This is a genomic window from Microcoleus asticus IPMA8 (assembly GCF_013179805.1).
GTDB lineage: Bacteria > Cyanobacteriota > Cyanobacteriia > Cyanobacteriales > Microcoleaceae > Microcoleus > Microcoleus asticus.
Map to the genome: position 1 here is coordinate 1446 of NZ_SRRZ01000050.1, position 45854 is coordinate 47299.

Annotated in this window: 34 protein-coding genes, 1 pseudogene and 1 CRISPR repeat array; of the genes and pseudogenes, 11 read left to right on the forward strand and 24 right to left on the reverse strand. The window is 44.4% G+C overall.

The genetic code is table 11. The features are described 5' to 3' along the window. The first annotated feature begins 78 nt into the window (after positions 1-78). A CRISPR array of direct repeats spans positions 79-778; the repeat unit is 37 nt; unit sequence GTTTCAATCCCTGATAGGGTTTTAGGTTTTTTCCGGC. A gap of 251 nt (positions 779-1029) precedes the next feature. The 9 genes from cas2 to cas3 all read right to left on the reverse strand — a co-directional run bounded on the left by cas2 (position 1030) and on the right by cas3 (position 12133). Then, on the reverse strand, positions 1030-1305 hold the full coding sequence (gene cas2, locus E5S67_RS14850; protein WP_172188456.1) for a CRISPR-associated endonuclease Cas2: 276 nt from the start codon (positions 1303-1305) through the stop codon (positions 1030-1032). A gap of 2 nt (positions 1306-1307) precedes the next feature. Next, positions 1308-2309, reverse strand: coding sequence for a type I-D CRISPR-associated endonuclease Cas1d (cas1d, locus tag E5S67_RS14855; protein ID WP_172188458.1), 1002 nt, complete (start codon positions 2307-2309; stop codon positions 1308-1310). A gap of 27 nt (positions 2310-2336) precedes the next feature. Further along, entirely contained in the window at positions 2337-2930 is a 594-nt protein-coding gene (cas4, locus tag E5S67_RS14860) for a CRISPR-associated protein Cas4 (protein WP_172188460.1), read from the reverse strand. Between the two features lie 140 nt (positions 2931-3070). Beyond that, positions 3071-3904, reverse strand: coding sequence for a CRISPR-associated endoribonuclease Cas6 (gene cas6 / locus E5S67_RS14865; protein WP_172188462.1), 834 nt, complete (start codon positions 3902-3904; stop codon positions 3071-3073). 91 nt (positions 3905-3995) lie between these two features. Beyond that, a complete protein-coding gene (gene cas5d / locus E5S67_RS14870; RefSeq protein WP_172188464.1) occupies positions 3996-4703 on the reverse strand; it encodes a type I-D CRISPR-associated protein Cas5/Csc1 in 708 nt (235 codons plus the stop codon). A 5-nt stretch (positions 4704-4708) separates the two neighbouring features. After that, the gene (gene cas7d, locus E5S67_RS14875; protein WP_172188466.1) at positions 4709-5722 is read right to left on the reverse strand and encodes a type I-D CRISPR-associated protein Cas7/Csc2; all 1014 of its coding nucleotides are present in this window, start codon (positions 5720-5722) and stop codon (positions 4709-4711) included. 81 nt (positions 5723-5803) lie between these two features. Beyond that, positions 5804-9163, reverse strand: a complete 3360-nt coding sequence (gene cas10d / locus E5S67_RS14880) for a type I-D CRISPR-associated protein Cas10d/Csc3 (RefSeq protein WP_172188468.1) — start codon at positions 9161-9163, stop codon at positions 5804-5806. Positions 9164-9297: 134 nt separating this feature from the next. Then, positions 9298-9549, reverse strand: coding sequence for a hypothetical protein (locus E5S67_RS14885; RefSeq protein WP_172188470.1), 252 nt, complete (start codon positions 9547-9549; stop codon positions 9298-9300). Between the two features lie 403 nt (positions 9550-9952). Next, on the reverse strand, positions 9953-12133 hold the full coding sequence (gene cas3 / locus E5S67_RS14890) for a type I-D CRISPR-associated helicase Cas3' (RefSeq protein ID WP_172188472.1): 2181 nt from the start codon (positions 12131-12133) through the stop codon (positions 9953-9955). Between the two features lie 97 nt (positions 12134-12230). Here cas3 and E5S67_RS14895 point away from each other — a divergent pair, with 97 nt between their 5' ends. Further along, positions 12231-13097 (forward strand): WYL domain-containing protein, encoded by an 867-nt coding sequence (locus tag E5S67_RS14895; RefSeq protein ID WP_172188474.1) that lies wholly within the window; start codon positions 12231-12233, stop codon positions 13095-13097. A 173-nt stretch (positions 13098-13270) separates the two neighbouring features. On the opposite strand, the gene E5S67_RS14900 is transcribed toward E5S67_RS14895, so the two are convergent. Beyond that, a complete protein-coding gene (locus tag E5S67_RS14900) occupies positions 13271-13486 on the reverse strand; it encodes a hypothetical protein (RefSeq protein WP_172188518.1) in 216 nt (71 codons plus the stop codon). 264 nt (positions 13487-13750) lie between these two features. Between E5S67_RS14900 and grxC the strand changes: the two genes are divergently transcribed. Then, positions 13751-14065 (forward strand): glutaredoxin 3, encoded by a 315-nt coding sequence (grxC, locus tag E5S67_RS14905; protein WP_172188476.1) that lies wholly within the window; start codon positions 13751-13753, stop codon positions 14063-14065. A gap of 120 nt (positions 14066-14185) precedes the next feature. Here grxC and menD read toward each other — a convergent pair whose 3' ends face one another. Then, positions 14186-16090, reverse strand: coding sequence for a 2-succinyl-5-enolpyruvyl-6-hydroxy-3-cyclohexene-1-carboxylic-acid synthase (gene menD, locus E5S67_RS14910; protein WP_172188478.1), 1905 nt, complete (start codon positions 16088-16090; stop codon positions 14186-14188). A 73-nt stretch (positions 16091-16163) separates the two neighbouring features. Between menD and E5S67_RS14915 the strand changes: the two genes are divergently transcribed. Then, positions 16164-16463: an antibiotic biosynthesis monooxygenase family protein gene (locus E5S67_RS14915; RefSeq protein ID WP_172188480.1), complete on the forward strand. Its 300-nt coding sequence runs from the start codon at positions 16164-16166 to the stop codon at positions 16461-16463. A gap of 52 nt (positions 16464-16515) precedes the next feature. Here the strand turns inward: E5S67_RS14915 and E5S67_RS14920 are convergent, their stop codons facing one another. Beyond that, positions 16516-17949 carry an isochorismate synthase gene (locus E5S67_RS14920; RefSeq protein WP_172188482.1) on the reverse strand — a complete coding sequence of 478 codons (1434 nt, stop codon included), beginning with the start codon at positions 17947-17949 and terminating at the stop codon, positions 16516-16518. A gap of 383 nt (positions 17950-18332) precedes the next feature. On the opposite strand from E5S67_RS14920, the gene menA reads away from it, so the two are divergent. From menA to E5S67_RS14945, 5 genes are all read left to right on the forward strand, one after another. After that, positions 18333-19229: a 2-carboxy-1,4-naphthoquinone phytyltransferase gene (gene menA / locus E5S67_RS14925; RefSeq protein ID WP_172188484.1), complete on the forward strand. Its 897-nt coding sequence runs from the start codon at positions 18333-18335 to the stop codon at positions 19227-19229. Between the two features lie 142 nt (positions 19230-19371). Continuing rightward, complete coding sequence (locus tag E5S67_RS14930) at positions 19372-19617, forward strand: hypothetical protein (RefSeq protein WP_172188486.1); 246 nt, start codon at positions 19372-19374, stop codon at positions 19615-19617. A 4-nt stretch (positions 19618-19621) separates the two neighbouring features. Beyond that, entirely contained in the window at positions 19622-20422 is an 801-nt protein-coding gene (menH, locus tag E5S67_RS14935) for a 2-succinyl-6-hydroxy-2,4-cyclohexadiene-1-carboxylate synthase (RefSeq protein ID WP_172188488.1), read from the forward strand. Between the two features lie 11 nt (positions 20423-20433). Next, positions 20434-21567, forward strand: coding sequence for an o-succinylbenzoate synthase (locus tag E5S67_RS14940; protein WP_172188490.1), 1134 nt, complete (start codon positions 20434-20436; stop codon positions 21565-21567). A gap of 75 nt (positions 21568-21642) precedes the next feature. Continuing rightward, positions 21643-23061 carry a 2-succinylbenzoate--CoA ligase gene (locus E5S67_RS14945; RefSeq protein ID WP_172188492.1) on the forward strand — a complete coding sequence of 473 codons (1419 nt, stop codon included), beginning with the start codon at positions 21643-21645 and terminating at the stop codon, positions 23059-23061. Positions 23062-23148: 87 nt separating this feature from the next. Here E5S67_RS14945 and E5S67_RS14950 read toward each other — a convergent pair whose 3' ends face one another. The 4 genes from E5S67_RS14950 to E5S67_RS14965 all read right to left on the reverse strand — a co-directional run bounded on the left by E5S67_RS14950 (position 23149) and on the right by E5S67_RS14965 (position 26905). Continuing rightward, complete coding sequence (locus E5S67_RS14950) at positions 23149-24120, reverse strand: putative 2-dehydropantoate 2-reductase (RefSeq protein WP_172188494.1); 972 nt, start codon at positions 24118-24120, stop codon at positions 23149-23151. 225 nt (positions 24121-24345) lie between these two features. After that, a complete protein-coding gene (locus E5S67_RS14955) occupies positions 24346-24759 on the reverse strand; it encodes an acyl-CoA thioesterase (protein WP_172188496.1) in 414 nt (137 codons plus the stop codon). A 153-nt stretch (positions 24760-24912) separates the two neighbouring features. Next, entirely contained in the window at positions 24913-25359 is a 447-nt protein-coding gene (locus E5S67_RS14960) for a tellurite resistance TerB family protein (RefSeq protein WP_172188498.1), read from the reverse strand. A gap of 241 nt (positions 25360-25600) precedes the next feature. Next, on the reverse strand, positions 25601-26905 hold the full coding sequence (locus tag E5S67_RS14965; RefSeq protein ID WP_172188500.1) for an ATP-binding protein: 1305 nt from the start codon (positions 26903-26905) through the stop codon (positions 25601-25603). 126 nt (positions 26906-27031) lie between these two features. Here E5S67_RS14965 and E5S67_RS14970 point away from each other — a divergent pair, with 126 nt between their 5' ends. Next, the gene (locus E5S67_RS14970; protein ID WP_172188502.1) at positions 27032-27355 is read left to right on the forward strand and encodes a TMEM14 family protein; all 324 of its coding nucleotides are present in this window, start codon (positions 27032-27034) and stop codon (positions 27353-27355) included. Between the two features lie 303 nt (positions 27356-27658). Here E5S67_RS14970 and E5S67_RS14975 read toward each other — a convergent pair whose 3' ends face one another. Beyond that, complete coding sequence (locus E5S67_RS14975) at positions 27659-28687, reverse strand: hypothetical protein (protein WP_172188504.1); 1029 nt, start codon at positions 28685-28687, stop codon at positions 27659-27661. Positions 28688-28764: 77 nt separating this feature from the next. On the opposite strand from E5S67_RS14975, the gene E5S67_RS14980 reads away from it, so the two are divergent. Then, positions 28765-30177 carry a hypothetical protein gene (locus E5S67_RS14980; protein ID WP_172188506.1) on the forward strand — a complete coding sequence of 471 codons (1413 nt, stop codon included), beginning with the start codon at positions 28765-28767 and terminating at the stop codon, positions 30175-30177. Positions 30178-30389: 212 nt separating this feature from the next. Here E5S67_RS14980 and E5S67_RS14985 read toward each other — a convergent pair whose 3' ends face one another. Continuing rightward, a complete protein-coding gene (locus E5S67_RS14985; protein WP_172188508.1) occupies positions 30390-32912 on the reverse strand; it encodes a serine/threonine-protein kinase in 2523 nt (840 codons plus the stop codon). Between the two features lie 639 nt (positions 32913-33551). Here E5S67_RS14985 and E5S67_RS14990 point away from each other — a divergent pair. Beyond that, on the forward strand, positions 33552-34793 hold the full coding sequence (locus tag E5S67_RS14990) for a glycosyltransferase family 2 protein (protein ID WP_172188510.1): 1242 nt from the start codon (positions 33552-33554) through the stop codon (positions 34791-34793). Between the two features lie 175 nt (positions 34794-34968). Here the strand turns inward: E5S67_RS14990 and E5S67_RS14995 are convergent, their stop codons facing one another. From E5S67_RS14995 to E5S67_RS32445, 6 genes and pseudogenes are all read right to left on the reverse strand, one after another. Continuing rightward, positions 34969-37236 (reverse strand): FdhF/YdeP family oxidoreductase, encoded by a 2268-nt coding sequence (locus E5S67_RS14995; RefSeq protein WP_172188512.1) that lies wholly within the window; start codon positions 37234-37236, stop codon positions 34969-34971. Positions 37237-37451: 215 nt separating this feature from the next. Next, the gene (locus E5S67_RS15005) at positions 37452-42659 is read right to left on the reverse strand and encodes an nSTAND1 domain-containing NTPase (protein ID WP_172188514.1); all 5208 of its coding nucleotides are present in this window, start codon (positions 42657-42659) and stop codon (positions 37452-37454) included. 568 nt (positions 42660-43227) lie between these two features. Further along, complete coding sequence (locus tag E5S67_RS15010) at positions 43228-43587, reverse strand: hypothetical protein (protein ID WP_172188516.1); 360 nt, start codon at positions 43585-43587, stop codon at positions 43228-43230. 218 nt (positions 43588-43805) lie between these two features. Then, entirely contained in the window at positions 43806-43967 is a 162-nt protein-coding gene (locus tag E5S67_RS32440; RefSeq protein WP_216670469.1) for a hypothetical protein, read from the reverse strand. 336 nt (positions 43968-44303) lie between these two features. Then, positions 44304-45521, reverse strand: a pseudogene (locus tag E5S67_RS15015) (ISL3 family transposase). Between the two features lie 18 nt (positions 45522-45539). Further along, a complete protein-coding gene (locus E5S67_RS32445) occupies positions 45540-45764 on the reverse strand; it encodes a hypothetical protein (RefSeq protein WP_216670470.1) in 225 nt (74 codons plus the stop codon). Positions 45765-45854 lie beyond the last annotated feature (90 nt).

Consider the following 45854-nt stretch of genomic DNA (forward strand, 5'->3'; position numbering starts at 1 on the left):
CTGAAGACTGCCAATCCCTGATCGTTGGTTATGGTGGGCGCGGCGTTCCGTATATGTGACAGCACTTCTAGCGGAAGTGTTTCAATCCCTGATAGGGTTTTAGGTTTTTTCCGGCGCGTAATTGCGATAATCCGCGATTGTAGCTTCGAGTGTTTCAATCCCTGATAGGGTTTTAGGTTTTTTCCGGCACCCGATCTTGCGCGCAACCTGAGAGAGTACATGAGTTTCAATCCCTGATAGGGTTTTAGGTTTTTTCCGGCTTGCCTGGTTTTCTGAGGAAGTAGCTAAGCGTTATAAGTTTCAATCCCTGATAGGGTTTTAGGTTTTTTCCGGCTTGCGGCACTTCGGTGCCGTCAACTCCCGGAATTCTATACAAGAAGTTTCAATCCCTGATAGGGTTTTAGGTTTTTTCCGGCTCGACACATATCAAATCCAACTTGTAAATATCACAGTTTCAATCCCTGATAGGGTTTTAGGTTTTTTCCGGCGTCGCCTTACACCTTTAACAGTGAATGGATACCTAGTTTCAATCCCTGATAGGGTTTTAGGTTTTTTCCGGCTATTATTCAGGCAGTGTCGGTTGGTTTATTTGACGTTTCAATCCCTGATAGGGTTTTAGGTTTTTTCCGGCCCAACAGCTTCACCAGTACGAACTCCAGAAAAAAGTAAAGTTTCAATCCCTGATAGGGTTTTAGGTTTTTTCCGGCTTAATCTCCTTTGTCAGTTCGATTTCGGCGGCGTGTTTCAATCCCTGATAGGGTTTTAGGTTTTTTCCGGCCGCCCGTTCCAGAAGCCTTGCTGTATTTGGTTTTCAAGGTGCAGTTCCGTAAATCTAAAACAAAAGTACCATTCCAGCCTGCGGCTTGTCAATACCAAAAATTTCATACTCACTCCAAAACTTTATCCTGTAAAGCTTTCACAATTTCCGTGAATTGTTTTTTCAGAGGAGGGGCATCAAACTCTTGCTGCACGTGAGTTTGAGCCGAAAAATTTGATACCCCGATTTTAACACCTACCCATTCACGGAAACTAAGCAAAAAATATTGTGCGATCGGCTGGCACTACCCCACCAATGCGTTCGATCTTACCCTGACAGCAAGCGCACAGCGGGAAAAACAAAATACTGTCTTCGTTGGGTTTGATGACTTTGTTCAGGCGCGATCGCAACTTTGCATACTGAGTCTCGCTCAAATCAGCACACTCAAACACACTGTACTGCATCCACTGCCCATAGGATTTCAGCATTTTGTGAATCTTTGTCCGGCGCTTGTCTTCCGAAATATCGTAAGAAATCAGAATGTGCATATCTAATACAAAACTAAAGGTGGATATTTGTCAATTTCGCCCATCAAATATTTCGCCAACAGCCGCCCTTGAATTTCAAAAGCTTCTTGATAGGTACACTTGCGTTTCAAAACAGGATGCTTAAACTCAGACTGCTTTTTCTTTTCATACAACTTCAGAAACTCTTTCCGTCCCGTTTCCGACAGTCGCACCACATTACTCAGAGGTTCCACCGTAAAATCATTTAGTGTCAGAATCCGGCGGTTAATCGCATTCAAAATGATACTGTCTGCTACCAAAGGGCGGAACTCTTCCATCAAATCAAATGCTAAACCCACGCGGCCGTAGCGCTGCATATGAAGGTATCCTAAATAAGGGTCAAATCCCACAATATTAATCGCGCTTTGCACATCGTGACGCAGCAGCGTGTAAGCAAAATTCATCAAAGAATTCACCGGATCGGTAGCAGGGCGGTGTCGCGGTCGAAACACAAAGCCTTCCGCGCGAATTAATTGGTTGAAAACCCTGAAATATGCCGCACTTCCAGCACCTTCTTGTGCGCGCAAGGAGTCAATATTGTCAGTTTTGTCAAGTTTGGCGATCGCATTGGAAATCTGCATAATTGCCGAAGCTAAATTGATTTCCGAATGTTCCCGCTGAGTTTGAGATAAACTGGTGCGATAATTCTTCAACTTCCCGCGAATAAAACCCCGGACAACATGAATAGCTTGCGGAGTTTCCCCCGCCGCTTTCCACTGAGCATTGCGAACGAAAATGTTTTTACTTAATTCCGGTTCCAGCTTACCCAAATAGTGACCCGTATCCGTGATAAAAGTCAGAGGAATTTTGCGTTGTAGCAATTCTGCGATCGCCGCCGGGGAAATAGTCGCCCGTCCCAAAATCACCACTCCATCTAAATGAATCAAAGGCACATCCTGTAATATTTGATTCTTTGCCTTGACATTTAGGCGTTCATCTGTTTTTCCAATAAACACATCATCTTGATTGATATACAGTGTCCCCACGATCGACTCCTAAATTTGTAGTTTGGATTAATTAGCTTCTTGATAGCGCAGGACTTTCTCAGCAGCTTGCGGCAAACATTGCTGATAAAGGCTGCAACCTTGACAGCGTTTGCTATAATTAGGTTGAGGCATTCTGCCTGTTTGCAGCAAAAATTGGATAGCGGTGATAGTGGCGATCGCCTCCTGTCTCAACCCCTGAGAAATCTCGACTAATTGCCGCTGATGCGACTGCGCGTAATACACATATCCAGTTGCAATAGTTTTCCCCGTCATCTCCTCTAAACAAAGCGCTTGGGCGCAAACTTGCAACTCGTCATTATCCCATTCTCCCTTCCGTCCCCGCTTGTATTCCACGGGATAAATCTCACCCTCAGCCGACTCAATCAAATCCGATTTACCAATCAGTTTGTAGCGCTCAGACTTCAGCCAAATTGCCCGAACCTGCCAAGTTTCATCGCGGTTAATCTCGCCCATCGTGTGAACGCGATCGTGCAAACTCGTGCCTTCTATGGTATACTGATTGTCCGCAAATTCCCCCGCACAAAACATCCGCCAGCAGCGGTGAGCGCAATAGGAATATTGGTTGAGAGATGCGATCGAAATGTAATCAAAATCGTTCATAATTTAAGGGTTTGTAAGAGATTGGTAATTGGGAATTAGCAACAGGCAAGATGCCTGTTCCACAAGAGTTTAGTGTTATTGTGGGGTGGGCATCTTGCCCGCCCTGGAAATCCGGCATCTTGCCCGCCCTCAAAATCCGTTTAACTCTTATTAACAACAATCCGCCGAGTCATTCCCATCCCCATCGGAGTTTTCCTCCCTACACCGCAGTAAACAGCAAAATCAGCCAAAGCATTAATTTGCTTAATCAGTAAAGGCTCCACATCTCCCAAAATCCGATAACTAACCTCCCCAACCATGCCGACAAAATCGCTTTGATAGTTAGTCAATCTTTCACTTCGGATATTGACAAATGTCGAAAAAAGTGCATCGAAGGAAAGATCGGGAATTGCGATCGGGCTGTACTTATTCCACCGACTGAGGAGACTGTTAAAAACGCAATCTCTAGTAGGAATCACCGAATCAAATTTCCCCTGCCTAAAAGTAGTAGGAGTCGCAAAACTGAAGGCAATTAAGCGATTAGTTTCGGAAGCGCGATCGTACAATTGAGAGTAATCGCAAGCATTAGCCCAAGGCTGATCTACTTGGGGCGTTCCGAGAATCTTAGTAATCATCAAATCGGCGGGCCCTAGATGCCACGGCTTCGACGGATTGAGGTTCAGCCAAAGCTGAGTTAACTTGCCAAATAAAGTGTCATCAAGCAGAGTAATCCGCCACCAACAGAGGGTGTGTTCTGGAATCGGTTCTGTGTGTTCCCATTGCAGGAAATGGTGTTTTTTGAAAGGGCATTTTTTAGTTTGCAAAGGGCTGAGGGTGAAAGATTTTTGGGCGGCGGCATCGTGGAGGCGATCGCCGAGTTTTTTGTCAACGGAGCTCACGAGGGTGAGGAAGAGGGCGTGCAGGTGTCTTCCGGTGAGGTATCCGGGGGGAATTGGGGCCAGGGGAAGGATGTTGAGGACTAGGCTGTGTGGCATATTTGGTTAATGGTTAATGCTTAAAATTGGTTTAATTTTTATCGTTCCCAGGTTCTACCTGGGAACGCATTTCTAGAGGCTCTGCCTCCTATTAATCGGCTCGAAAGCGGTATTCCATACACGCCGGAATTTTGAGTTTGTCAAACTCGTAATATCGCCCTAGCATTTTGACATTTTGGATGAGGCTAACCGGAGGCATATTAACCACATCGTAGCTAATCACTTGATGGGAAAACATCACGTCTAAAGGGTTGAGAAGATAGGGAAAGATGAAGTCTGTTGCTGAAGGCGATCGCTTCACTTCCTTCTGTTCTACAATTTCAACTGCTGCTTTGCTCATCCACTTTCCCAACCGTATCCACTTTGCCAGTTTGAGAGACTTCTCTAAGATTATGAAAAACTCAAATTTGCTTTCCGGCGCGATTTCTTTTGTTCTTCCAAAACTAGGGATATTTTTCTGAGTTTTCTCCATCTCAACGTGATAGTTGTTGTTTGCGTATTTCCAAGTATTGAGAGTGGAAGAGTGAGAAATAGAACGCCCCGGAGTAACATAAATCCCCTGTTGGTTGAGCGCAGTTAAATGCGGCTCGTATTTAGGAACTTGTTCGGGACAGAAATAGCGATAGGAATGTTCTTCAGAAACGGTGGTGGAATAGATTTCGCTATCCACCAAACCGAGGGCATAACAAAGCGCGTAATTGTGAATTACCGGCTCAGTTTCGTAAAGTCTCCCTATCTCGCGAGTTGCAAAATAAAGGCTATCGTGCAACTCGATTTGACAGCGGTAAATAAAAGTCATGGTTGTTACTCCGCTGCTGCTGTAGCTCCTGCCTTACCCTTGATATGCTTCTTCGCGTAAGCTTTAGCCTCGTCATCGGCTTTCTTCAACATTTTTTTGAGTTCATCTTCATTGCCAATAACAGCTTTAACCTCTGTCACTAATGGTGTAAACTTATCCCCAATAAAGTCTTCATGCACGATAAATTCCTCAGACAGTAACGTTTGGATAGCAGCCCTAGCAGCCATAATCACATCATCTTCATTGAGAGGGTTGTTGGAGTTGAGTTTATCCTCAACCTGCAATTTGTCGTAAATTGCTTGCGTCCAGCGGAGGTTACTGGTAATTTCGCCGTCGGCAAATACCACGCCAATTAACTCATTTCTGACTCGACCTGTGCGGGTGGTTTGAGCGCCATAGTGCCGCGTTCTGAGGATGTTGTTGAAAACATACAAAAAACTAGCTTCTGTAGGGTCTTTCAGGGTGACAATGCTAGGAAAGAAAATCTGGGGTTTGATGTGGTCTTGCTGATTGATGCGACTGGTAACTTCGCCTGGTTTGGAACCTGCTTCACCCTTAGATGCCATTGTGCCATTCTCAAAGGGAGCATTGAGGGTAAAAGTCTCGTGAGATTCATCAAAAGCGGTAATTGAAAATGCTGTGTCAACTACTACTTTAGATTTCTCGGAACCCGAGTCACCGATCGCAAATCCGTAGATAATGCAATCAGGATTATTCATTGCAAACTTGACATTGTATTCGCAATCTTCAGCGTTCATAAAACCATAGTTACGCAGTAACTCGCGGCCGACTAAACGTTCTGGTGTAGATTGCTTGCGCTTAAACATGGTAAGGCGGCTGATAGGTTTTTGGTCTTCAATTCCGGCCCTGACTCGCGCTTTATTCAGTTCTCCATCTGTCTGAAATAGAGGATAAGATTCTGTCACTCGTACAGTCAGGAAGTGGGCATATTTGCCCATTGGTTTGTAAGGGATGCTGGCATGAAATAATTTAGCATCAAGGGTTTTTAAGAAAGGCATGATTTGTCTCCTAAGTGAAATTTGTAGTTAAAATGTTACTGGTGCAAAATGCGTGTAGCTTATCAAACACTAGCTTCAGCTTTAATTGTCAGCTTCGTCCTCAGATTCGTCACCTAATTTTTCCTCTTTAGCGCGATTTTCTTTGTCATTCTCTAAACGATAAAGGAATTCGCAGGTATCTCGGATTAGGTTGATTTGGCGGCCGGCTAAACGAGCCCGATCGCCCGCGAAAGACTGCTCAAATACCTCCTCAACAAAGTATCGACTAAACTCTAAAATTGCCTCTCGTTCTTCCTCCCGCTTGCTGAAAATCCAGCGCCCTTCAGCAGTAGAAGCGTGAACGCGATCCATGAGCTTTGAAACTTCAGCAGCAACAACAAACACTAAAGAAAAACTATGATCGGCTTCTAGGATAGTTTTAGAAGCAATATCAATCGGTTTCAGCACAGCATTTGCCTTGGGATTGTATCGCTTACTTGCACGGTAAAATCTGCGATACAATTCCGTCAATTTTTGGGGGTGGTTTAAACTTGATGCGGTTGTCACAGTCAATCGTTCCTCTTCATGATTATAGTGGGCATAGGAGTCAAAGCAAGGGTAAAAATGATAAGCATAAAGCTTGATTTTTTGAATTGATGCCGTTTCATTTTTCTGTTTGCGAACCCATTGATTTAGGTAGCTAAACACATAAAGCGGGCTGGTTTCAAAATCCTTGGCGAGTTCAGTTAATTTACCCCAGTTGGAGTCATAGCCGGACTTCCCCTGTTTCGCATTAACATCAAGGTGAATGGCATAAGCCGCAGTTAAGACATTTAAAGGTGCAGGATAAGATTTGCCGTTTTCCTCCCAACCTTCTAGGATATAGTCGAGGCGGAAGCGCTCGCGCTTGGTCAATACCCTAAAAGCTTGGGGTACACTGTCAAGAAATACGGTTTCTTCAAATTCTGCACCGTCGTTAAAAGGCGGAATTGGCGACTCGGAAACTACGGTTTTGACATCTAGAATCATGGGAAAAGCAAAAGCTAGCCAAGCTGGCATTACCCAAGATTCGGTATCAGTTGCATCTCGACCGGGGGGAAGCGCCATGAAGTAAAATGTTAGGGGCTGGTCTTCGGGATAGGAAAGTTTGAAGGTGCGGTCTTTTCCTGGTTCGAGGTTTTCATCTATTAGGAAAGCATCGACGCTTTGGTAGCGATCGCGTCCAAAATTTGCTTGCAAATCCTTGCTGATAAAATGATTGCGAATGCTGGTATCAAAGCGGCTTTGGGCAATGCTAGTGTAGGCTTTTTGCAGAAACTTATTTGTCTCTGGGGTGAAGTAATATGTGGGATAAAAATAGAGATATCGATATTTCCCATCTTCAAATTTTTTGCCCACAGCTTGAGTTTGATTCATTAAAATTTGTCTCAGCATCATTTCCAAACCTGCAATACTAGAAATATTGCGTTTGGCGTTAGAACCTCCCAACATTTGTTTGTTAGTGTAAACTTGAGGCGTGAACAAAACGGCTGATTCCATTTGTTCTGTCACCGTGTAAGCTGAATGAGAAATTGAACAGATTAACTGTCTTCCTCTACCCTGTTTCTTAGCGAGTTGGTAGCGTTCCAACTCATCTAAAAATACGTCACTGGATGCTGTGTCCAATGGTGTATTTCCGGGTAACATGACAACCCGCGTTACCCACAGTCGCAAATCGTCCCAACCGTCGGGCAATTTGTACTGTGAAAGAATGGGTTTAATCATTTGGGAAATGTGGACGATCGCCTGTTGGCAAACCTCCCGCACATCCTCAATGCCTGGGTGATGTTCTAGGTACTTTGCTGCTAAATAGTACCATTCGTAAGGAACGCCACCTGTATTACCTTTTAGCTTAAGTTCTTTTAGGCGTTCATTAATCCGTTGGATTTCTCTCAGGGCTGGTAGATACTCGGACAGGTTCCAAAACTTAGCAATTTCCTCGACAATATCTAGATGAGGCAGTGTGGGTAGTTTTTTGTCTTTCTTGCGTGCAGCTTCGATCGTATAAACCTGTTCTCCCCAAATCTTGCGACTCACTAAGTCGCCAAGTTCAGCAATCTGGTCAATCCGAATATCGTCGTCAAAATTGAAGCTGTAATCAGCAGACAAAACATCCTGTCTTTGAAGTTTGATCAGATTATCGCTGCGACTTTTTGCAACAGAGTTTTTCCCTATTTTGAGAATTCGTAAAGTAGCACTAATGGCAACTAGCATCAAAGCTGACGCATCAAAAAACAGGTTATAATACTCGGCATATTTCATTCCTTTACCATCTCTGCCAAAGCCAGTTTGTCGCCGTTGCAGTTGTCCGGCGCAGAGTAGTTTAATCTTGCTAACTACTCGTTCGGGTAAGTCTAAAATTGAAATAGCAGGAGCATCCCGCCGTGCTAGGTAAATTACACCTGTTGGTAGGTAAAGCAAAGGTTCATAGTAGGTGCAAGCGTCGGTATTCAGCGCCGTATGCACTTCCATTAAAGCGTTATTGACGACGTTAGTAAGTACGCCTCTGTTTTCAGCGATGCTGTGATAAGTAAATTTTAATTTCCCGTCGCTGAGGCTGTGGATTAACTCGTTTAGTCTGGTATTTTCTGCATCTTGCGGATGTTTGATAATAGATGCTAGGGAATCTGCTAAACAGGTCAAGTCTGAGAGACTGCGGAGAGTGCGATCGCGCAAAACTGGATTTAACCCCAATTCCGAAAAATTCCAGTTAGTATCCCAACGCCGCTGAGCGTTGTAAGCAAGGCAGAGCAAGTCGTCAATGTATTCTCGATAAGCATCTGGATCGTCGGGATTGATGAAGCTATCTATTCCTAACTGTCGCACTTTTTCATCAATAATTTGACGGTGCTGTTCTAGCGGTAACTTGCGGCAATCGTTGGGGATATCGGGGAATTTTTCAAAGTCGTGGAGAATAAATCCAGCAATTACTAACCGCCGTTCTTTTTCTCCCACCGCTCGCCGCACGGTGGTATCGAGTTTTTCTAACCGCTGTTCAATTAAATTAGCGGGAAATAATCCATTTAGCAGGTGAGTATTTAGGGACTGATCGCCTGCATTATGCCGTCTCACATTCTCTTTTCCTTGTTTGCGATCGAGTTCGTCAAAAAATTTGCCGCCTTTGGCTGTAACGCCAATGGCAACTCGCAGCAGATTTGGCAAGACATATTCTGCGAAGTCTGCCATGACGCGATCGCCTGGATTTTGACTCTGAATGGCTTCTCGCAAGAGTTTGAGGGTTAGTAAGTCGCGAGTTTGAGGTTCGATTGTGCGATCGGACGTTTGAAAGTTTGACCCCAATTCTTCATCTTGCAACCAGTCATCATCTGCATCATCCGATCGCTGTGAGTTCAAATTAACTGGGATATCAAATAATGAGAGTTGTTGGTACTCTTCATCGGGTTTTTGACGTTTTTTAGCCATTTTATGCCTCTAGGGAGTCTATGAAAGAACTCACTTATCTTTGGAAAATTTTGACAAAAAAGCTCTACAGGCTCTGATGTAGTTACACTAATCCTGTAGAGCCTAACTATTGAAAATTCGCAAAGTGCTACTATCTAGCGCCTTTGAGATACCTTTTTAGGGCCTTCAACAAAAACTAAAAAGTTAAGGGAGTCTTCTATGACTTCCTTGGAGTCAATATCATTCCTGTCAAGTGCAGTCCGCAATTCGCTGACAACTTGTTCTAGTCGCTCAAAGATTTGGCGATTTTTCCCCCGAACTTTCTTTTTGTTTTCCAAAAAAGGTTTCTGGCAATAGGGAATAAATAGCAAAGGGTCTCCCTCACCAGAGCGTTTTGACTTTGGCATTGTGAATGTCTCCTGTTTAGTTTTTACAGACTGGAAAGACTCACGGCTGCTGACTGCTAACAGCAGCAGAAGGGGGGCGTTATACCCCCACCCAAATAAAGTGACGCTAAAAACCGTTCTGTCTAGAGAACAAGAAGGGCTGCGATTACATATCTGTGTTCCTACTCGCGATCGTTGCTCACAGAGCCGCGAAGCTTTCCATGGTCTAAGTGTAAGCGATCTAAACATAGTTGTCATCCTTGCTATATTTATGTACTATGGTGTGGACAGGTAGAAAAAGCTTATTAATTTTTATTGAGAGCTTAACACCCTATTAGGGATTGAAAAAATTGGCTGCGCTCCTAATGGCGTTCGTTCCTCTATCTTTCTACCTGACTTAACCCCCCTATTAGGGCTTGAACTTCTACGCAATCCATACTTCATCCCCCTTGCTCTTGAGCCAGTGGGCCAGCGTGTCCACAAGCAGGGCCGACTGGCCAAAAGCTATAGAATAAGGTGCAGTCGTATCGTGGAAACTGTACCGATCGCAAATCGGATAAATCTGAAAGTGCACCGGCAGTCGCAGGCGCGATCGTACTTCAGTTACCGGATACCGCAGCACATAACAAACCAATGCTTGCTTCTTCAAACGCTTGTTGATTTCCCCGATCCAATAATTCTCAGGTTGCACAACCTCAATCCCCGTTAAAACCTGAACTTTCCAAGCAGAAGCATTTTCCTCTAAAGTTCCCGAATAAGTAAATTTCCAATTCAGTCTTTCCTCCCGATAACTACGCAACTTCAAAAAAGCAAGACAATGTTTAAATCGACCTTTGGCAATTGGTTGCCCAAGGCGTTCCGATGTCTCGTTCAACATTCGCATAAAGGCAAATTCCGTCATCGGTTCGATTTCCAAGTTGCTCAAAATTCCTGGTAAATCGTAAGTTTTAAATTTGTCTGCCTCGTGGGAATCGGTTAAATCGCAAATGCCACATTGCAGGGGACTAGAACCTCGAAAACTGCTAGCATCCTCAACTATCGGATTTCCTGTCTTATTACCCGATCGCTCTTGCCACTCTTTGCCCCACTGTTTAATATCACCGGCCACTTTCCCCAAGTTAGTTTTAAATACTTTCTGACAAGATTCCTTAAAAGCCTTCTGACTTTCTGCGTACTGCTGTTTAATTGTCTTGTGTCCTAATTCCCAGCAAATTTGAACTGACTGCACCGCGCCCCAACGGGAGTAATATCCCTCAAAATTGTTGATTTGGCGGTACTTTTCGCGAATTTGTTGATAGAAAAAAGGACGATCGTAAATTCCGTTAGACTCTAAAGTGGCACTATCACCCGCAAACAAGCGTTCGACTAAGAAATTAGGGGTGAGTGCTATGGCTGTGAAATTTTTAAACTGAATAAACTCTCCATTGCGATCGCAGCCATCGTGCCGCCCCAACCTTCCCAACCTTTGGATGAAGTTGCCCGCATCGGCGGATTCAAAAATCAGCAAATTGATTTTGAAGTCTACCCCGACATCAATGGTGCTAGTACCGAGAACTAAGTCTGACGAGAGCGATCGCTCTTTTTCCGTCTTTCCCGACAACCCGGTATTTTCGCCAACAACTAAACCGTGAGGCGCGAACAATTCCCGAAAAAATGGTGTCAGCCGCTTGACGGCCGCAATTGAATTCAGAATAATCGCTCCTTTACTTCCCGGATTGTGTTTAAAGTGAGTCAGGATGAGATTTGCGCTGTCCTTCAGCCAAGTTTCAGAAGCTTTTGAAGTTGGTTCTAGGGAAATAAAAGTCAGCGTACTTTCCCTCAATATCTGCCGCCAGGAGTCTGCTTTCAACTGTTCGATTTCAGCAGGGCGATCGGGAAACTGATATTTGCCTGCTTTTAAAGGGTCGATAGTTTGACAGCGAAAACCTGCTATTTCTAGTCTGCTAATTAATTGGTCGTCAGGAGTTGCTGACAGGAATACAAACTTTTTTCGGCGGTTTGTATTGTGAATTAACAACATAGTATTGATGACGCTGGCAATCTGGGGAGATGCTAAAACATGAAATTCATCAAAAATGGATAGGTCAAAATCTTTGTCGATGCGACCCCACAGTTTATCGGGGCTATCTTCAGAGCTTAAATACGCTCCTCGGTGGAGATAGTGCAAGATATCAGGGTTAGTTAATAAAATCTCTGATTGACCTGTGCGAGATGCGATCGCGGCTGCTTTTCTAAGTTTTTCATTTTCTGCATAGATTTCTAATTCCGAGCCGCTAAGTCGGACAACGCGGGGTTGATGATCGGGTTGGAATTGTTCGATATAGCGCTGAATTTGAGTCTCCTGATCTCGCGCCAGTTCATTCGTCGGATATAGCGCCACTGCACAACAATTTGTCTGCAATGTTTCTAAAAAAGCGGCTAAACTTTTGCCATCGCTAGTTATAGCAAAGTTGAAAATGACATCAATATTTGGATCGCGAATTGCCTTTAAAGTTTCGGCTTGATGCCAAGAAAGAGTCCAACCTTCCGGTAATTTGACTTTCTTGGGAATTTCCGCAGCGGGACAGGAGTAAACGGATTTGAGGGTAATCTGGTAATCGGACATATGCTGAATCTGTGTCCGTAGAAAGTGGATATCCCCCATATTGACACCGACAATAGAGATAATCAAGCCTGTACAATGAAAAAGTGTCCGTATATTTATGAGTCGCAAAGGTCAATCGATCACCCTATCGGTTTCTGAACGAGATAAAACTGAGTTGGAAGCCTTGGCCCAAGAATTCGGGAAGACGTGGGGCGATCGCCCGAACATATCCAAACTGATAGAAGCGATCGCCCGTCGCCAACTGACGATCGCCCCCAACCACGACTGGCCCCAAACCCGCATCCAAGCCCTAGACCTCGCCCGACAGCAATTGCTTGACTTGGGTAAAATTGATGAAGCGCTGGCAATTGCCCAATTGTTGAGCGATCGCAGCGAACTAACTCTCCCCTTCCGGGCTGAAATCGATCAGTTTTTGAGCAACCCATTACCTGCTTGGCGGCAAAAAATCGATAATTTTATCCACAGAGACCAACCATTTCGCCTTTCCTATCGAGATGCAGCCGATCGCCTTTGGAGTTACACAGTCTTACACGCTCGGATTGTCCCTATTGAAAAGCGACAGTATTTAATGTGTCGCTGCGAAGAATCTGACGGAAATCAAGACGTACCGGGGCTCGAACACAACTGGACGCTGCTGCTCGATCGCATTGAAGATGCTGCGGTGATGTCGGTCGATCGAACTTGGTTGCCCGATTTAGAGCGAATTTCCGTAGAATTTCACTTATTTGGCAGGCTTGCCTTTAACTACAGACGAAAGCAAGGCGATGTGGAAGTCAGCGACTTAGAAGGCGATCCGCCAATGAGACGAGTCACCCGTCCGATTTTCAATACCTTCTGGTTTTTCCGCGAAATTGCCCCCTATTGGGAAGATTGCGCGATCGCCTCTCCAGACAGCGTGCGCGATCGATTCCAACAAAAACTGATCGCCCTCTGTCGCCAGTACAACCTGGAAATCCGCGATTAAATCAAAAAAAAGCAGCCTGTAAAGGCTGCTTTGACAAATAAACCGTTGTTGAGTTAGAGGAGAAAACTTTAAATCGAATTCAAATTACCGCTGTTTCAACTCCTGCCTGAGTTTCCACTATTTTCATCTACCGCTGACTCACCTTGCCTTCAGAACAAAACTTCAAATCCCGATTAGAATGCTGCTGAAAGTTCGTTGACTACTTGGACTCGGCCTCTGAGCACCGCCCGCAGCAAGCGGTTGACACAGCCTCTGTCTTCGTCATTCAGAGAGTCGTCGAAGGTGGCGGCCATCAAACCGTAGCGATCCGCCAGAGTCAAAACGCCTGTATCGGTTACAGAAGCGAGGATTTCAGAGATAGCGCCGGGGAGGAGTTGTACGGGGTGCATGGCAGTGCGGTTGAATTCGATATATTTATCATCTTCTGGTTTCCTCAAAAGATCGGTGATATTAATGAGGCCGCGAAGGTGATTGTCAGGGGTGAAAGCAAGTGATCCGAGTAGAGTAAAGTTGTGACTTGGGTCACAGCGCCACAGGTAGCCGCAGGCAATTCCATCCCGCGCCAATTTTTGGGTAGGACGTGGGGCTGACGGCATTTCGCTAAAATGATCGTTAATCCCCCAACCAGTTAAATTTTTACCCCAGTACCAAAAATGCTTGATTTTCTCAATCCCATCTTGGGCCGCAAGCCCGATCGCATCAAAGCCAATGTGGAAATCTATACTTGGCAAACCTGTCCCTACTGCATCCGCGCCAAAACTTTGCTGTGGTGGAAAGGCGTAAATTTCACGGAATACAAAATTGATGGCGATGAAGCGGCTAGAAAGGCAATGGCCGATCGCGCTAACGGACGCCGCAGCGTACCCCAAATTTTCATTAATAACGAACACGTAGGCGGCTGCGATGACATTCACAAACTCGATGCAGAAGGACAGTTAGATCCGCTGCTAGCTCAACCCGTCGTTTAAACATAGATATTAGACCGTTCCCAAGAACAAGCAAGATGCCTGTTCCACAAAAAGTGAATTTTCTGCTTGTGGGGTGGGCATCTTGCCCGCCCGCGAAAGGCTTATTGACAAAAGTCCTTACTACGAATCTTTGGCAAATTTACTTAGATTGTCTTGCCGCCATTTAGCATCGGCGCGCCTGTCTGTTTGCACTTCTAAGACGCGAATCCCGCTATTGGGCAGTGAAATTAATTTTTGTTTGAAGTGTTCCCAATCCTCAATTACCTCGTGTTCCACGCCGTAAGTTGCACACAACTGAGCAAAATTGATATCCTGCGGCGTGGCAAAAAAATCTTCAAAGGGCGGGTCAAATTTGGCAACGGGCAACATTTCAAAAATTCCGCCGCCGTTGTTATTAATTAATATGATTGTCAGATGACCTACAAATTTATTTTTAATTAAAAAACCGTTCGTATCGTGCAAAAGTGTTAAATCGCCTGTTAGCATGATGCTGCTTTGATTGCGGTGAGCAACTCCCAAAGCAGTTGACAATGTGCCGTCTATACCGTTAGCGCCGCGATTGAAAAACGGCTTTATTTCTAAGTTGTTCGGCTTCCAGAAAAACTCTACATCTCTGACGGGCATACTGTTGGCAATAAATATCGGTGTTTCAGGTGGCAAAATTTGGGAAAGCAGCCAGGAAACTTTGGGTTCGATTATGTTGTTAATTGCTGATATTTTTTGGTCTATTGTTTGTCTGACTTGGATTTCGGTGTTGCGCCAAAGTTGGAGGTATTCGTTTGAGGGAGAGGTTAGAACCCCCCCTAATCCCCCCTTGCTAAGGGGGGGGACTGGAGTTGATTCGCCCTTGTTAAGGGGGGGGATCTGAGGGGATATATTAGTGGTAGCAGTGGTTAGAACCCCCCCTAACCCCCCCTTGTTAAGGGGGGGGACAAGAGTTAATATAGTTGCGAGATTTTCTACGGAGGTTCGGAGATGAATTGTTTGGCCGTGTAGCGGATCGAAGTTGTGGTGGCTGGGGTCGATTATGTAGCGTTTTGGTTGGGTTTTATCTAACCAGTTTCGCAGTTCTTTGCTTGTGGGTAAGTCTCCGATTTGAATGGCGATTTCTGGGGTTAATTTATCTGCTAGTTCGCGGTTTCGCAGGATTAAATCGTAGGTGGAAATTAGATGGGGGTTTAGTTGGGCGTAGTTTCTGACTGGGGATAGTCCTTCTGCTAAAACTGGCCAGTTTAAGGATTTGGAAATTTGGGCGATCGCACTACAGTATTTTTCGACCAATTGAGGCTGTGCAACGCCTGCAATAATTATCCCTCGATCGCACTTTTGCCATTGTTGCATTGTACTTTCTTCTCCCCCCCTTAACAAGGGGGGGCTGGGGGGGGTAGAGCTTTCTCCGGCGAAAATGGGTTCTAATCCTGCAAAGAATTCTTCGGGATTGAATTGTGTTTCTAAAACTTCTACAGCTATGTCTGGAACGGGTACAAGTGGGTCGCGAAACGGGATGTTGAGGTGGACGGGGCCGGGAGTTGGAAATTGCGATCGCTCCCAAGCATACACGATCGTCTGCCGCAGATAGTCTAGCATTCCTGTGGACGCAGAAGGTATCGCTAATTCGGCTTGCCAGTTGGGATAATTGCCGTATATTTTAACTTGGTCGATCGCTTGTCCGGCGTGACAGTCCCGCAGTTCGGGAGGTCGATCTGCGGTGAATATTAGCAGCGGAATTCGACTTTCTCTGGCTTCTATTATCGCAGGATAAAAGTTGGCGGCTGCGGTTCCCGACGTACAAATTAGTGCTGTTGGCAAATATGATTTTTGGGCGGTTCCTAATGCAAAAAAACTTGCTGAACGTTCGTCGAGTATGGGAATAGTTTCTATTTTTTTGTTTTGAGCAAAAGCTATTGTTAGCGGTGCCGATCGCGAACCGGGACAAATCACGGCTGTAGTTAATCCCAGTCGCTGCAAAGTTTCTGCTAATACGGAAGCCCAGACGGTATTTGTGTTGCGAAAATCTATTGGCATTGCTAAATCTGAGTAGCTCAACTCTGTATTGTGCTACGATATTATACCGAAATAATTGTCAGGATACATTTTTATGATTCTTGAGGCGGTTGTGCTTAATGTCAAATCTGGCTGTGAGGGTGATTTTGAGATAGCTTTTAGAGAAGCTTCCAGTCTGATAGCGTCTATAGATGGATATTTATCTCACGAACTTCATCGCTGCACAGAAGTTCAAGGAAAATATCTCTTATTGGTGAGATGGGAAAATTTAGAAGCTCATACAATTAGATTTAGGAATTCCGCTGAATATCAAGAGTGGAAAAGAATGATTCACCATTTTTACGATCCTTTTCCCACAGTAGAACATTTTGAGGAAGTGAAAATTAAACATTAACACAGACTCAATCAATTACCCAGACAACTCTACATTCTGCCAATTAGCTGAATTAGACTAAAGCATTTAAAAGTGGCTGCAATTTGAGCTGAATTTCTGCTAGTTCTTTCTCAGGTTCGGAACCCGCCACAATACCGGCACCAGCATAAAGTATAGCCCGATCGCCGTCGATTAAAGCCGATCGAATACCGACGGCAAATTCGCCGTTGCCGCTGCGATCGATCCAGCCCAGGGGTGCTGCATACAAAGAGCGATCGCAGCTTTCGCAGCCGCGTATTTGCTGTAGGGCAATATCTCTCGGTACGCCCGCCACCGCTGGCGTTGGATGCAGTTGGGATAAAATCTTTAATAAATGAATATCACGGGGAATTCTAGCCCTTATGGGTGTCCACAAATGCTGAATGTTTGACAGTTGCAGCAGCCTGGGAACCGGGGAAAAGTCGGGATTTATACCGAGACTCGACAGGCGATCGACTATAAAATCAATTACAACTCGATGTTCTCGAATATCCTTTTCGCTGTTGAGTAAACCTTTGCCTAAATTTGCATCTTCCACTTCATTTTTCCCCCTCGGTGCGGAACCTGCTAAGGCATCTGTTACTAACTCATTTTTGTGAATGCTGATTAAGCGTTCTGGACTGGCACCGATAAAATTTTGACCTTGACCGTTACTGGTGGAAAATACGTAGCAACCGGGATAAGTAAGGCGCAAGTTATTTAAGGAGTCTATTAAACTAAAAGGGGTTTGGGAAATGACATTTATTGCTTGGGATAAAACAATTTTACTGAAATATTTAGACTTGATAAATTCTAAAGCGGACTTGACAGATGTTTTGAATTGAGTGGCATCATTTACAGGAATTTGTTTTAAAAGTATCGAACTGTTTCTAATAGAAGTTATTTTTTGGTAAGGGCGAGACGCAATTTTATCAAAATTTTGCCAAATATTATCCGTAATAATCTTAATATTTAAATCTCGGTTAATGATGGCATTTGCAACAAGTGTGCAGCTATCTTTCAGGCGAGTAATCTGCCATTTTGGTAAAAATACGGTGCCAGGGGGAAAGTAAGAATTGGTGGCGACATTCTCATCGAAAAAAGCAAAGCTACAAAAAAAGTGCGGCCCGCTGAAGGGCAAGCGTTCTGTACCGATGGTAATTGTTCGGGCAAGACAAGATTGAATAAAATTTTGAGCGAGGGTAAATCGATCGCTTCCGGCTACTGTTAAATGGATGGCCGAATCTAGGGCGGCGATCGCAAAACTGTTGCCGGAAATCGGGTCTCTTTTTTCAAAGTAAAAGTGCCGCTGGCAAGGTTGAGAAATCTCTTGAAGTACAACTAGCGGATCGACGGGGGCAATCTCCTGAGAAATACTAACTATCTTTGTTTGATCTTTTTCGGTTAAAGACTGCTGGCAATCTAACAGAAACTGATGCAGTTGATTGCGGTCTTGTAAAAGATTAGCGCGGTGCGGTATTACTGTCATGAAAGCGAGAATAGCAGATTTGTCAGAAAGAGTGCGGTTTTGTCCCGCTAGAACCCCTATTTCGATCTAAGCACGGGAGGGCGATCGCAAAACACGACCTTTTAAGTTTCCCTCCCTGTTTGGGTTCGCTTGGGGCAGAAAACAGACTATCGCGCGATCGATCGAAACATTTAGACATAAAACTTTAAGATTGAGCGACTAAATCTCGACAAAAGGCGATCGACCCCGCAGAGGTTTGCAGACGGGCATTACCGGGCGTGCGATCGCCCGCAAAGCCTCTCAACGGATGCCCCCCGCGCACTCAACCCGATACAGAGTAGACTTTCTTGACCAATAAAATTGTAAAATTACTACGCTGCTATCAATTGAATCAAGTTTGTGTGATGACAACAAAGTTAATTGAACGTCCAAATAGTAAATTGTGGCTGGCGGCAATCAAGCCGCCCATGTACAGCGTTGCGGTGATTCCTATTTCAGTTGGAACTGCAATTGCTTTTGCCGAAACTCAAACGATTAATTCGTCAATTTTTTCGACATTTTTAATTTCAGCCATTTTGATTATAGCATGGCTGAATCTCAGCAATGATGTATTTGACTCGGAAACAGGAATCGATAAAAACAAAGCACATTCCCTAGTTAATTTAACCGGAAATAAAGCTTTAATTTTCGGGCTGGCTAATCTGTTTTTAGCAGTCGGAGTGTCGGGAATCTGCGCCATAAGCTGGTGGCAAAAAGACCCAACAGTAATTTTGCTGGTAGTTTTGTGCTGTGCTCTCGGCTACACTTATCAAGGGCCTCCGTTTCGTCTTGGCTATCAGGGTTTAGGGGAAATCATCTGCTTTTTCACCTTTGGGCCGCTAGCCTTCGCCGCTGCTTATTACAGTCAAACTCAAACTTGGTCTCCTACTAATTTTGCGGCTTCGGCAATCGTGGGAATTACTACGAGTATCATCTTATTTTGTTCCCATTTTCACCAAGTTGAGGACGATTTGGCGGCCGGCAAAAAATCGCCAATTGTTCGACTCGGTACGAAAAAAGGTGCTCAGTTGTTGCAGTGGTTGTGCGGCAGCGTTTATGCTTTGACTGTGCTATTTGTGGCTTTGGAAATGTTCCCAATTTGGACGCTGTTGATTTTTGGGAGTGTGTCATTTGCGATCGACCTTTGCCACCATGTCACAGACTATCACGACCAACCTGCAAAGGTCAGCAACTCTAAGTTTATCGCAGTTACGCTGCATTTTTCGAGCGGATTGCTGCTGGCGTTGGGGTTTGTTTTGTAGATCGGGCGATCGAGAATTTCGGTAAAATGGAGGTATGGTTTGCTAAGTTGAGGGAGTTGGTGGAGTTGGGCGACTTCTCACAATCTTCTTTAATTCAGCAATCCGTACCTCACATTGAATCGTAAAAAAGGAGAATTCAACCATGACTACGCCAACAGAAATCGGCAAAATTATGAGTTTAGAAGAAATTTTTAGCCTATATCTTGATGAGTGGGTACTCATCGTCAATCCTGAATTAGATGAAGAATTAAACGTGATTCGAGGTGAAGTTTTAGCCCATGCAACAGAACGCGATGAAATTTACAGTAAGCTTTTATTAAGGAATGGAAAATCTGTCGCGATAGAGTATACTGGCTCGATACCTGATAACATCGCAGTGATGTTGTGACGAAATGGCTAACTTTAATAATTATCAGTTTCACTATTCTTTAAATGGCAACTGTAATCAGCAGACAATTTTATTTTTGCATGGATTCACGGGAAACTTTCAAGATTTTAGCAGCGTCATTTCCTTACTCTCTAAAAGTTATTGCTGTCTAGCAGTTGACCTTCCCGGTCACGGAGAAACCAGAGTAATCGGCGACGAAAGTTGCTACAATATGCCAAATACAGCCCAAGCATTAATACAGTTATTAGATGATTTACAAATAGACAAATGTTTGTTGTTGGGGTATTCAATGGGCGGGCGATTGGCACTTTACATGACTTTACATTTTCCAGAAAGATTCGAGAAAGTAGTGTTAGAGTCAGCTTCTCCGGGATTGAAAACAGAAAAAGAGCGATCGCACCGCCTGGAAGCAGATTTACAGCTAGCACAAAAGCTAGAAAATAGCAACATTAAAGATTTTTTATTCAACTGGTACGATCGCCCTTTATTCAAATCTTTAAAAAACTCTCCCCAATTCGACAAACTCATAGAAACCCGCTTAGCAAACAATCCCTTAGAATTAGCCAAATCCCTCCGCAACATGGGAACCGGCAACCAGCCCTCTCTCTGGGAAAAACTCGCACAAAATCAAATCCCCATCCTCTTGCTAGCGGGAGAATATGATGATAAATTTACAACTATAAATACCAAAATTGCCAGCTTGTGTCCGGCCGCTACTCTGGAAATTGTACCAAAATCTGGTCACAATATCCATTTTGAAAATATTGATACGTTTGTCGCACTTGTGAGACAATTTTATGATTAACTACAACACAAATGCTTTATAAATTCGAGTTTCGCACTTATCAGCGAAAGTTTAAGCGTCCACTGCAAACAAGTCACGGCATCTGGGATATTCGATCGGGAATTATCCTGCGACTTGTGGGCGAAAATAGTCAAATTGGTTGGGGAGAAATTGCCCCTTTGAGTTGGTTTGGTTCTGAAAGTTTTGAGCAAGCTTTAGATTTTTGTCACCAGTTTCCAGGTAATATTTCATCAGAGATGATTTTTGCTATTTCCGCTGAATTGCCGGCTTGTCAATTTGGCTTTGAGTCAGCACTATCAAACGAGAAAAGTTCACCCCCCCCAGCCCCCCCTTGCCAAGGGGGGGAGAAAGCCCAATTGCCGGCTTGTCAATTTGGCTTTGAGTCAGCACTATCAAACGAGAAAAATTCACCCCCCCCAGCCCCCCCTTGCCAAGGGGGGGAGAAAAGCGAAAATTTAACTTACCTTTCCCAAAAGGGGGAGAAAATGCAAAATCGGTTCAGCGGTTTATTGCCAGCAGGAGAAACAGCTTTGCAGGCTTTGCAAGTGCTTTGGTTAGAGGGATATCGGACGTTTAAATGGAAAATTGGCGTTGCTGCAATTGAACAAGAATTAAAAATTTTTCAGCAGCTAATTGAAGCAATGCACAATTTGTGCGATCGAGAATCGGCATTTTTGCGGTTAGATGCCAACGGGGGACTCAGTTACTCGCAGGCTAAAACATGGCTGGAAGCTTGCGACAAGGTAAAAGCAACTCCCGATTTTTCCGCAGACATTGAATTTTTGGAACAGCCGCTGCCCGTAACACAGTTTCAGGAAATGGTAGAATTGAATGCTATTTATGCAACTGCGATCGCCCTTGATGAATCTGCTGCCAACCTCGATCGCATCCAAGAGTGCTACAGCCAAGGCTGGCGGGGAATTTTCGTCATTAAACCTGCGATTGCTGGTTCTCCATCCCAACTGCGAAAATTTTGTCAAACTCACAATATAGACGCTGTTTTCTCATCAGTATTTGAAACCGAAATCGGCAGACAAGCAGCATTAAATTTAGCAACACAATTGTCTTTAAATAAGAGAGCACTCGGCTTCGGCACCGATTGCTGGTTCGATGACAATCATTCGATTTTAGATTTTAGATTTTAGATTTTAGATTACTCCCAAAACAAATCAAGCGGGTTAGGTAATTGTTTTGAATCGAGAAACTTGGTGAAAGCATCTATGGCAACAAATCTAACAGTAAATATTCGGGATATCGCGTGTGGCTTGCCTGATAGTTGGCTTATCGGTTGTGACAGCCGCGAATTTGCCCGAATTGTCGATCGGCTATTTCAAGAAATCGTCCAAAATTCCGCACAAAAAACACCCCCAAAAATTTGCCTCGCCGAACCAGAACCAGTGCAATTTCTTGCCAGTTTCATCGCCGCCCGTGCCGCCAAAAGCCAGATTTTTCTCTGCAATCCCAACTGGGTAAAACCAGAATGGGAACAAGTATTTGATTTAGTCAAACCCGACATATTTTTAGGACAATACCCGCTTCCCAACAATCCCCATATCCCAGTCCGCGAAGGCGGGCTTCGTTTGTATAGCCGCGAATTCCATTCGCCGAGTAAAAGCGGTTTTGATACAATCATGATTCCCACAGGCGGTTCTTCAGGGAAAATCCGTTTTGCCATCCACACTTGGGAAACACTAACGGCATCCGTACAAGGTTTTCAACAATATTTTCAAGTTGACAAAATCAACTCTTTCTGCGTTTTGCCATTATACCACGTCAGCGGTTTAATGCAATTTATGCGTTCCTTTACTAGCGGAGGCAAACTCGCTATTCAGCCATTTAAAGAATTAGAAAATGGTAAAATATGCGATATCGAACCCGAAGAATTTTTCATTTCTTTAGTTCCAACTCAACTGCAACGGCTGCTGCAAAACCCAGATACAGCTAATTGGCTGGGACGGTTTCGTGCTGTACTTTTGGGCGGTGCTCCCGCTTGGCCGGAACTTTTAGAAATAGCTAGAAACTATCAAATCAAATTAGCGCCAAGTTACGGCATGACAGAAACCGCCTCGCAAATTGCTACACTAAAACCCGAAGATTTTCTTGCGGGCAATAACAGTTCTGGTCAAACTTTACCCCATGCTCAAATAACTATTCGCAGTGCTAATGGCGAGATTTTGTGCGATAATCAAATCGGAAATATTGCGGTAAATGCTAAATCTTTAGCGTTGGGCTATTATCCTGAAAATTTTTGCGATTGCGAATATTTCCAATTAGACGATGTGGGATTTTTTGATAAAAATAACTGCTTAAATATCGTCGGACGCAGCAGCGACAAAATTATCACAGGCGGAGAAAATGTATTTCCGGCGGAAGTCGAAGCCGTTGTGCGATCGACTAATTTAGTGGCGGATATTTCTGTAATTGGCTTGCCAGACAAAGATTGGGGTCAAGTCGTTACGGCTATCTTCGTTCCCGCTAATTCCGAAGTTAGTGTCAAAAATCTGCAAGCGGCAATAGAAGATAAATTGAGCAAGTTTAAGCGGCCGAAATATTGGGTAATCGTCGAACAATTGCCGCGCAATTCTCAAGGCAAAGTTAATCGAGAACAATTGCAAGAAATTGCGCTCAAATATCAATAATTATTAGGCGATCGCAATCAATGCAGAAGGCAGAATTTCTCATGCTTATTTCCGACTCCTGACAACAGTCAACAGTCAACTCACTAATTACGACAAACCTAACAGCCTTCTCGTCCTCTCTGCTTCTTGTCTTTGAACGTCCACAAATTTCAACATTCGGTAAAGTACCTCTATTTGCCCCAACTTAATACCTGCTTGTTCAGCCACCCGTATCGGATTACCAAAAATCGCCTCAACTTCCAGGGGTCGCGATTCATCATAATCGATTTTCATGCTCGTGCGGTAAGGCTTCATTTTCTCAGTGTATTCGAGCATCTGTGGGATAAAGTCATCGGGAATAATGCGATCGCAACTTTTGGCTCCGGCTATCACTTCCCCCATGATTTCCTCGACTAAAATCCGAGTATCGGGATTAGCCATCAGTTGGTCAGTTCTTGCATCCAAAACTACAGACAGCCCGTTATAAGGAATATTCCAAACCAGCTTTTTCCACCTTGACAATAGCAAATCTTCGCTCATTTTAATAGGAATGTCAGCGCGTTTAAAATCCTTAGCAATTTGGTGCAATCTATCAGTAATACCGATGGGCTTGTAGTCTTGGGCATATTCGCCCAGCGTGATCGTACCGTAATCTAGGTGGCAGATGTGACCTGGCCCAACTTTATAAGAACAGAGAAAACACAGCCCGCCAACTACTCGTTCTGCACCGACAATTTTAGCTACTTCCGGTTCCGTATTCAATCCGTTTTGCAATACTAAAACCGCGCCGTTATCCTTTAATAAAGGAGGCAAGATTTTGGGCAACAAGTGATTTTGAGTTGTTTTCAGCGCTAGAATTACTACGTCGCACTGAGGCATTTTATGCGCGTCGTGGTAGGCGCGGACGTGGGGGAGGGTGAAGTCGCCTTCGGGAGACTCGACAATCAAACCGTGTTTTTTGACGCGATCGTAATCGCTGCGCAGCAAAAAATTGACTTCTAAACCTGCTTGTTGCAGTCTACCACCGTAGAATCCCCCTAAAGCTCCCGTGCCGACAATGGCATAATTGCGATTTGACATACTATCAAAAACTCCGAAAAAATTCTCAACCTAAAAGAAATTAGACCCCGCTCAAAAACGGATACCGTGCCACGTACTCCTGTCGCGCTCGGTCCAAAATTTTAGACCAAAGTTGAAACTCCCAGATTCAATGCTGCAAGTAAATCTAAAATCTAAAATCTAAAATCTAAAATCGACTGACTGTCATTCCCTGCTATTATTTAACGATAAAACTAATGTGAAATCTCAACTTTCAAATTTACTCATCCACTGCATCAAGTCTTCAGATAGCTGTTTTCTAGTTCGGCTAACTGCATCGATGCAGACGTGCTTAGTAAGAGCTTTAGCAGCGCTTCTTCCTGCCACTTCCTCAGAAAATACTTGATAGGCAATTTCAAATTCATCGCCAGTAACTGGTTTCGGCGTCAATTGAATCATCAGCCGATCGCCCGCAAACATGGGGCGATAAAAATCTACACTAGCATGAATTATGGGAAAGGCAACCTCGGGATTGGTGAAAAATGCTTTGAGATTGATTCCCGATGCTGCTAGAGATGCCTCGTAAGCTTCGTGGCACATCGCTAAAACGTTAGCAAAGTAAACGACTCCAGCAGCATCGGTATCTTGAAAGCGAACAGTGCGGGTGTAAGTGAAAGACATTTGAGGTAGTAGCGGGCGATCGCAAATTGGATCTGAATTTTACCAACCATCATATCCCTAAACCCGCACTTTTGGAGAAGTTATCAGCTAAGTAAGTAGGCGCTAATTTTTTCTATTGTAAAACTCGCCCTCCTCACTTCTTCTCCTTCTTTCTTAACCTTTGTTCTTAATCAACATCACATCTATAATCTTGAGGGCAATATCTTCGGAAAGCCCCAATGCACTGTAAAGATCGTTCAAAAGTTGTTCTTCTTCTTCTGAAACCTCGCCATCTGCTAAAGCGATATCAGTTGTGACAGCAAAAACTGTTTCTTTAAGTTCGTCGGGAAGCGTTGCCAAAGCAGCATTAAACAGTACCTCAACTCCTTGCCGTTGCAAAATCATCAGCAGGCGATCGAGCATTTTTCTCATCACGTCATCGGGATAGCTGCGGAAGAGTTGCATCCGAGATAGCGTCATGCTAATCGCTTTACTTTCGCTGTCATTGATGTAACCGTCGGCTGCTACGGCAATTAGCGCGATCGCCGCAAATGCTTCGGCCGGCCCTAACCTTACGTCCGTTTCTTGGCGAGTCTGCGATACTTTATCAAATAAACCCATGATACTTTCCTCATTATTTAGTGGTTGATTTATGGAGTCAGGATGGGTTCTGGCTCAGGAGGTTTCTTTGGGGATTTTGATAATTATATCAAATCTTGTTAGTTATTTATTATTCTCAATAAAATTATGAAAAAATTAAGAATTTTTATTTCGCCCTTCGGCGCTGCAATGGCGGGTTTATTCAGATCCTGAATTGCCTTCCCATAGGTCAGGTAAAACCCGCCCTCCCAGCGCAGACGAGCTACTTGTCAAAAATGGCTAAATCTGCTTTCAGGAAATCAACAAACTGCCGCGCAGTCCTGCCCGATCGCCCGTTGCGGCGAGTTGCCCATTCTTTAGCGCGGTGTTCCAAATCCTCAGCAGCGAGTTTGATTCCAGCAAGTTCTGCCAGATGTCGGACAATTGTTAAATAAGTGTTTTGATCTGCCGGTTCAAAAGTTAAAGTCAAGCCAAACCGATCGCTAAATGAAAGTTTTTCCTGCACAGTATCCCAAGCGTGAACTTCATCCCCGTCGCGGGGGCGAGGCCTGTCGTCAAAAAACTCTCGAATTAAATGCCTGCGGTTAGATGTGGCGTAAACTACCACATTTTGAGAGCGAGCAGTTACATTCCCCTCCAAGACAACTTTCAGAGCTTTAAAAGCATCGTCATCTTCCTCAAAGGAAAGGTCGTCCACAAAAATAATAAACTTTTGAGGAACTCCCCGCAACTGCTCGACAATTAGCGGCAAATCTTGCAAGTCGGATTTAGATACTTCAATCAAGCGCAGATTGCGAGATCCAAATTCATTTAATAGCGACTTCACCAAAGAAGACTTGCCCGAACCGCGGCTCCCGTACAGCAAAACGTGCAAAGCCGGATAACCTGCCAGCAAAAACTCCGTATTTTTCACCAGAGCATCCCGCTGCCAATCGCAGCAAACCAACTCTTTTAAAGTTATGCGATCGGGATGCGAAATACTCGCCAACTGCCCTCCACGCCACGCAAAAGCGCGATATTCGGCAAACAAACCCGTGCCAAACTGTCGGTAATAAGCTGCCAAAGATTCCGTAGCGCTCGACCATTTTTCCAGTTTTCCGTGCAGCGGCAAATCGCCCTTTTCTTTGACACTTTCTGAATGCCAAATCGGAGGCACAGCGTCAAGTTGACCCGCTACCCGCACCCACTTGCTCAACTGATCGCTGCTGCAGTCGTAAATATTTTGCAGCACTTGTAAATCATGTCGCGCTGCTTCCACCAAGGCGGGGGGCAAACTCGCAAAATCTGTTTCCTGAGCTCGGCGAGAAAAGGGGTTTTCGTTTTTGAGAATTTCGGAAATCAGAGAATCTTTCCAGTTCTGATTTTTAGCAGCCTGAACTTTGAACCAGTTGCCGTAAGCTGTAAGACTGTCTAAACCGCTGACTTCGCTGTGGTGGAGGGCTTGCAGCAAGTCGAGAAAGGCTTGACCAGCAGGGCTTTTGAAAACCGATTGATACAGCAGCAGGGATGCTGCTTGGCGCTGGAGGTAACGAATTTGGGCGATCGCACCAGAAGTTAGGGCTGACATAATGGCAATTGTATAACAGTTAGATATCCTGACTGGGTTTAATAAATTTTCTAACAATTCGTGACACTAATTGCAGGCTGCGCTGTATAAATTTAGATGCAAAGAGTGAAATCTGGAGGATTAAAAATGAATTTGGGTACAGCAGCAGCGATCGGCTACGGCATTTTAACACTGGTTGGCGGCATCATGGGTTATATCAAGGCCAAAAGCCAAGCCTCGCTCATTTCGGGCCTGATTAGCGGTTCGCTGCTAATTTTTGCCGGCACCGCACAACTCATGGGACAAAGTTGGGGTTTAACATTAGCAGCAGCCATCTCCGCTGTTTTAGTAATAGTTTTTATTGTACGCCTTGTTAAAACTCAAAAATTCATGCCGGCAGGAATGCTAATTTTAGCTAGCTTAGCGTCTTTTGGCGCGATCGTTTACGAAATCAGCGGTCAATATCAATAGTCATAGATTTTAGATTTTAGATTTTAGATTTTAGATTGACTCCACAGCCTTGAATGGGAGCTTGAACTAAAGTCTAATTTTTTGATTTCCATGACTTATACCAATTCTGAAAAGTACGCGAGTAGGGACACGGCAATGCCGTGTCCGGTGCGGGCATATGCGACTTTTCATAATTGGTATTATTATCAGATTCTGCGGTTGAAACTGCCACTACACTTACTTCTGGCCCGAGCGAGCGAAAAACTCAAGAATCAAGAAGTATTAAAGCCGGATTTGGTATCAGCCTGCATTACCAATTACCAATTACCAATTACTGATGACGGCTTCAATATACTGCTGAACTTCCCTGAGTTGCTCCCGCTGGTATTCGATCCAATCTTTTTCCGTCGAGCGCTGTTGGGCTGTTTCTTGCTGATACCGCGCCTGCTTCTCTAAAAAATCATTGTAGAACCTCATCGCTTTTTCAACAGTTTGAATTGCCAGTTTCATGCGCTCCTCAAAAATTTCTAAAATTAAATTATCCATAATTGACCCAATCACTTTACAGGACTCTTCAAAATCGACCAAACTGATTCCCATCTTGCTTTTATGAACCAGAATTTCTACAGGTTCTTTCAGCGTTTCTTTAAAAGTCTTCATATAAGAATCAGGCAAATATTTCAGTGGCTCCGTAAACTTCGACACAATCTCGCTGCCTATTGATTGCAGTCGCTCTCTAAATCGCGCTTGACTTTTGATGTCGAAGCATTCAATACAAAATTCAAATTTTTCTATATCAATAGATTGTAATTCTTTAAAAATCAAATTAAGTTCATTCTCCATAATTAAAATCACTCGCTCTGCCTGGTAATCAACTTCATGCCGTAACTCTTTGTGCAAATTATCTTTTTCAACAAAACCGATAGTATCTCTTTGAAAGACTTGAGAGTTTTTATCCCACAAAAACCACTGATTTTTTAACTTTGTAGCCTTGTCGATCCACGATTTGCGAACTTTAACAACAGCATCATATTTGCCCTGTTTTCCTAAACTGCGAATTCTCACATCGCATCCGCTTAGTTCGCCAATTTGCTCCCAGACATCAACCGGAGATGCTCCAGCAATTCTCGGCTTGCTATTCCAGACATCCTCAGCCTGAGATACATCTTTGAAACATACCTGAAGTAACCCCTTGAGTCTGAGGGCAGATTGCTTAATTTCCTCAATACAAGGTTCCACATCTAAGCTGAGGTGGGTAGCTGACTGTTTAATCTCCACGGATTGATATTCGTCTGCCAACAATCGATCGCTAAACTGGGTAATAGCCTGGAATGCCTTGAGATACTCATTCATTTCCTTTCATCCCTCGTTTCCCTAAACAGCATACAATACAGAACATCTGCCTTTTTGAATGCAAACTGAGTCACAACATGGATTATCTATTCACCCCTGCAACTCAGGCGCGACTCAATAGTGGCAACCTCGTACAGCCTGCTGCCAAAACAGGAAAATTGCTGCCTGCAGCTAGAGATCCGGTGACAGGGGAGTTTGTGGAGATCGCAAAAATCTTTTATGAATCAACAACTGAAACTAGATCCTCGCGCGGAGTTCTAGGATTGCTCGCACAGTTAGCCGGAGGTGGCCCCATACAGCCGCTGGTAGCTCCCGTGTACGTTACAGTGGCGCCGTTGCAGGTTGCTCAAACTCATCAGGGGTTTCAAAAAATATACAGAATGCTTAACTGTCTGAAAATTAATTTGGCAGTGATGCAAGCGACTGCTGCTGTCATTGGTATTGGCGCTGTATCGAGTACAGTTTTGTCAGCAGTAAACCTCAACCAAGTATTAAAAATCCGAGAAGAAGCAAAGCACCAGAAGCTAAAAATTAAAGACGGGTTTATCGATCTCAGACACATCCTCAAAGATAGGGGGGTAGAGGTAATCCAGCAGATTTTTAAGGTGGCTCACGACTCTAGTTTTGAAATGCACCGCCAGAAAGTGGTTAACGGTTACGATATTTTTTCTAAAGCTATCAAACGCTGTCAGTCAGCCCTGACAGTACCCGATCTTAAACTTCGGAATTCCGAAATTAATACCGGGCGGGATATGCTGTTTGAGGCTTTAAAAATTTATGACAATCCCAGTTTGTTGGAGGGGCTGTGTTCTGCCGGACAGCTCAGGCAAATGGAATGTGTTTGGGCGATCGAGCAGGCGATCGGCGTCACGTTTCACTTGCAGCGGGCCTACGATATGGTGAGCGATCGCCTGCTGGAACTCCAATCAAAAATTCGTCAAGATCTTCTAACTGTTGTTAAAGGATGTCAATCGGAACCCGAACTAGATTTTTTATTTCCCGAAGTTACTAGGATTCTCGGTCATGATTTAAGTGTCATAGAATTTTGGCAAAATGAGGTTGATTGGATGCAAACTTTGTCTTCAAAAGAGCAGCACCAGTTAGCTAGTTTAGATAAACTCAGCGCCGATAGTTTAAAAAGCAGCTTGCACACTACATTCGCGGTATTAGCTGCGGAACCTTCGCTTTATGAAACTTTAAAGCAAAAGTCTCACTTTCAATCCTTGCGCGACCAGCTAACCTTCGCTGTGTCGCCGGAAATCCGCCGGAGATACGAATTTTATGTCAGCCAGCAGGCGATCGCTACTGGCTATCAAGCTTTAGCTGCCTCGAATTGGCAAGAAATATCCGATTTAACTGTGGCTAACCTCTACTACTTTTTTCAAATCCGAGAGAACTCAACTGAAAATTCTCCAACTGAGGACGAAGTAGAAACGCCTTATTGGCACTTTCCCCCAACCTTAAAAAACGAGCTGAATTATACCAATTAAATGACCAATGACTAATGGATACTGTTGACTGTTGACTGTTGACTGTTGACTGACTTCTTCAGTCGTAGACACAACTTTTCAATTGTTACACTATCTGTAGTAGTAAGGTGTGCACTGCCCACCCTACAAGTATAGTCTGTGCGTCAAGGACTATTTTTCCTTCTTCCTTCCTTCTTCCTTCTTCCTTCTTCCTTCTTCCTTCTTCCTTCTGATTACCTCAGCCACAACTTAATAGTATGGTCTTTAGAACCGCTAGCAAGAGTTTTGCCATCGGGACTAAAAGCCACCACATAAACTTCATCGGAATGTCCGGTCAAAGTATTCAGCAATTCTCCGGTAGCAAAATCCCAAATTTTAATAGTTTTATCCTTGCTCCCGCTCGCAATAAACTTGCCGTCCGGGCTGATAGCAACCGAGACAATATCGTCAGAATGTCCGTTGATAGAGCGAATTAAATCTCCGGTTTCGATATTCCAGATTTTAATAGTTTCATCGTAGGAACCGCTAACAATTGTCTTGCCGTCCGGGCTAACAGCAATCGACCTCACGGGCTCGCCGTGTCCCTCAATAGTTTTGAGCAACGCCCCTGTTGCTACATCAACAATTGTAATTTTTTTATCCTTAGAAGCGCTAACCAAACTTTTGCCATCTGGAGTGAAAGCAACAGAATAAACAAAATCTGTATGGTCGGGCAAATTCTGAATCACATTGCCAGTTGCTGCATCCGAAATCTTTGTGGTTGTGTCTCCGCTGCCGCTAGCCACAAGCTGTCCGTCGGGGCTGAGAGCGACAGACCAAACAGAAGCAGTGTGGTCGAGACTGCGAATCACTTGCCCTGTTTTCAAATCCCACAGCATGACTCGCCAAAAACCGGTTCCAGTAGCCAGTTTCGTACCCTTTGAGTCAAAAGCAACCGACCAAATAGTGGAGGAATCTCCTGGAAAAGTGCGGATCGACTTACCTGTAGCTAAATCCCAAATTTGGATGGTTTTGTCTTTAGAACCGCTGGCTAACATTAAGCCGTCTGGACTGAAAGCAACAGACCCAACGGCATCTGAATGCTGAGCGAAATTTTTGACTTTGGCGTTCTTCCACTGCAAGCCTGCTTGGCACTGTTCCTGTAACTCCTGAGCGGACGCATAGCTGCTGGAAGTGCCGGCAATTGTTGGTATTTGGCTGATGCAGCCTTCATAATTGCTGGCTTTATAAAGAGCTGCAATTTGATTGAGCTCTTGGGATTCTTGCTGGGCTCGCTGCTGCCATTCTTGCAACTTGAGATATCCGTAAATTCCGCCGATCGCAGCGAAGAGAGCCGCAATTGTTGCCCCGGCGAGATAAGGATTGAATTTGCGAGTTTCTTTGGGGACAAGCGCTGCGGTGGGGGCGATCCTCTCCGAGGGCTGCGCTAACGACAAATCGGTTTTTCCGTTCAGATTTAGCTGCGGGGATACCGCCGGACTTGCCTGCAATTCGAGTTGAGGGGCGCTGCTTGCTGGTGGGGGATTGGGGTTGCGGTGTCCCTCCAAAACTGTGGATATCGCCTTGTACAATTTAGCGAATAAAGATTTAGGAATGACTAATTCTTCGATTTTCGCGGCATCTTCGTCGGTAAGACCTAAAACTTGCTGCAAGCGTTTTAACTCGTCGCGAGTTTCCAGAGAAAAGGGATATTCTTGCTGCATTGCTTCTTGCAGTGATTGTTCGTAGCGTTCGCCTTTTTCCCTGTATTTCCGGTAAGGGTTCAATACCTCATCTTCGATCGCCTCTGCTTCTTCTGGCAGCAATTCCAAACTGACGCGCAGTTCATCTAATATTCTACGACCGACGACTGTAATGTCACCGCGGCTGCTGCTGCGCCGATCGACTTCTTCGCGATATATTGTAAGCTTGGGAATCCGCGCCCGAGAGCGATCGCCAATTTTCCTCAAATCGGCTAAAGCTTCCGCCGCCGACTGGTATCTCTCCCGAAAATCGTAGCGCACCATATTATCCAAAACATCGGCCAGCGCTTGGGAACACGTGGCTAAATGCCGCCAAACAATTTCGCCTTTATTAGAATTTTTCAAATCCCGCAGTTTCGGCAAATCGTAAGCCGGCAAACCCGTCATTGCTTGGATGCCAATCATTCCCAAAGCGTAGATATCGCTGTTGAGTTGCGGGTTGTATTGAAATTGTTCGATCGGCATATATTCCAGCGTGCCAATCCGCACAGTTACCGGCGCTTGCCTTTGAGCGATGTGAATTTCTTTCACCGAGCCAAAATCGATCAAAACTAACTTGTTGTCTGAATAGCGGCGGATTAAATTTGCCGGTTTAATATCTCGGTGAATTACACCCTGTCCGTGTACAAACACTAAAATTTCTAACAGTTCCTTCAGCAAAGAAATCATTTTTTCTTCTGTTAGAGGTTTGCCCGGTACGATCTCGGTTGATAGCGAGTGACCGGCAACAAAGGATTCAACTAAGAAAAATTCTTCATTTTCTTCAAAATAAGCGAATAACTGAGGGATTTGGTCGTGTTGACCGAGCTTTTCTAGAACTTCTGCTTCTTTTTGAAAAAGACGGCGCGTAGTGTTAATTAATTTCGGTTCGGTGGTACCGGGACGCAGGTGCTTGACAAAGCACTGCGGTTCTCCCGGACGGCGAATATCTTTGGCCAGATAGGTTTGTCCAAATTCTCCTGTTTCTATGACTTCAATGATTTGATAGCGTCCATCTAAAAGTTGGCTCACCATGATAATAACGCAGCCTTTTTTTGGTTGATTTTCGCAAGAAACAGTTGCACTGCCGGCAGGAATTGCTATTTTTACCCTTCGCAGCCTCGCTCTTTACTTTCTCTGTATGTATCGCTGCGATCGATTTAAATTGCATATTTTGGCGGGCCGGATGCCCACCTCACAAGAACTTAAGTTGATGCGACCGCCACTGCAAACTCGGCTTTATTTACTAAATACTTTATTTTTTCAACATCTGCAAAGCTTGATATCCCAAAAAGAAAAAACCCAAAGCGCCGAGTATCGCTATCGTGTTCGCAAACACATCGACTGTAAAAAATTCGCCCATTGCAATCTCCTCTGACAACTGATATCTATCCTCGGCTTTTCGGTCGCTGACCGGATGAGGGGTCTTGCCCCTCGCTGCGGGCGAGCCGAAAGATGCTCACAAATTATAGCAAAAGAGGCGGTCAATCGATTTTAGATTTGAGATTTTAGATTTTAGATTGAAGCATTGACCCCACGGATGAATCCGGGGGCTTGTATCCTGGATGCTTTCGGTCAAAATAACTTTCCGGGCGATCGACTAGCTTTTTGTTTTAATATTTTTTAATATTTAAGGAGACAAATTGTGCACCGAAATTTTGAGGTCAGTTCGCTTTGATATTGTTAACCCTGCTAATTTTTTCTCTCATAGTAAGTAGAGCTTACACTAAGAATTTGCGCCGATCGGTCAAAAATGCGCCTCGAACCGACAGAATTTCAGCACCGCTCTCACCTGGGCGGGCCGCGCAGTTCCCTAAAGTTTCGGTAATCGTACCAGCATACAACGAAGCGGAGAATATTCGGGATTGCGCGATCGCCATTTTGGAGAGTACACCCCTGTCTGTGGACAACCTAGAGGTTTTGATTGTAGACGATCGATCGACAGATGACACGCTAGCGATCGGGCAAACCCTGCAACAGCAGCTCAACGACCCCCGCCTTAAAATATTAGCAGGTCAGCCGCGACCTGCGAGCCAATATTGGGCGGGCAAAAACTGGGCCTGCACCCAAGCTGTTCAGGTAGCAACCGGAGACTTCTTATTATTTATCGATGCCGACGTGCGACTCAAACCGGGGGCGATCGAAACCGCTATCGCCACAGCCGAAACCGAGAAAATAGACTTGCTAACCTGTATGCCAGCGCTGGTTTGCGAGTGTTTTGCCGAGTGGTTGGTGCAGCCGATAATGTTCAATCACCTAGCAGTTTGCTACGACTTCACCGCAGTCAACGATCCGACAACAGACAGCGCTTTTGCGGGCGGCCCGTTTATGCTATTTAGGCGATCGGCCTACGAAAAAATCGGCGGTCACGAAGCAGTTGCCGGCGAAATTGTGGAAGATGTGGAACTAGCTAGACGCATCAAACGTGCGGCTTTAAAGCTCGGACTTTATTCCGGGTCAAATTTGGCATCCGTGCGGATGTATCGATCTTGGAACGCCTTGTGGGAAGGCTGGACAAAGAATCTGTATCTCGGCGCTAACCGCAGTTGGGGCTTGATGGTTTACATGGCTGCAATTATGTTATTTCTTTATCCTATGCCGTGGTTGGCATTAGCTATTTTGCTGGCAAACGGGGACTTCGCAGAAATTCTGGCAATTACCAATTACCAATTACCAATTACCAATTACCAATTGCCAATTACCTTGTTAACTATTTGTTTATCCGTAATCGTAATTGGGCAGCATTACAATTTGCGCCGCTTGGGTGCCGAGATTTCTGACTGTCCGACGAAATACTGGTGGTTGGGAGGTTTGGGAGGTGCGTTAGTGGCGGCGATCGCGATCGGTTCTGCGATTAAAACTGAAACCGGTTGGGGATGGACTTGGCGGGGTAGAGCCTTGCAAATTAAGAGTTAATCCCATTGTTTTTGCTACCAAAATTCTGTATAACCTCTATATGTAGCACTCCACCCACACCGCACCTTACCCGTATTAACAGTTGATTTTGACGGGGTGATTACAGTATTTGCTAGGACTTACCCAAAACTTCTCAATTTAGGGTGCGCACTGCGCACCTTACCTGAGATCCCATTTATGCGTATACAAAAGCAGGTACGCGCTTGTAAGCAGGCGTGCCCGATCGCTTTTCAATTTCCGGGTGAAAAATCACATTAACTTCTGGATAAAACATCAAAGCAGCACCCACGCGAACCGCCCCGTAAATCACCTCGACATTTTCCATTTTCCCCGCATTTCCCTGTACCGTAACCCGCTGATGTTCCTTCAAACCCACACTTTCTGCATCCGCACTATTCATCAAAATGCAGTTGCGGTGCGGCATTCCCCGGTATTTGTCATCAATTTTGTAGACGACAGTATTGTGCTGAGAATAGCTGCGTCCCGTCATCAATGCCACAACAATACCCTGTGTTGATTCCGATACTCCAAACTCTTTCGCTTCCGGTAATTTCAGCTTAGGTAAAGGCGCGACAAACATCTTCGCTTTCCCAGACTCTGTAGGGAATTTAGGTTCAGTAAAAATGCGACCGCTGATGGTGAATTCTTCTTTGGTTTCATCAATTGTCGCTATTTTTTCATAGCCAGGAATAGTTTTAGCAATCAATTGCCGAACGTATTTTGTGTCTTGAAGTTGGCGCCAATCAACGGGAAAATCGCCGTGAATTCTGCTGGCTAATTCCGTCAAAAATTGTATTTCGGGAATCAGATCGGCATTTTTGAGATGAGTTTCACCCTCATCATTTAAACGCACAAAATTATTCCCAGATTCCACCGTTGTTTTGTGGGGATTTTCAAAGCGATTCAGTACAGGAATCACAATTGTATTGTGTTTTGCCAATCCGCTAAAATGCCCTAAATTCGGTTTAGTTGCGAGGTAAATAATAGTTTCAATTTTACCTAAAGCTTCTTTTGCCTGATTTGAATCTGGATTTGCCCCATACAAGTTGCCGCCCAGACAGATCAGGGTATCGACTTTGCCTGCATCTGCTGCTTCAATGAGCGATCGAGTTTCGTAACCCTTAACAGAGCTGAGGGGACGATTCAATAACTTTTCTAAAGCTTGTTGAATTTCTTTTTTCAGCTTCACAGTGACGCCCATAGAGCCGAATCCTTGCACGTTTGAGTGTCCTCTCACGGGCATTAATCCAGCACCTTCTTTGCCGACATTTCCTGTCATTAAAGCAGTATTGGCAATGCTGAAAACATTATCTACACCGTTATCGTGTTGGGTAATTCCCATCGCCCAACCGAAGACAACCCGCTGTGAAGTGCCGATAATTTTGGCTGCAGCCTCAATTTCTGCGCGGGAAACTCCGCAGGTTTCAGTAATAGTTTCCCAAGACGTTTCGCGGGCGTGTTGGACTACTGCTTGCCAGCCTTCTGTATAAGCTTGCAAGTATTTTTCGTCCAGGAACTCTTGTTCGATTACAGACTTTTGAATACCGACAAATAGCGCCGTATCGCTACCGGGAATTGGTTGCAAGTATAGCGAGGAAATATCGGAACCGGGGATGAGCGACTTGACGGGAAATGCGGGAGAACCAAACTTAACTAACCCGATTTCCATCACCGGATTGATTACAATTATTTTACCGCCTTTGTCGCGAAGTTTAATCAATTCGTTCATCAAGCGGGGATGGTTGTAGGAAGAATTGCTGCCCGCGAGTACGACGCAATCTGCTTCCTTCAAGTTTTCTAGACTCACTACCGAGGTGCGGGTGGCAAACATTTCGCTTAACCCGGTTGTCGAGGGAGCGTGGCAGAGATCTGAACAATCTGCTAAGTTATTGGAACCCATCGCCCGCATCATCAATTGCAGCAGAAAAGCCGCTTCGTTGGAAGAACGGCCAGAACTGTAGGATGCCACTCGTTCCGGGGTTTTGCGAAACGCAGCTTCGGCAATTTGATAAACTTCTTCCCAAGAAATGCGATCGTAATGAGATGAACCAGCCCGCAAAATCATCGGAAAACTTAACCTTCCCAACCTATCGGCTTCCATTGAAGTTAATTGCTGAAGTTGTGCAATACTCTTCTTTTCAAAGAATTGAGTTGAGATAGCCGGCTTGATTTCAGCGGAGATTGCTTCCACACTTTTCATGCAGCGCTGAAGTTTTTCGCCCTCTTCATTCGTAAAACCTCCTTTCTGCCCGCCAGTGCCCCAAGAACAGGACAAACAAGCACTTTTGTGCAGCAAAGTTTTCCAAAGTTTTGGGCCTTCCGGGGACAATGTATGTTTTGCCCAAAACTCTATTACGGGCAAACCGCCGCCTATGTCTGGCGTTTCCTCATTTGTCTCGTGGAATGGCGGGATTGGTTGGACATTTTGGGAGTTGACATCCATGCGGTTTACCTTTTGTTGGAATTGCGGATTGATGCGGCGGGCGAACCGCCAAAGGAGTTAAGTTTATTACTGGAATTTTACCGCAAATTTACAGCCAAAAACACCAGTCAACAGATAGAGATTTTAATCTAAATTAAACTCTAGGTTAGCTGTCAAAAATGCAAGTCCTTCTTCATCCGCAGAGAGAGAAATGAACTCCTCACTACAAACCAGGTTTACTTCCTCTTATTTAACGCCTGTTTCCCAAACCCAAGACAAAGCAGTCGATCGCCCTCAGCAACATTCGGGTCATTCTGCAAATAATCTCCCAACCATTCGCAACTCCGAGCAATAATATTATTCAATTCCAAATTCTCCACAGGCCACAAAATTACACTTCTATCCCTGCTAGCAAAAGCCAGAGTTTTGCTGTCCGAACTAAAAGTAACGCTCAACACCCGATCGCTCGATTCTAAAGTCTTAGATAGCACCGCCTTCTTGCCGTCAAAATCCCACAGTTTAACAGTATTTCCCCCACTCGCGGCCGCAATCAACTTGCCGTCAGGACTAAAACTCACGCTTTCTACAGTATCGCTGTGGTCGAGTTTTTCAGTTAAATTTGCCACCTTTCCATCAAACCCCCACAAGTAAACTTTTTTGTCAGCGCAAGCAGCAGCAATAGTCTTCCCGTCGGGACTGAAGCTAACATCTTTAACGCTGTCCTGGTGGTCGAGAGTTTTCATAATTTTCGCCGACGAACCGTTAAATTGCCAGAGGTAAACTCTCTTTTCTCCAGTAATTTCAAAAACCTTTTTCTTCCCGGTTGGCTTGTCCTCAGCAGCGGTAGCAGTAGCAATAGTTTTGCCGTCGGGACTGAAGCTAACGCTAATTACTGGATTGCTGTGATCGAGTTTTGCAAACAAAGTTGCTTTAGAACCGTTCCAGCGCCAGAGGTACAATTTGCGATCGGCACTTGCGGCGGCAATTATCTTTCCATCTGGACTAAAAGTCACGCTTCTGACAATGCCGCTGTGGCTGAGAGTATCTAACAGTTTCCCGTTTAAATTCCAGACTTTCACCGTTTTGTCATCGCTGGCAGAAGCAACAGTTTTATCATCAGGCGAAATGCTCACCCAGGTAACAGAATCCTTGTGACCTTCTAAGGTTTTAAATAAACTGCCGTCAGCGTGCCAAAGTCTCACTGTTTTGTCCCCGCTAGCAGAAGCAATTGTTTTGTCATCAGCACTAAAGCTGACTTTGTAAACCCAGTCTCCGTGTCCCGATAAAATCTTATTCAACGGAGTGCTGTTTGGTTGCCAAAGTTTCACTGTTTTGTCCTTACTTGCGGAAGCAATAGTGCCATCGCCGCTGAAAATTACGGCCCTCACGTCGTCTTGATGTCCTCGAAAAGTGTTGAGCAAAGTGCCACTGCGACTCCAAACTTTCACCGTATCGTCTGCGCTGCCGGTGACAATTTTTTCGCCATCGCGACTGAAACTCGCGCTGACAACTTCATCGTTGTGTCCTTTGAGAGTTCTGATTTCCTCACCATTTCGGTTCCAAATTTTGGCTGTGGTGTCGGCACTTGCTGAGATGATTTCTCGACTGTTAGGACTGAACTTAACGCTGTAAACAATTCCAGAATGATTGGTTAATGTTTTGGGATTAATTTTAAATTTCTGGGTTTTACTTTCTCGGTTCCAAAGTTTTACAGTTTTGTCAACACTTGCTGAGGCAATTGTTTGGCCGTCGGGACTGAAACTGACACCGAGCACCCAGTCTTTGTGTCCGGTTAAGGTTTGCAGCAATTTTTTGTTCGCAAGGTTCCAGATTTTGACGGTGTTATCGTGACTGGCGGAAGCTAGGGTTTTGCCGTCGGGACTGAAACTGATGCTGGTGACGATATCGCGGTGGCCGGATAAAATGCCGTGAAGCGGAGCTATCCCGTAGGGAATCGCACTTTTGTCGTTATCTACTTGCCAAATTCTAATTGTGCGATCGGCACAACCAGTAGCGATCGTTTTCCCATCGGGACTAAAACTAACACTTGTCACGCTATCCGGGTGATTGAAAGTTTTTAATAACTTACCTTCTTTGCTCCACAATTTCACAGTTTTGTCAGCACTTGCCGAAGCAACTGAATTGCCGTCGGGACTGACACTCACATCCAAAACAAACTTGCTGTGCTGCTCGAAACGGTTGCGTTCTTGCACACCGGAAACTGCTTGTCTGAGTCTTTCAGAAATTTGATTTTTAGTGTCCACAGGCAGCGCTGTACTTTTCTGAGAACCACGACCAATTTTGATACTATTTCCCAACACTCCTAATTGATTTTTTTCATTAGAAAGCACCAAAGCTTCCGACGCCGAATTTAGGGCATCAGTCCGACTGGTTTCTGCTTCTTGCCGCGCGCTTTCTGCTAATTTTGCTTGCTCGAATGCCATCGCCGAAACACCTCCGAGTACAAGCACTCCTAGAACCGCCGCCCGCAATTGCCATTTCCGAGCGTGGTAAAGTTGAGCTTCCGCTTGGTACTGTTTGTCTCTAGCTTCCGACAGCAAAGCATCTTGCTCTCTGTCTTTGCGAATTTGTTCAATTTCATCTCGGTTAATTTGGTTTTGCTTTCGCAGTTCCTCAAATTCTGCCTTTTGATCTAATTCTTGCTGCTGGCGAATGAAGCTAACTAAATAATCGTGAACGAGCTGATAAAGCTCTGCCGGTAGTTCCGTCCACCGAAAAACTAAGCCAGAGTTTACTAACAGTTCTAAAACTAAATCTAATTTATCAGCTTCGGCAAATGTCGCTAAATTCGAGGCTAATTCGGCGCGGGTTTTTAGGGGACGTATCTCCTCTTCATCTGTCAGCAAATACAAAACTCTGCGCGCCGCTACTTCATTTTCCGGGCCGCAATCTTTGATGACTTCTTCGAGAAATCTTTCGACTAATTTTTGTTGCGGATTGTTGCCGAGTTCCTGATATTGAGTTAAAGTTCTAATGTTTTCTTGTTGCAGTTGAGCGCCGACAAGTTGTAGTTCGATCGGGCGGACTTCTTCCAATTCTCCAGCTAAATCTTTAACTAATTCTTCAATCAGTTCTGGTTCTAAGTAAAACTGCGCTCGTTCAGTTAAAGTGCGAATTACCGATCGCGCATCGACCAGCGAAAAATTTCCCAAATAAAACAGAATGTTTTTGCTGAGAATGTCCTCCAAAATATCATTTTTAACGAATTCTGTCTGGTTTTTGGGTCGGGAAAATTCCAGCAAATAGTGCAGGTAATCTTCCCGCAAACACAGGACGACTTTTAAGTATTTGATTTTCAAGCATTCCCGCAAAAAATCAAAAAATATTTGTCTTGCCTCTGGCTCTTTCCACACAAAAAAGAATTCTTCAAATTGGTCAAATATCAGCACAGTCACTAAATGTTCTGAATTTTTTTGCAGATCATTGATAATGTTTTCGTATTCGATCGCCTGTTGTTCTATTATTAATTCTACTGGCTGTGACTGCTCCCTTCGATCCTCATTATTCCCAGTCGCTCCACCGTGAAATCCCGAAATAAGATTTCCCTTGACTGGGCCTGCTTCTACTGGAAAATCTACCGGAGCAGTTTCTGGTAAGGCTTCGGAAAATTCCGGCTCGAATATTTCAGCTTTAAGAGCAGATAACTGTCTGGTCAATTCCCGCGGCCAGTTGTTGTAAACTTGCAGCACTACGGGCAAAACAGTCCGCATTTCTATTTTTTTTTGTTTGAGAGCCGGTACTAATCCTCCGGTGACTATTGAACTTTTACCAACTCCAGACTGACCGTAAATTACTGTCAGTTTGTCTGGGGTATTGTTCATCCTATATATCAAGCGATTGAGGTCTTGTTCTCTGCCGGAAGCAGTAATTTCGTCAGCAATAGTAGCAGCGCCGACAATAGTTTCGGCAACGGAATTAACCGCTTCTCTGTGCGGCTGCAACTTTCCGGCTCCAATAAAAGCTCGGAACCGATAGGTGTGTTCCACCGCTCGATAATCTTGCTTAATTTGAAATGCTTCGAGATATTCTCCCCGCTGAAAATAGAGCGATCGCAGCATTTCTAAAACCCGCAAATACAGTTGCGGGTTGTAGCAAGGTTCGGTTTCCAAGCGAGCAAGCTCTAAATGCGCGATCGCCTCCTCCATCTCACCCAACTGGCTCTGGGCCTCTGCTAAAATTAACAGATATAAGCCTTGATGCTGCGACTTTACAGGCGTTCCCTGTCCCGTCGCTTCTAAATTCGAGTTGAGAACGTTTAGAGCGACTAAAGCCCATTCTTTTGCCCCTTGCCAGTTCTTTTGCTCTAAGGCTACTCTAGCCAAAAAGCCATAATCTTGAGCCAAATTAACTGCTGAATTTTCCATCTTTTGATGTAACCTCCGAGCTTTGATAGCTAAATTCCAGAGTGCATCCCAATCTTCTAAATGCTGTAATACTTCGCCCAGTTGATTGATGAATATACCAACTGCATCCGACCGTCCTGCGCGTTCTAAAACATCTATACATTCCTGAAAATAATTCTTAGCTTCCGTCCAGTAAGGACGGTTCCCGCTGCGGTGTCTTTCTGCTTGGAAGCGGTAGCAAAGACCGATGTGGAATAGCATAATTCCCTCTAACACCGGGGTCGGATGAACGGTAAATAACAAATTGCTGAATTCAGTTTTTGCGTCAATAAATGGTACTTGATACTTCCAAAAATTCAGGCTTTTTTGATACAATGCAAGAGCAGCCGGGATGCGGTGACAAGCATATTCGTGCCGACCGCGAATAAATTGCAAACTCGCTTCAATAGCTGGTTCTAACCTGATGTTGCAAGTTTGCAAGTCTTGGCTAGCGGACTCTAATTCAGTCAAAGAGTTGCTTCCGAGAATGGCAGAATTACTTAAACGCCAATTGCCGCTTTCTAAAATGTGGGAAAAAATGCGATCGGCACTTTTGCCCAGGAAATCCACCAAGTCGTCTGGGCCGAGCACAAATTCAACAGTTGTCGTCCAAGTCTCGATATCTGTTACTAACCGAATCAGTTTTTTTAAAATTTTGTCTGTCACCCACAGCACTACCGGGAATGGAAAATTATTCCGAAATTCTTCCCTAACGTAGTTGGTAGAAGTCAGGACTCGATCGATCGCGCTTACCGATTCCAATCCAAACACCATTAAAGCTGGCGGATGCTTGCCGGAAAGTTCGGTTTCTATCGTCGTGTAAAGAGTTTTAACAGATGCCGGGAGAACAATTTCTCGAATCTCAATACCAGACTCCTCGCGCAATTGCCGTACAGTTTCCTCTCTCATCGCACTGTAATTGCACCGCACCAAGATCAGCGAAAATTGCCCCTGAGACATTCTCAGAGTCCGGGAGAGAGTTTGCAGCGAACTTTTGTTTTGCTGTGCTGCGGTGTCTTGCTGGCAGTGCGAATTAATCATAATTAATATTTGAAAATTTTTCTCAGAATAGGTGCTGTCAACTGCTGAGGAACCAAAGCAGGAAGGAAGTTCGGCAACGAGTAATGTACGGGGATGTAACGGATGTAACGAATAGAAGGAAGAAGGAAGTTCAGCAACGAGCAATGTACGGGATGTAACGAATATAACCGATGGAAGGACGAAGGAATCGACCGCACAAACAAAGTGCAATTAAGAACCTCACAACTAACCGTTTTGGCGGTTGCTATAAGCTTATTTGTACCTATTTTTGCAGTTTTCACAAAATACAGCAAACAATCACAAGCTTAAGTTTATTTAAACCAGTTTTTGCGATTACCAATCACACCGAACAATTACTTAGTTAAGTTTATTTCTGCCTGCATACTTATTGTTGTAGCGGCTCAAATTAAAGCATACCCAAAAAATACATACTCTGTTATTCGCATATTCTCAGCAAAATCAACCGGATTTTACAGAAATCTTGATGATGGCTCAAATTGTACCCAGCCAAAGAGTCGTAGTTTGCGGGGTTCCCAGCCATCGCCCAAATGGCGCAAATCCGATTCAGTTATTCGCATATCGCTGAAATGCGGCATTCCTTGCTTGACTGACCCCTCGCCGCACTGAGATAAACTACCGGCGGCGGCTCATCAATTACAGCTTGAAGATTGTTTGTCATAAATTTACTAATCTCCATATCTAAAGTAGCTGCAAAATCAGGTTCATCCCAATCCTCGCTTTCTTCAATGCTGATTGTTATTGGTGCGCCAATATCAAAATCAAGCTCATCGCCCAAATCCGATACTTTCTTAATTGGCTCTATTTTCTGACTGGTATCAGCGGCAAAAGCTTGAGTTGTATTGGCCATTAGTACGATCGGCAGTGCTACTATGGCACTTATCGTTTGTCGCGCCGTGATTTTCCTCATGCTATCCTCCTGGTATCAACTAAACTTGGGTAGTGCTATAAATTCAACATCCGCCGCTACTTTCCTGCGCTGTCATTAATGAATAGTGGTTTCTTTTCTGAGAAAATATAACCTCATCTGTGACACTTCGCTACAAGTGTGCTTTACGGAGGGTATCCGGTCAACTGTTTGCCTTTCTATTTACTACGTGAAAACTCTTAAACAGTCAGGTTTTCCCGTTAAGTAATTCCCCAGCCTTTGCGAGTGTTCATCTCAGACTCAAAGCAGTCAGAAGTACGCGCGGCGTAGCTATCCCGTAGGGAATCGCACACCAGTCTTCGCACCCCGCGCTGCCACCAGCAAGCTGATGTGACATACCACAGCCACCGAAGATCTGTCAATATTTATATCTTAACATTTTTAATTTTTTGCATAATTCTCGTTACCAGGAAGAGCTCATTCCTGACAACTTAACGTTAAACCGATCGTCCGGCTCTTGTTGAAACCCCTGTCTCAAAGCTAAAGTCCTCGCTATGAGGACTGAAGAACTCATTAGTCCTCATAACGAGGACTTTAGCTCAATGTCACTGAAAAAGTCTCGCTTGCCTAGTCTGTTTACCTTTTAAGATAGAGCGAGATTCCTGCATTCGAGGATAGGGCTTCCGTCTGTGTTTCAACACCCTAGATTCGGAACGATCGGGTCGCATCGTGAGTAAATTAGGGTTCTATCGTTGAGACTATGCAGAGCTAACATTCAAATGCCAGCAGATTAAGCAGCGTAATGTAAAGTTTTCAAAGTTTCTGAAGCCATATCCTAATCGTTTAATTAGCTTTAACCGATTATTAATTCCTTCCACTGCACCACTGGTCGTGCGATTGTCAAAGTATCCCGTTATTTCACCCAACCAGCGCTTAATCGTTCCCACACTGTTTGCAAAGTTCGTCTCTGCATCCACCAGCCAATCCAGCAACTTAAATGTGCCTTCCGACCAGTATTGTGCCGTCTCAAAGATATTTCTAAAAGCCTCTTTCTGTTGATGCATTGCGACCAGCAATGGTGAAACTTGCTTCACTTCTTCTAACTTTAAGCGCTGTCTCTCTGTCAAGCTCTCCTCGGGCTTAATAATGGCATACTTGCTTTGTTTTAATGCCTGCTTAACTCGCATTTTTTCCGGTTTTTCTGGCATCGCGACCGCCGCTTTTTTCTCCTTGATAATTGTCTTGTTTAACTCCTCTCCAACCAGCTTCATGACATGGAATCGATCGGCAATGATATTCGCATGACAGCATCATTTTATGCACTCCCGCCGCGATAATTGCCTGACAGGTCAATACTGACTTCAATAATTTGATTAAGCACCGCTTGACCCGATCCTTTCAGGACTTCCTTGATATCTTTATGTTTTCTGGAACAGACAAATCCTACAGGTACACGACGCTCTAAATCAACCAAAATTGTAATATAGTTATTCTCACCTTTGTGTAAAGCAATTTCATCCATTCCCAGCCGTTGTAGACCCGTCAAGTCAATCACCAGTTTTTTTTTGCTAATATACTCAACGATTGACCACACTTCTGCATCGGTTAAATCGTTTTGTTGCCCCACATTATGGAGGTCGCTATGAATCACTTGTTGGACAATCATTTCGGCAAATCGGTCGGTGTGTTTGCGATGTTTACCGACAAAATCGAGTTCCTCACTAAACGGTTTTCCACAAGTCGTACACTTGAATTGTCGCCGATTTACTTTTAACAATACTAGCCGCCCCATTAGGCTTAAATCTCGCACGTAATACCCATAATTTTGATGCAGATGGGTGCTCGGGATTTGACAGCGGGGAGACCGCTTTCACCTGATGGGCCTCAACTTCAAGAATGATTTTGTCATCGAAAAGATGGTAGTTTTCAACGTCGATTCCCGGCAAACCTAATAGTTTAGTGAAAAGGGGTTGCATAGATGTCCTATTCTGTAACTAAAGATACATTAGCATAGCAGTTCCGATAGAGCCTAAATTAGTTGCCACCTGGTCCAACAGCAATTGATGCCATTGTCGCTGTTGGTGTTTTCCTGTAGTTGCCAACAACGTCAATAACTGATTAAACTGCTGTCGAGTTGATTGCAAGGAGAGTTGAAAAGCTGTATGTTCTGAGGAAGATACGGCCTGCCACATAATGGTACGCAATAAAGTGTAAGCCAATATAGCAATCCTAAATGATTCACAAAAATTTATAAGTTATAATGGTTAGAGCGTATGTTAATATTTAGGTCATGAATATAGCGTGAATAG

What these genes read in the sequence shown, in the direction of transcription:
- cas10d (WP_172188468.1), bottom strand. Translation starts at nt 9,163, where the DNA reads ATGGCTAAAAAACGTCAAAAACCCGATGAAGAGTACCAACAACTCTCA.
- cas5d (WP_172188464.1), bottom strand. Translation starts at nt 4,703, where the DNA reads ATGACTTTTATTTACCGCTGTCAAATCGAGTTGCACGATAGCCTTTAT.
- cas6 (WP_172188462.1), bottom strand. Translation starts at nt 3,904, where the DNA reads ATGCCACACAGCCTAGTCCTCAACATCCTTCCCCTGGCCCCAATTCCC.
- E5S67_RS14995 (WP_172188512.1), bottom strand. Translation starts at nt 37,236, where the DNA reads ATGGATGTCAACTCCCAAAATGTCCAACCAATCCCGCCATTCCACGAG.
- E5S67_RS14945 (WP_172188492.1), top strand. Translation starts at nt 21,643, where the DNA reads ATGGCAACAAATCTAACAGTAAATATTCGGGATATCGCGTGTGGCTTG.
- E5S67_RS14960 (WP_172188498.1), bottom strand. Translation starts at nt 25,359, where the DNA reads ATGGGTTTATTTGATAAAGTATCGCAGACTCGCCAAGAAACGGACGTA.
- E5S67_RS14975 (WP_172188504.1), bottom strand. Translation starts at nt 28,687, where the DNA reads ATGAATGAGTATCTCAAGGCATTCCAGGCTATTACCCAGTTTAGCGAT.
- cas3 (WP_172188472.1), bottom strand. Translation starts at nt 12,133, where the DNA reads ATGTCCGATTACCAGATTACCCTCAAATCCGTTTACTCCTGTCCCGCT.
- E5S67_RS14985 (WP_172188508.1), bottom strand. Translation starts at nt 32,912, where the DNA reads ATGGTGAGCCAACTTTTAGATGGACGCTATCAAATCATTGAAGTCATA.
- E5S67_RS14950 (WP_172188494.1), bottom strand. Translation starts at nt 24,120, where the DNA reads ATGTCAAATCGCAATTATGCCATTGTCGGCACGGGAGCTTTAGGGGGA.
- E5S67_RS14920 (WP_172188482.1), bottom strand. Translation starts at nt 17,949, where the DNA reads ATGACAGTAATACCGCACCGCGCTAATCTTTTACAAGACCGCAATCAA.
- E5S67_RS14965 (WP_172188500.1), bottom strand. Translation starts at nt 26,905, where the DNA reads ATGTCAGCCCTAACTTCTGGTGCGATCGCCCAAATTCGTTACCTCCAG.
- menA (WP_172188484.1), top strand. Translation starts at nt 18,333, where the DNA reads ATGACAACAAAGTTAATTGAACGTCCAAATAGTAAATTGTGGCTGGCG.
- E5S67_RS15010 (WP_172188516.1), bottom strand. Translation starts at nt 43,587, where the DNA reads ATGAGGAAAATCACGGCGCGACAAACGATAAGTGCCATAGTAGCACTG.
- cas7d (WP_172188466.1), bottom strand. Translation starts at nt 5,722, where the DNA reads ATGCCTTTCTTAAAAACCCTTGATGCTAAATTATTTCATGCCAGCATC.
- menH (WP_172188488.1), top strand. Translation starts at nt 19,622, where the DNA reads ATGGCTAACTTTAATAATTATCAGTTTCACTATTCTTTAAATGGCAAC.
- cas2 (WP_172188456.1), bottom strand. Translation starts at nt 1,305, where the DNA reads ATGCACATTCTGATTTCTTACGATATTTCGGAAGACAAGCGCCGGACA.
- E5S67_RS14915 (WP_172188480.1), top strand. Translation starts at nt 16,164, where the DNA reads ATGATTCTTGAGGCGGTTGTGCTTAATGTCAAATCTGGCTGTGAGGGT.
- cas4 (WP_172188460.1), bottom strand. Translation starts at nt 2,930, where the DNA reads ATGAACGATTTTGATTACATTTCGATCGCATCTCTCAACCAATATTCC.
- E5S67_RS14900 (WP_172188518.1), bottom strand. Translation starts at nt 13,486, where the DNA reads ATGCACCCCGTACAACTCCTCCCCGGCGCTATCTCTGAAATCCTCGCT.
- E5S67_RS14930 (WP_172188486.1), top strand. Translation starts at nt 19,372, where the DNA reads ATGACTACGCCAACAGAAATCGGCAAAATTATGAGTTTAGAAGAAATT.
- E5S67_RS14895 (WP_172188474.1), top strand. Translation starts at nt 12,231, where the DNA reads ATGAGTCGCAAAGGTCAATCGATCACCCTATCGGTTTCTGAACGAGAT.
- menD (WP_172188478.1), bottom strand. Translation starts at nt 16,090, where the DNA reads ATGCCAATAGATTTTCGCAACACAAATACCGTCTGGGCTTCCGTATTA.
- E5S67_RS14970 (WP_172188502.1), top strand. Translation starts at nt 27,032, where the DNA reads ATGAATTTGGGTACAGCAGCAGCGATCGGCTACGGCATTTTAACACTG.
- E5S67_RS14980 (WP_172188506.1), top strand. Translation starts at nt 28,765, where the DNA reads ATGGATTATCTATTCACCCCTGCAACTCAGGCGCGACTCAATAGTGGC.
- E5S67_RS14940 (WP_172188490.1), top strand. Translation starts at nt 20,434, where the DNA reads ATGCTTTATAAATTCGAGTTTCGCACTTATCAGCGAAAGTTTAAGCGT.
- E5S67_RS14885 (WP_172188470.1), bottom strand. Translation starts at nt 9,549, where the DNA reads ATGCCAAAGTCAAAACGCTCTGGTGAGGGAGACCCTTTGCTATTTATT.
- E5S67_RS15005 (WP_172188514.1), bottom strand. Translation starts at nt 42,659, where the DNA reads ATGATTAATTCGCACTGCCAGCAAGACACCGCAGCACAGCAAAACAAA.
- E5S67_RS14955 (WP_172188496.1), bottom strand. Translation starts at nt 24,759, where the DNA reads ATGTCTTTCACTTACACCCGCACTGTTCGCTTTCAAGATACCGATGCT.
- grxC (WP_172188476.1), top strand. Translation starts at nt 13,751, where the DNA reads ATGCTTGATTTTCTCAATCCCATCTTGGGCCGCAAGCCCGATCGCATC.